The following is a 57671-nucleotide window of genomic DNA, read 5'->3' on the forward strand; positions in this document are numbered from 1 at the left end:
CATCCAGGACGACCAGCTGTACCGGACCGTGGTGCCCGGGGTGCTGGATGTGACGCTGCCCGCGGACTGGCGGGGCATCACGGATGTGCTCGACGGCCACTTCCCGGGGCACCGGGAGTCCCTGACGGCTTTTCTGGAGCTGGTCCGTGACGTCGGGCTGTGGCAGCTCACCGCCCGGGCCAACCTCCACCGGATCGACGCGGAGATCGAGCGGCTGACCGGCCTGCCGCACGTCCGCAGACACGGGCTGCGGCCCTTCCGGGAGGTCCTGGACGAGTTCTTCACCGACGAGAAGCTGAAGTTCGTGCTGGCCTCCTACTGGTCGTACAACGGGCAGCTGCCGTCCCGGATGTCGTTCATGGACTTCTCCCGGATCCTGGCGCTGTTCGTGGAGACCAAGCCGTACCAGGTCGTCGGCGGCAGCCAGGCCCTGTCGTACGCCATGCTGGAATCCTTCCTCCAGGCGGGCGGCGAGGTCCGGTTCCATACGGCCGTGGAGCGGATCGTCACCCGCGGCGGCCGGGCGGCCGGGGTGCTGCTGGAGGACGGGCGTACGGTCTCCTGCCGGGTGGTGGTCTCCAACGCCCCCGCCACCACGACCTACACCCGGCTGCTGGACCCGGCGGACGTACCGGAGCCCGTACTGCGCGATCTGGGGTCGCGGCGGATGGGCATCGCGGCGACCGTGCTCTATCTGGGTCTCGACGCCCCTGCCGCCGAACTGGGCTTCACCACCGCCGCGAACTTCGTCCACACCGACCTGTCGGAGGAGACCGTGGCCCGGGGGATGCGCTCCCTCGGCCCGGCGCCGTTCATCCTGGCGAGCTGCTACGACGTCAAGCCGAACGGCTGCTCGCCGCCGGGGGCCACCCAGCTCAACCTGATCTCGCTCCAGTACACGGACCCCTGGGACGCGGTGCCCGTCGACGAGTACCGGCGGGCCAAGTACGCCTATGCGGAATCCATGCTGGAGCTGCTGAAGGCGATCGCGCCCGGGGTGCGGGACGTCATCGAGGAGGCCGAGGTCTCCACCCCCATCACCATCAAGCGCTATCTGAGCCAGCCCGGCGGCGCGATCTACGGCTTCGACCAGGACGTCGCCGACGGCTGGCTGTTCCACGACGACGACCTCAAACCGAACGTCCCCGGGCTGGTGCTGGCCAGCAACTGGGTGACCGCCGGGGGCTACAACTCGACCATCGTGACCGCGGCGCGGATGTGCCGGCGGCTGCTGGCCGTGCTCTGAACCCCGGCCCCGAACCGCTGCCCCGCTCCGCCCGCCCGTACCGCTCCGTACCGCTCCGTACCGCTCCCGTCCTGGCCGCTCAGGGAACGAGGTCCGATATGTCACCGTCCATCAATCCACTCGCCCGGCTCTTCGACGGCGCCGACGACGTCGTCGCGGAGATCGAACGGCGGGCCGGGGCCGCGGCGGACGCGGGCGCGCGCCATCCGGACGACGCCTGGGCGGAGGCCGCCGCCTACCACCCGAAGGACCTCGCGCTGACCGTCTCCGAGGTCGTCGACGAGACCCCGACGGCGAAGACGCTCCGGCTGCGGGCCACCGGCGGCGGACCGCTGCCGTCCTTCCTCGCCGGGCAGTACATCAGTCTGACCGTACGGATCGGGGAGCTGGTCACCAGCCGGGCGTTCTCCATCTCCTCCTCGCCCGCCGACCGGGACCACTGGGACCTGACCGTCCGGCGGCTGCGGGGCGGGCTGGTCAGCAACCATCTGCTCGACACCACGGCCCCGGGGGACGAGTTCACCAGCGACGGGCCCATCGGGACCTTCTTCCACGACCCCCTCTTCCACGGCGACGACGTGGTGTTCCTGGCGGGCGGCTCCGGGGTCGCGCCCGCGATGAGCATGATCCGCGACATCCTGGACCACGGGCTGAACCGCCGGATGACCCTGGTGTACGGCTCCCGGCGGGCCGATGACGTGATCTTCCGCGAGGAGCTGGACCGGATCGCGCGGGAGCGGCCCGACGTGCTGACGGTCCACCATGTCTTCGCGGAGCCGGACCCGGGCGGTACCGGGACCCCGGGGCCGCTGGACGCCGCGCTGATCGACAAGCTGGTGGGCCCGCTGAACGGCCGGATGACCTATCTGTGCGGACCGCCCGGCCGGTACGCCCCGCTGGTGGCGCAGTTGCGTTCGCTGGGCCAGCCCCGCCGCCGGATCAGACTGGAGGCCAACAGCGTCGCCCTGCCGCCGCCCGCCGACCCCCGCTGGCCGGCCGGGGCCGATCCGGCGGGCACGGTCACCGTCACCGCCGGGGGCCGCAGCTTCCGGGTGCCCCGCGGCCGGCCGCTGCTGGACTCCCTGGAGGAGAACGGGCTCCGGCCGCAGGCGTCGTGCCGCTCGGGCGAGTGCGCGCTCTGCCGGGTCAGGGTCTGCTCCGGGCAGGTCTTCCACGCCGAGGAGGCGAAGCTGCGCCGCTCGGACCGCGATTTCGGATACGCACACGCGTGCGTTTCCTATCCTCTGGAAGATCTGGAAATCGACTTCTGATAAAAGGCTAAAAAACAACTGCATACCGCTTGGTATCCCCGGTGGAATATGCTTTGCTGGACTTCCGGCCGGAAGTGAATCGGGGAACGGACCATCTTCCCTTTCAGATTCCTCCGATCTCCCCGAGGGGACTCCGCAAGGGAACTCCTCAAAGGAACTCCGCAAAGGACTTCCAAAGGAATTTTCAACGGTAGTCCCCACTGCGCCAAAAATCATCGACAGGAGGCTTATCCATGTCCTCTGATCTGCGCAAAGTCATTATCGACGCCCTGCGTGACATGCATTTCGAGGTGGGCTCGATCACCGATGAGACCCCGCTCGGCGACGGCGGCCTCGAACTGGAATCCCTCTCCATCGCGGAGCTGGTGATGCAGCTCGACAACCAGGGCGTCGCCTTCTCCGACGAGGAGATGGAGACCCTGCCGGGCCTGACCTTCGGCGAATTCGTCGCCGAGGCCGCCCGCCGTTCGGCCGGATAGCGCGCCGGGCCGCCGGGGCGTGCCGGCCGGGGCATACGGCCCGTGACGTACGGCCCGGAGGGCTCGGCGGGACGGCATTCGACAGCACGGGACTCGACGGGACGGACGAAGGAGAGACGACGATGCCAGAGCCGGCGGGCGCGATCTGTGTCGTGGGCCTCGGTCCGCGCGGGCTCGCGGTGTTCGAGCGGCTGTGCGCCAACCACCCCGCGGGGCGGCCCCTGTCGGTCCATGTCGTCGACCCGTACCCGCCGGGGCCGGGCCGGACCTGGCGTACCGGGCAGTCGCCGCATCTGCTGATGAACACGGTGACCTCCCAGGTCAGCCAGTTCACCGACGACAGCGTGCCGTGCGCGGGCCCGGTCCGGCCCGGGCCCAGCCTCCACGACTGGCTCCACCGGCCCGGCGCCGGGGACCGGGACGGCAGCGGGGCCCGGACGGCGTCCGGCGGCCCCGGACCCGGCTGGGCCGGCCCGGAGGCCCCCGGCCCCGACGACTACCCCTCCCGGGCCCAGTACGGCCGCTATCTGGAGTGGGTGTTCGCCCGGCTCGTCGCCACCGCCCCGGCCGGGCTGACCGTCACCGTCCACCGGGCCACCGCCGTCGCCCTCGACGGCGCCCCCGGCGGCCAGTGCCTCACCCTCGACGACGGCTCCCGGCTCACCGGACTCGACGCCGTGGTCCTCACCCTGGGCCACGGACCCGCCGGGCTCTCCGAAGAGGAGGAGCAGCTCGCGGCGTACGCCCGGGAGCACGGGCTGCGCTACCACCCGCCCGCCAACCCGGCCGACCTGGAAGGCGCCCTGGAGGCCGTCGGGTCCGGGGAACCGGTCGCCCTGCGCGGCCTGGGGCTGGTGTTCTTCGATGTGATGGCGCTGCTGACGGAGGGCCGCGGCGGCAAGTACGTGCCGTCCCCCGGGCCCGACGGCGGGCTCCAGTATCTGCCGTCGGGGCACGAGCCGGTGCTGTACGCGGGCTCCCGGCGCGGGGTGCCGTACCAGTCCCGCGGCGAGAACCAGAAGGGCGCGGCCGGGCGGCACGAACCGCTCTTCCTCACCCTCGACGCGGTCCGCCGGATCCGCGCCGCTCCCGGGGCGACCTTCCGGGAGGACGTCTGGCCGCTGCTCTCCGCGGAGGTGGCGACCGTCTACCACCGGGCGCTGGTCGCCCAGTGGGCCGACGGGCCCACCGCCGACCGCTTCCTGGCCGAGTATCTGGCGGCGCCCGCCGCCGGGCGGACCGCCGTACTGCGCCGCTACGGGGTCCGGGCGCAGGACGAGTGGAAGTGGGAGCGGGTGGAACGCCCCTGGGGGCGGCGGATCTTCACGGACCCCGGGAAGTTCAACCGCTGGCTCGCCGCGCATCTCCGGGAGGACGTCCGGCACGCCCGCGGCGGCAATCTCGACGATCCGCTGAAGGCCGCACTCGACGTCCTGCGGGACCTGCGCAACGAGGTCCGGCTGGCGATCGACCACGGGGGCGTCACCGGCACCTCGTACCGCGACGAGGTCGTCCGCTGGTTCACCCCGCTCAACGCCTATCTCTCCATCGGGCCGCCGCCGTCGCGGGCCGCGGAGATGGCGGCCCTGATCGACTGCGGGCTGCTCACCGTCGTCGGCCCCCGGACCCGGGTGCGCCGGGACCCCGGCGGAGCCGGTTTCCTGTTCGGCTCCGACGCGGTGCCGGGCTCCCAGATCCGGGCAACCACCCTGGTGGAGGCCCGGATCCCCGATCCCGACCTGCGGCGCAGTACGGATCCGCTGCTGCGGCACCTACTGGCGACCGGGGGGTGCCGGCCCTACCGGATCCCGGACCCGGAGCCGGACCCGGCCGCGGACCCGGCCGCCGGGAGCGGTGGCGGGTACGAGACCGGCGGTCTTGAGGTCACCCCGCGGCCCTACCGGGTGGTGGACGCCGCGGGGGTGCCCCATCCGCGCCGGTTCGCCTTCGGCGTCCCGACGGAGAACGTGCACTGGGCCACCGCGGCCGGGATACGCCCCGGGGTGGGCTCGGTGATCCTGGAGGACGCGGATGCGGTGGCCCGGGCGGTGCTGGGCTTATGAGCGGGGTGGGGCAACTCGTCGCAAGGACCCTTGCGGGGGAGAGCCTCCGGGCCGCGGGGAGTGCCGTGACCGGCGGGGACGGTATGCCGACCACAGGCCGCCCGTGGCTGTTCGCGCAGTTCCTCGCGCCCCTAAATGCCCTCGCCCGCAGCGGTCTTCCGACAGATTCCGCCCCCTGTGTCCGAAGGCAACGGGACCCCCAGCGCCCCCGGCCGCCCGAGGGATCCCCAGCGCCCCGGACGCCCCCTGCCCGTACCGGCCCGGCCGGGTCGGGGCCGACCAATCCGACCGCTCCCGGAGGGAGTTCCGCAGTGGACACGATCACCGGAGCAGAGTCCGAGCTCGCCGGGCTGCCGTTCTACGACGACGGGCACCGGCGCCTGGCGCGGGAGATCGGGGTCTGGTGCGACAGTTACCGGGATCTGTGGGACACCGTGCGCCGGACCGACCCCGACGAGGCGGGGCGACGCCTCGTCGGGGTGCTCGGTGAGGACGGCTGGCTGGCCGGGCTGGACCCGGATGCCGCGCCCTCCGGGCTGCCCGGTGACATCCGGGCCCTCGGCCTGGCCCGGGAGGCCCTCGCCTACACCGAGGACCTGGCGGACTTCGCGTACTCCATCCAGTCCCTGGCCGCGACCCCGGTGATCCGGCACGGCACGCCCGAGCAGCGGAAGCGGTTCCTGCCCGCGATGGCGGACGGCTCGCTGATCGGCGCCTTCGCGGTCTCCGAGAAGGAGGCCGGTTCGGATCTGGCGGCGGTCGCGCTGGCCGCCCGGCGCACCGGCGGCGGGGACTGGGTGCTGGACGGGCACAAGGCGTGGATCGCGCATGCCACGATCGCCGGTCTGTATGTGGTGATCGCCCGCACCGGCGAGGGCCCGGGGCCGCTGGGGCTGACCGCCTTCCTGGTGCCCGCGGACACCCCCGGGGTGCGGGTCGGGCAGAAGCTGGAAGCCGTCGCCCCGCGCTCGTTCGGCCATCTGGTCTTCGAAGGCTGCCGGCTGCCCGCGGACGCGGTGCTGGGACGGCCGGGCCGGGGCTTTGTGATCGCCGCCGAGCTGCTGGAGCGGTTCCGGATCACGGTCGGCGCGGCGGCCTGCGGCTTCGGCCGCCGCGCCGCCGACGAGGCCCTCGCCCATACGAAGGGCCGCCGCGCCTACGGCGGCACGCTCTACAGCCTCCAGTTGGTCAGGGCCCGGCTCGCGGATATGGAGATCGGGCTGAACGCGGCGGCCCTGCTGGTGGCCAGGGCGGCCTGGGAGTGCGACCGCGGCAACCCCGGCTTCGGCCGGTACGCGGATATCGCGAAGGTGCATGCCACCGAGGTTGCGCAGCGGGTGGTGGACGAGGCCGTTCAGTTGTTCGGCGCGGCCGGGGTCGTCAAGGACGGCGTACCCGAACGCCTCTACCGGCAGATCCGCTCGTTGCGTATCTACGAGGGCGCCAGCGATGTGCTGCGGCTCGCCGTCGCCGACTCCCTCGGGGCCCGCAGGCCTCCGGGCTGACGGCCCCGCCCGGGGGATTCCCCGGGCGCCGCCGGCCCCCGCCCGGCGGTCCGCGCCACCGCTGCACCCGATCCGCCACCGATACGAAGGAGACGACGTTGTCCACCGCGATCGACGCGCCACGGCCCGGCGAGGGGCACCACTGATGCCCGCCCTGCCCCGGCTGTGGCTGCGCCACGAGACCCGCCCCACCGAGTGCCGTGCCCCGCTGGTGCCCGCCGACGCGGCGCAGCTGGTGGCCCGGGGCGTACGGATCACCGTGGAGGAGTCGCCGCAGCGCGCCGTCGAACTCGGCGAGTACGTGCGGGCGGGGTGCGAGACGGCGCCCGCGGGCAGCTGGCCCGGGGCTCCCGACGACACCTATGTGCTGGGCCTCAAGGAGCTGCCCGCCGAACCGTACGCGCTGCGCCACCGGCATATCTTCTTCGGCCACGCCTACAAGGGGCAGCCCGGCGCCCGGGCCCTGCTCGACCGGTTCACGGCGGGCGGCGGCGCCCTGCTGGACCTGGAGTACCTCACCGACGACGACGGGCGCCGGGTGGCGGCCTTCGGCTACTGGGCCGGGTACGTGGGCGCCGCGCTGGCGGTCCTGCACCGGCGCGGGACGCTGAAGACACCGCTGCGGACCATGGACCGGGTGGAGCTGGACGGGCTGCTGCGGGCCCGGCCGTCGTCCGACGCGCCGGGCGAACCGCCCGGGGACGCGCTGGTGATCGGGGCGCTGGGGCGGAGCGGGCGCGGCGCCTGCGACGCCCTGGAGACCGCCGGTCTGGACCCGGTCCGCTGGGATCTGGCCGAGACCCGCGAGCTGGACCGGGCGGCGCTGCTGGGCCACGGTCTGCTGGTGAACACGGTGCTGGTGACCCGGCCGGTGACCCCGTTCCTGACCCCGGCGGACCTGGACGCGCCGGAGCGGCGCCTCTCGGTGGTCTCGGACGTCACCTGCGACGCGGGCTCGGAGTGGAATGTGCTGCCGGTGTACTCCGAGGCGACCTCCTGGGACCGGCCGGTACGGCGGCTGCGGGGCGGGGCCCGCCCGCTGGACCTGATCGCCATCGACAATCTGCCGTCCCTGCTGCCCGCCGAGGCGGGCCGGGGCTTCTCGGCGGATCTCTGGCCGCAGTTGCTGAACCTGCCGGGGCCGGGTGCCTGGGGCAGCGCCCCGGACTGTCCGGCCTGGTCGCGCACGCTGCGCCGGTTCACCGAAGCCGTACTCGCCGCCCGTGTCGAGGAGGAGTCCCGTGAACGGTGAACCGAGCGGCCGCACTCCGCGGCCTCCCGCCCCGGCGCCCGCCGGTGGTGTCGTGCACTGGGTGGGGACCGGTCTCTCCACCGGCCGCAGCGGTCTCGGCCTGCTCTGCGAACGCACCCGCCGGGTGGTGCTGTGGGACCGTACGGCCGACCGGGCCGAACGCAGGCTGGCGGCCCTCGGACTGACCGGGCGAGCGGAGGCCCGGGGGCTCGGCGGCGGCGCCCTGGCGGCGGCCGTCGGGCCGGGCGACACGGTGGTGTCGATGCTGCCCGCGGCGGAGCACCGGGAGCTGCTGCGGCTGGCGGCGGACCGCGGCGCCCACTTCGCCTGCACCAGCTATACGTCCCCCGAACTCGCCGAGGGCGCCCGGGCGGCCGCCGGGCGGGGGCTGGTGGTGCTCACCGAGGCCGGTCTGGACCCGGGCATCGACCATCTGCTGGCGCATGACCTGGTGGACCGGGCCCGGCGGGCGGTCGGCGACCGTCCGGTGGTGGCCGGGTTCACCTCGTACTGCGGCGGACTGCCCGCGGTGCCCAACGACTTCCGGTACCGCTTCAGCTGGGCACCGTACGGGGTGCTGGCCGCACTGGGCACCCCGGCGCGGTACGCCGAGGGCGGTACCTGGCATACCGCCCGGCAGCCGTGGTCGGCGACCCGGACGCTGACGCTGGCCGGGGAGGACTTCGAGGTCTATCCCAATCGCGACAGCGAGCCGTTCGCCGCCCAGTACGGCTTCCCGGACCACTGGCGGCTCTCCGGCTTCGTCCGCGGCACCCTGCGGAACGCGGGCTGGCGGACGGCCTGGTCGGAGGTGTTCGCGACGGTCGCCGCCGGGGACGAGGGCCGGGTCAGGGCGCTCGCCAAGCAACTGGCGGACCGGTATCCGACGACGGAGGCGGACCGGGACCGGGTGGTGCTGCATGTGGCACTGGACCTCGACGACCCGGACGGCACACCCCGCTGGCGCGGCTCCGGTCTGCTCGACCTGACCGGTACGGCGGCGGAGAGTGCCATGGCCCGCTGTGTGTCGCTGCCGCTCGCCCTGGGGGTGGCCGCGGTCCTGGACGGCGCGCTGCCCCCGGGGCTCAACCGGGCGGCGGAGTCGGCGGCCGGCGCCGCAGGCCTGCTCGGCGCGCTCGCGGAGCACGGGGTCCGCGCCGTCGTCGAGGAGCACCCGGCCCCCCTCGCCCCGGCGGCCGCCCCGGACACCTCCGGGGCCCGCGGCGGTTCCGCAGCCCCGCCCCGTCCCGCGTCCCGCACCGAGCGCGGTGCCCCGCCCGAAGGAGAGGTCCCCCATGGCGCATGAGCCCATCCGCTCCGGTCCGGCCCACTACCGCTGCCTGGGAGTGGGCGCCGGACCGGCCAATCTGAGTCTGGCGTCCCTGCTGCACGGACGGCCGGAGGTGACGCATCTCTTCGTCGACCGCAAGGAGCGGTTCAGCTGGCACGACGGGCAGCAACTGCCCGGGAACACCCTCCAGGTCTCGCTGTTCAAGGATCTGGTGACCCTCGCCGAGCCGGGGAACCCGTACTCCTTCCTGTCGTACCTCCATGAGCACGGCAGGCTGTACCACTTCCTCAACGCCCAGTTCGAGGCGGTGCCGCGGGCCGAGTTCCGCAACTATCTGGAGTGGGCGAGCCGGGTCAACGGCAATGTCGTCTTCGGGGAGTCCGTCGAGGAGATCTCCTTCGACGCGGGGGTGTTCCGGGTGGCCACCGACCGGCGGACGGTCACCGCCGACCACATCGTCGTGGGGGTCGGCAGCCGGGCCTGGGTGCCGCCCCAGGCCCGTGGCGCGCTCGGCCCCACCCACTTCCATGTCAGCGACCACGCCGGCGCCGCGCGCGAAGTGGGGGGCCGCCGGATCGTGGTGATCGGCGGCGGGCAGTCCGGGGCGGAGGCCTTTCTGGACCTGGTGTCGCGGCCGGCGGGGGAACTGCCGCGCAGGGTCTCGTGGATCTCCCGCCGGAACAACTACTTCCCCATCGACGACTCGCCGTTCACCAACGACTACTACATGCCGTCGTACGCCGAGTACTTCTACGGACTGGACCGGGAGACCCGGCACGCCTTCAACGAGCGGCACGTGCTGACCAGCGACGGCATATCCGAGAGCACCCTGCGCGATATCTACCAGCGGGTCTATCTGCACCGCTTCGTGGAGGGCAATGTCGACCTCGTCGGGCTGCACCCCAACCGGGAGGTGCTCGACGTCTCCCCCGGGGTCTACGGGGGCTGGCAGGTGTCGGCGCGCCACAACGACCATCCGGACTCGGCGGAGCTGTTCGAGGCGGACGTGGTGATCTGGGCGACCGGCTTCCGGCCGACGCCGATGGACTTCCTCGCCCCGGTCGCGGACCGGCTGGAGCGCGACGGCGACGAACTGCGGATCGACGAGGACTACGCGGTCCACTGGGACGGCCCCGAGGACCGGCGGATCTTCGTACAGAACGCGGCGCGCGGCCAGCGCGGGCTCGCGGACCCCAATCTCAGTCTGAACGCCTGGCGGTCCCGGCGGATCGCGGACCGGCTGAGCAAGGTCGCGGGCAACGAGCAGATGCCGTCGTTCATCGAATGGGCGTCGAAGCCGGGCCCCCGGGCCGGGGGCGGATCGTGAACGCGGACACCCGGGGCCGGATATCCGGTGCCCGGGACCGGTTACCGGACCCGGCGCCCGGGTCCCGGGAGCCGCGGGACACGGATATCGCGGTGGTCGGCGCCGGGGTGATCGGCACCCTGATCGCCCGCGAGGCCGTCGCCGCGGAACCCGGGGCCTCGGTGACCGTGCTGGACCGGGATCTGATCGCCGGGGGCGCCACCCGCCGCTCGGCGGGGCTGCACTTCCCGCGCGGCGCCTCCCCGGCCGTGCGGGCGATGGCCGCCGAAAGCCAGCGGTACTGGGCCGGTCTCGCCGCGGCCCGGCCGGAACTCCCCGTCCATCCGCTGCCGATGACGGTGGTCGCGTCCCGGGGTGCGGAGCCCGCGCTGCGGGAGGCTTATCTGCCGGAGGCGGCCCTGCGGCCGGCCGGGGAACTGCCCGTACAGCTCGGCGCCCTGCCCGAGGGGTCGGCCGCCTGGACCGGCGGGCACTGCCAGTACGCGGACGTGCCCGCGCTCACCCAGGCGCTCGCCGCCGGACTCCGGCCGCGGGTGCGGTTCCTGGAGGGGGTGGCCGTCACCGGTGTGACGGCGGGCCCGGCGGGGGTGGAGCTGACGCTCGGCACCGGCGGGGTGCTGACCGCGGCCCGGGCCGTCCTGGCCCCGGGCCCCTGGACCGCGCATCCCGCCTGGCGGGAGCTGGTGGCGCCGCTCGGGATCCGGGTGAAGAAGATCGTCGCCCTGCATCTCGAACTGCCGCCGTCGGCGGCGGACGGCGCGATCGTCTTCCACGACGAGGACGCGTTCCTGCTGCCGTACCGGCACCGCGGGCACTGGCTCTTCAGCTACACCTGCCGGGAGTGGGACGTCGACCCTGACGCCCTGGACCCAGCGGTGTCCCCGGCCCATCTCGCGGAGGCCGTCGCGGTGCTGCGGCGGTACGCGCCCGGCCTCGCGGAGCACTGTGTGTCGGGGCGGGTGTTCTGCGACGCGTACAACCCGGCGGGCGGTCCGCTGGTACGGCCGCTGACCGCCGACGGGCGGCTGCTGTTCGCGGGCGCGGCCGGGGGGTCGGGCTACCGGCTGGCCCCGGCGATCGCCGCGGAGACCGTCCGGCTGCTGACCAAGCGGCCCGCGGGCCGCTCCCCCGTACCGCCCGCTCCCCGCGATCCGTCCGCCGACCTCTCCCAGGACCAGGGGCCATCATGATCATCAACCGTTACGACGAGAGTGTGCTGGAGACGGCCTTCGGTATCGGTATGAGCGATGTCGAGGGGCTGAGCACGGGGGCGGGCTGGGGCCGGGTGGCGCCCGGGCAGTCGTCCGCCGCCCATCAGCACGACGAGACCGAGTTCTTCGTGATCGTCGCGGGCCGCGGCGAGTTCAGCGTCGACGGCCGCCGCCATCCCGCCGAACCGGGCGTCGTCGCCCTCTTCGAACCCTTCGAGACCCATGTCCTCACCAACACCGGCGATACCGACCTGGTCTTCCTCACCCAGTACTGGCGGGACTCCCGCCGGGCCCTGGCCTCCTCCGGCGACCGGGGGCGGCTGGACTTCGGCGACCGGCCGGTGTTCGTGTTCTCCACTCCGCCGACGCCCAACGGCGATCTCCATCTGGGCCATCTCTCCGGCCCCTATCTGGGCGCCGACGCCTATGTCCGCTTCCAGCGGCTGAACGGCGCGAACGCCTGGCATCTGACCGGCAGCGACGACTACCAGAGCTATGTGGTGGGCGCGGCCCGGGCCCGCGGCGAGACCCCCGCGGAGACCGCGGCGCACTACAGCGAGGAGATCCGCCGCACGCTCGCCCTGATGGACATCGTCCCCGACCAGTACACGGTCACCGATACCGCGCCGGGCTACCGGGACGGGCTGCGGGAGTTCTTCTCCCGGATCGTCTCCTCCGGGAAGGTGTCCGTCGGTGAACGGGACGCCCTCTTCGACGCCGTCACCGGCGGCTATCTGTACGAGGTCGACGTCAGCGGCGGCTGCCCGGGCTGCGGCGCGGGCACCGGGGGCAATATCTGCGAGGAGTGCGGCGAGCCCAACACCGTCGCCGATCTGACCGCCCCGCGCTCCGCGCTGTCGGACGCCGAACCGGTCCGGAGGCCGCAGGACCGCTGGTCGCTGCCGCTGCACGACTTCGGTACGGAGGTGGCCGAGCACCACCGCGCGGGCCGGGTCCCGGCCCGGCTCCGGGAGCTGGCGGCCCGGCTGTTCGCCCGGCCCGCCCTGGACATACCCGTCACCCACCCCTCGGAGTGGGGCGTGCCCCCGGCCGAGTCCGGCCCCGGCGGCGGCCCGGACGGCCAGGTCATCTGGGTCTGGCCGGAGATGAGTTACGGCTTCCTGCACGGCATCCAGGAGCTGGGGGCCCGCACCGGGCGGGAGTGGCGGGCCGGGGCGCCGGACCGGGACTGGAAGATCGTCCACTTCTTCGGCTACGACAACAGCTTCTACCACGCGGTGCTCTACCCGGTGCTCTACCGGCTGGCGCACCCGGAGTGGCGGCCCGATATCGACTACCACGTCAACGAGTTCTATCTGCTGGAGGGCGCCAAGTTCTCCACCAGCAGGCGGCACGCGATCTGGGGCAAGGAGATCCTCGGGCCGGATTCGGTCGACGCCGTACGGTACTTCCTGGCCCGCACCCGGCCGGAGGAGGAGCGCACCGACTTCCGGCGGGCGGCCTACGAGCGGACCGTGGCGGAGACCCTGGCCGGGACCTGGCAGCGGTGGCTGACCGGGCTCGGCGAGCGGATCACCAAGGAGTACGGCGGTACCGCGCCGGACGCGGGGACCTGGACGCCCGAGCACTCCGCGTTCCTCGCCCGGCTCGGCGGCCGGCTCGCCGCCGTCACCGGGGCCCTGCGCCCCGACGGCTTCTCCCTCAACCGGGCCGCCGCCGAACTCGACGGCATCGTCGCCGACACCCTGCGGTTCTCCCGGCAGGAGTCCCCGACCGCGCACCACGACGGCTGGCGCTCCGAGTCCCGTACCGCGATCGCCCTGGAACTGGCCGCCGCCCGGCTGCTGGCCCGTACCGCCCTGCCCGTCATGCCGCGCTTCGGCGCAAGGCTGGCCGGGGCCCTGGGGCTGCCGGAGGCCGACGCCTGGCCCACCGCCGTCGAACTCGTTCCGCCGGGCAGCCCGATCCGGCTCGCGGACACCGTCTTCTTCCACCCGGCGGGGACGCCCGGGGCACCCGGAGCGGCGGATCCGGCGAGCACGGCCGGGGCGGCGGGCGAGGCCGGGAAGGCCGGGACGGCTGATTCGGCGGGCGCGGCGGGCGACGCGGCCGGGGCGGATCCGGCCGGGGAGGCGGACCGGTGACGGCGGAGACCCTGGGCCGGATCGTCTCCGGCCCCCCGGACCGCGGCGGGCACATCGCCTTCGCCAGCCTGACCCGGACCGAACGGCTGCCCCTCACCGAGCTGTACCGCCGCAGCGGGCTGGTCGCCCACTGGCTGCGCGAGGAGCACGGTGTACGGCCCGGCGACCGGATCGGCATCCTCGCCGCCAACGGCCCGGAGTGGGTGCTGCTCGATCTGGCGGCCCTGCGGATCGGGGCCGAAACCGCGGGCTTCGAACCCGGCAAGTTCGCCCCGGACGCCGGACTGCGCGAACGCTACGGACTGCGGGTGCTGTTCACCGACCGGCCGGAGGCCGCCGGGGTGCCCGGGACCGTACCGGCGGCGGACGTCGCGGCCGCCGCCGCGCGACCCGGCGACCCGCCCCCGCCGCCGGCTCCCGGCTGGGGGCCGAAGGACGTCACCACGGTCAAGTTCACCTCCGGCAGCACCGGGGAGCCCAAGGGCCTGGGGGCCACCGCGGGCAGCGTCGACAGCTCCCTGCGGGCCGTCCAGCAGATCTTCCACCACGGCCCCGGGGACGACCTGTTCGTCTTTCTGCCGCTCTCCCTGCTCCAGCAGCGGTACTGGGTGTACTCGGCGCTGCTCCACGGCCACGACATCACCGTCTCCACCTACGAGGCGGCGTTCGCGGCGCTGCGCCGGGTCCGGCCGACGGTGGTGATGGGCGTCCCCGCGTTCTTCGAGACCGCGAAACGGCAGATCGAACACCGGCTGCGGCGCTCCGGCGGCCGGGAGGACGCGAAGGAGGCGGGCCGGGCCGTCTTCGGCGACCGGATCCGCTATCTCTGGACCGGCTCCGCCCCCGCCTCCCCCGGCATGCTCCGGTTCCTCGAAGACGCCGGACTGCCGATCTACGAGGGGTACGGGCTCAACGAGACCTGCATCGTCACCAAGAACCACCCCGGGGCCCACCGGGCGGGCAGCGTCGGGCAGGTGCTGCCCGGCAAGGAGGTGCTGATCGGGCCGGACGGCGCGGTCTCGGTCCGCAGCGACCACCCCGTCAACGACCACTACGCCTATGCGGCGCCCGGCGACTCGGAGCGGATGTTCGGACCCGGCGGTCTGGTCCGCACCGGGGACCTGGGGCATCTGGACGAGGACGGCTATCTCTTCGTCCACGGCCGGGCCGACGACGTCATCGTCCTCGACAACGGGAAGAAGATCGTCGTCCGGCCGGTGGAGGAGGCCCTGCGGGCCGATGCCTCGGTCGCCGAGTGCGTGGTGTTCTGCCCCGGGCAGACCGAGCTGGTGGCCGTGGTCTCCCCGGCCGCCGTCCCCGCCGACCGGGCCGCCATCTCCGCCCATCTGGACCGGACGAACGCCCGGCTCGCCGCCGACGAGCGGATCAGCCGGGCGGTCGTCGCCGACGAACCGTTCTCCATCGGCAACGGCCTGCTCACCTCGCAGTACAAGCCGAGGCGGGCGCGGATCCTCGACGTCCACCGCGCCGCCGTCCACAACCCCTCGGAGGGAATCCATGCCCGTTGACCACGCGTCGCTCGAAACCGCGGCCCGGGAGCAGCTCTGCGCCGTACTGCCGCGGGAGCTGGCGCCGTCGGCCCTCGACCTCGACGCCGACCTGGTCGGCTCGTACGCCCTGACGTCGCTGAACAAGGTCCTCTTCCTGACCGAGCTGTGCGAGGCTACCGGCGTCGACCTCGCCCACTTCACGGAGGACGACCTGGAAGGAATGCACACCCTGCGCCAGGTCACCGAAGCGCTGGCCCGGCACTCGACCGAGGGGAACGTACAGGCATGAGCTGGGCGGAAGCGGCGCCGGCCGTTCTGGAGGACGCGTACGTACGGCTCCACCCCGTCACGGAGGACGACCGCGAGGGCGTCCGGGCGGTCGCGATGGACCCGGACATCTGGCGGTACTTCGTGGCCGCCGTCGGCGACGACAACGATTTCAAGGTCTTCTTCGACACCGCGCTCGCCGACACCGCGGCGGGGCGGCGGATCGTCTTCGTCGTCACGGACAAGGCGTCGGGCCGGGTCGCGGGCAGTATGTGCTACGGCAATCTGGCGGAGGCCGATGCCCGGCTGGAGATCGGCTGGTCGTGGCTGGGCCGCGACTTCCGCGGTACCGGGGTCAACCGCCGGGTGAAGTGCCTGATGCTGGAGCACGCCTTCGAACGGCTCGGCGCGGAGCGGGTCGAGTTCAAGACCGACGTCCTCAACGAGCAGGCCCGCCGAGGGCTGGTGAACATCGGCGCTACGGAGGAGGGTGTACTGCGCTCCTTCAACTACATGCCGGGCGGACGGCGGCGGGACGCCGTGTACTACAGCATCCTGCGGGCGGAGTGGCCCGGGGTGAAAGAGCGGCTCACGGCCGCGGACTGACCGCGGACCGACCGCGGACCGACCGCGGACCGACCGCGGACTCCGTACGGCCCGGCACGGCGGCCGGCCCCGGACCGCACGGAACAGCACGGAACAGCACGACAGTCAGCGGCCGTACGCCGTACGGCCGGCCCCGGCTCCCCAGGAGGCGTCCCTCCCGTGTTCGACTCCCTGTTCCTGAAGAAGTTCAACAAGCTCCGCGCCCGGAATCTCGGCTACGAGTCCCCGCTCACCGGCTGGGACGCCTTCGTCGACTCGTCGGAGTACGAGGACCGGACCTTCCGCGGCGAGGAGCTGAACCGGGTCGTGGAAGCCTCGTACATCGACTTCATGGGCGGCCCGCGGACGGTCGCCGCGATGGGCCGGTTCGCCCGGCGCTTTCCGCGGACCGCGACCCGGATCCTGTCGCTGCTGACGCCTCATCTGTTCCGCTGGCTGGTGGGGCCCATGGAACGGACCGGGCCGGACCGGATGCGGATCACCCAGTGCACCTTCCTGACGAGTACGTCGCCCGGGATGTGCCATCGGCTCTGCAAAGTCCCGACGGAGAAGTACTTCACCGAGAAGGTGTCGGTCCCGCTGACGCTGGTGCCCGATGTGAAGGCCGCGACCTGCGAGGTCACTTTCACTCCGTACCGCCCGCCGGAGCGCCGTCCCCCGGCGTCCTGACCACCGGTCACATACCTCCGTGGCCCGGCGCGCTTCCCCCCGCGCCGGGCCACGGGTCCGGTTCAGCGGCGGCCGCGCGGCCCCGGCCGGGGGACGAAGACGAAGACCGCGCCGCCCAGCAGGACGACCGCTCCGGCGGCCAGGGCGAGGGCGCGCAGGGTGCCCTGGTCTCCGCCGCCGGTGTCGGCGAGACCGCCGTCGGTGCCACTGCTGTCACCGCCGCCCGTGCTTCCGGCGTTACCGCCCGCCGTACCGCTGCCGCCCTGGTCACCGCCGCTCGCGCCGCCGTCCTGCTGCTCGGTGGTCAGCTCCAGGGAGGCCGGGGCGCTGCCCTTGACCGCGCAGGGGATGACGATCTTCTGGCCGCCGAGGGTGACCTCGATGGTCAGCCTGCCGGGACCGAGGGTGGACCTGCCGGTCGCGCCGGGTTTGTAGACGCCCTTCAGCTCGCCGATGCCGACCGGTTCGCCCGCCGCGACGGGCTTCTTGTTGGGCTCTCCGGTGACGGTGACGGTGCCCCGGTCCGCGCCGCCGAGGACGACGGCCATGGAGCCCTTCAGAGCGCCCGCGGGCAGCGGGGCGGGGCTGTTCATCACGGAAGCGCCGGTCCGGACGGTGAGGGCGTAGTCGCCGCCCTGCTTCCGGGCGTCGACGGTGACGGGGGCCTGGATGCTCGCCGGGCCCGGGGAGGTGCAGGCGTAGGTGGTGCGGACGGTCCGCCCCGGGAAGTCGGCGGGACCGGTGCCGCCGGTGGTGCCGCCGGACGTACTGCCGCCGGTGGCTCCGGTGCTGCCGGTGGTGCCGCCGGTGGCCGTACCGCCGGAGGCCGCCGTGCCGCCCGTCGTGGTCGTGCCGCCGGTAGTGGTCGTGCCGCCCGTCGTGCCACCGGAAGCCGTGCCCCCCGATGCCGTACCGCCGGAGGTACCGCCGCCCGCCGTCACCCGGATCCGCGCGGCGACCGGCACCGTCTCCTTCGGGGCGCACCTGGTGTCCGTGGAGATGGGCCTGCTGACGTTGATCGTGTACTTGCCGGGGGTGAGGGTGATCTCCCCGGCCGTCCGGAGCACCAGCTTCGCCTTCATATCGGAGAGCACCATCGGGCTGTTCCGGGGGATCGCCGGGTTCTGCCGGGGCCCTTCGGCGTTCAGCGTGCCGGTGGCCGCCCCGCCGAGGGTGATGGTGCCGCTGGGTTTCACGGTGTCCTTGCCCAGGTCGAGGACGTCGGGGTTCTTCGACGCGGCCTGGACCGTCTTCCAGACGATCTCCACCTCGTCCCCGACCTTCGCCTCGGCGGGCGCGGTGATCAGCGCCTTGGTGGTGCCCCGCACCGGCGGCAGCCCGGAGATCGCGGGCGGGACGCACTCCGTGTCGTACGCCACCTCGGCGGCCCGGGCGGGCCCCGCGGTGAGTACCAGCCCCGCGCCGCCGAGCAGCAGCGCGGCCCCGGCCGCGCCGGACCGGGTCCAACTCCTCCGTCGCCTGCTCACGGTTGTCCCTTCGTCGTGGATCGGGTACTGGACGGTGCGGAGTCGGGGGTGAACCACGGCAGGGCGGCGGTGGCCGTGGTGATGCCGGTGCCGGTGCCTGCCGTATCGCCGGTACGGCCGGTATCGCCGGGCGCCGGGTCCACGGGCGTACGGAACCGGCGGAGCAGGGCCGGGACGCGGGAGCGGCGGCGGGCGGGGACGGCGGGGCGGATCCGGTCGACGACGGCCATACCGATCCGGAACAGGGCCGTGGGGACGACGACCGCCAGCAGCACCCAGAAGAGGGTGACGCCCCAGGGCCGCCCCACCTGCCAGGGCTGGCCGGCGATCACCCGGTCCCCGTAGCGGACGGAGACCTCGTAGTCGCCGTGCGCCCCGGCCGGGAGTTCCACGGGCAGCGAGACCAGCGCCTTGCCGCCGGGCGGGACCGTGCCGCGCCACCGGCGCTCCTCCCACTGCGGGGCGTACACCCCGTGGGCGGTGCCGAGTTCGAAGACCGGGTCCCGGACGGGGCCGGTGCCCAGATTGCCGACCGTGAAGACCAGCCGCCGGGAGGGCGGGGCGCCGAAGAACACCAGGACGCCGGAGTCCCCTTCGAGCCGGGTGGTGGCGAGGACCGCGAGCCGGCCGGTCCCGGTCCGCTCCGGCAGCGGGGCGGTGGGATGCCCGGTGACGGCCAGTCCGGTGTCGGCCGTGGTCCGTTCGCCGGTGACCGCGGCGGCATGGACCACACAGGGGCACGGCTTGGGCGGCGCGGTAACGGTCAGCTTCAGGGTGAAGGCGCCGCGGGCATCCGTGGTGACGGCCCGGCCTCCGGCGTTGGCGCAGGAGTTGGTGCCGCCGATCATGTTCTGTCCGCAGATCAGCAGGGTGAGGAGGGTGGCCGGGCGCCAGCCCGTACCGCTGACGGTCAGCTCGGCGCCCACGGCGGCCCGGGGCGCGGAGAGCGCCACCTCCGGTTCCTCCCGTGACACGGCCGCGGCCGGTCCGGCCGGAACGGCGGTCAGGAAGGCCAAGGCAGTCGGAGCGGCCAGGACGAGAACGGTCAGCAGGGCCGCGATCGACCGGAGCGGCGCGCGGCGCGGGCGGGTCTTCGCCACCGTCTTCTTCACCGCGGCGGCCTTCCCCACGGTTGGCTTCGCCGCCGTGTTCCCGGCCGTCGTCGTGTTCTTCGCCGTCGTCATGGGCCCGGCCTTGTCACGAGTTGTCCGGTGCCGGACGGTTGCGGCCCGCCGCCGGATACGCCGCCGGGTGCGGCCCGTCCCCGGCGGCGGCGTTCCAGGCGGCGTACCAGGGCGAACAGCAGCACCGCCGCGCCGGTCAGGGCGGCGGCAGCCAGGGGCCGGGACACATAGGCGGCGGAGGTACCGGCCGCGGCCCGGGTGCCGGGGCCCGCGGTGGCGGTGACCCTGATGTCGACCGTGTCGAGGAGGGGGCGTTCGCCCCAGGTCTCGGTACGGGTGACCCGGCGCCCGGGGAGGAGTTCGGCGGGACCGGTGCGGACGGTGCGGCGGTGGGCGGTGCCGAGGAGGCCGTCGGCGGTGAGTTCGACCCGGGGCCGCAGCACGGTGTTCCCCCGGTTGACCAGGGTGTAGCGGACGGCGGCGCCTTCGGCGGAGACGTCCTCGACGGAGAGCGCGGCCACCGCGGGCCCGGTGACCCGGAGATGGAGCCGGACGGCCGTACGGCGCCCGGCCGGGACGGCTGCGGCGCTGATCTCCGCGCTCCGTTCCCCGGGGGGTGTGCCCGGCGGGACGGTGACCGAGAACGGAACGTCGGCGCGGGTCCGGGGCGGCACCGTGACGGTACGGGCGGCGAACGCGAGCCAGGCTCCGGGGCCGTCGGCGGGGGCGGGTTCCAGGCGTACGGTCAGGGCGGTGGCGCCGGGGTTGGTCACGGTCAGCCGGTCCTCCAGTACGGCGCCGGGCGCGCCCTCCGCATAGATATGGGGGCGGCCGGTGCCCGGTGCGGGCGCCAGGGTCCAGCCGGGGCCGCCGGGGGCGGGCGCGGCGTACACGGGCACGGCGAGGAGACCCGGCAGCAGGACCGGGCCGAGCAGGGCAGGCACGGCCGTGCGCAGGCGCGCCGCCATCGTCAGTGGGCGGTGCGCCGGGCGCCGCGGCGGGTCAGCCAGAGGACTCCGGCGGCACCGGTGAGCAGGACGGTGCCGCCGAGGGTGGCGAGGGCGGCGGCGGAGTCCAGCGGTCCGGTCCTGGGGAGTTCGTCCCCGCCGGCCCCGCCCCGGTCCCCGCCGCCGCTCTCCGTACCACCGCTCTGGGTACCGCCGCTCTGCGTGCCCCCGCTGCCGGTACCGCCGGAGCCGCCCGCCGCGGTGACATCGAGTTCGAGGGCGGGCTTCGGATTGTTGGTGGGTTTGCAGAGGGTCTTGGTGCCGAGGGCCATGATGGTCAGCTCTCCGGCGGTGAAGGTGGTCCGGCCGCTCTTCGCCGGGGTCCAGGTCCCGGTCAGCCTGCCGATGGTGATGGGCGTGTTCGCCGGTACGGCCGCGGGGTTGGGGACACCCTTGACGGCGACCTGTCCGGAGCCGGCGCCGCCGACGGTGAGCCGGGCGCTCGGGTTCATCGCGCCCTTGCCGAGTTCGATGGGGCTGGAGGAGACGCCCTTCTCGAAGGACATGGTGATCCGGTAGCCGCTGCCGCTCTTCTCGGCGGTGATGCCGACGGGCGACACCGCGCTCTTCACCCCGATGGGCGTGGCGCAGCGGTAGTTCACATCGACGACGGCTGCCTGTGCGGCGGGGGCGGTGAACAGCACCACCGGTCCCGCCACCGCGGCGATCGCGAGCGCTGTCCGTGTCCGGTACGTCACCTCGGACCCCTTCCCGTTTTGCTGACGGAACATCAGATCGGCGGCCAAGGTACGCCCGGGGGCCGGAGGAAGGAAGACGGACGGACCGGCTCGCTCCCGCCCGCCACCGCCGGACCGGCACCCGCGGAACGGCCCGGACCAGGGCCGGGAGGGGACAGGGCCCCGGTCCGGGAGAGGGCAGGACGGGGGCCATCACCGCAAGAAATGGGCGCATGTTCGTTGCGCATACCCCCCAAGGGATTGGCATTACCGCCATCCCGATAACCGCTATAGAGTGAACTCAGCAAGGCGCAATCAGTGTTAGCACGGATCCTGTATCAGAGCGCCCGGCGAATCCCTGGTCGGCTCACTTGCCTATCCTCGCAGGATGCTCGCACGAGACCCAACGAGAGGAGCACGGCAGCAATGACGGTTTCCGTCCCCACCGGCCTGGAGGAACTGCAGAAGCTGCTCGTCGACTGGGTGGGTGAATTCCTTGAAGCCCCGGACGCGTCCCTGACCGACAACTTCCTGGACCTGGGCGGTCACTCGCTCATCGCCATGAACATCAATGCGCGTGTCCAGCAGCACTTCGGTCATGAACTGGATGTCCAGACCCTGTTCGAGGAATCGATCGGCGAGGCCGTAACGGAGCTTCACACGCGTATGTCCGCGCCGTCCGCCGCATAACACCCGCTCGATCACCCCCTGCACATTCCAACCAGAATCCGGAGTAGTCGTGAGTGACCAAATTTCCGACTTTCGGCTGACCCCCGAAGACCTCGCCAAGTTCGAGGAACAGGGCTTCATCGGGCCGCTCAAGGTTTACGAACCCGAGGATATGGAGAAGCGTTGGAAGGAGATTCGGCGGGCCGTTCCCGACCGCTCCCTGGCGATTTATCCCGAGAATGCGCTGGGCGCCGTCACCAATCTCTCCAACTACGACCGGCACCTGGATATCGATCTGCTCAGCGAGCACATCATGAACCGGGCCATCGTCGAGCGCGTCTCGTCCATCCTCGGTCCGAACCTGCTCTGCTGGCGTACCGAGTTCTTCCCCAAGTACCAGGGTGACGAGGGAACGGACTGGCACCAGGCGTCGTCCTTCGCCCATGGCAGCGGCCGGCCGCAGATCGAGTGGCCCGCGGTCAACAACGCGCCCGCCTTCGGCGGCACCATCACCGCCTGGACCGCATTCACCCACTCCACCAAGGAGAACGGCTGTCTGCAGCTCATGCCGGGCACCCACCGGGTGATGAACTACGACGAGTCCCTCGGCATGGCGTACAACCCGGACACCATCAACCAGGTCGAGAAGGACAGCGTCAAGCGCGGATTCTTCGGCTACGACTACCGGCAGCTCCAGAAGGACCCGGACTGGCGGCCGGACGAGTCGAAGGCGTTCTCCCTCGTCATGGAGCCGGGCGAGTGCGTCATCTTCTGGTCGACGCTGATGCACGGATCCCTGCCGCACACCGGCAGCCGGCTGGACTACCGGATGGGATTCGCCACCCGCTATGTGCCGACCCAGGTGAAGGTCTACCCGGACACCGAGGACGTCGCGGAGTACGGCGGCAGCATCCCGCTGGAGAACTACGCCTCGGTCCTCGTTTCCGGCCGGGACGAGTACGGCCACAACCGGCTGACCGACCGGAACCAGCGGGGCACCCAGTTCACCCCGTGGGACTTCGGGCAGAACTCCGCCGGCTGACGCCCTTCCCCGGCGCACGGACGACCCGCACGATCCGCCCGGAGCGGCGCGGCCGGTCACACCCCTCCCCGGCCGCGCCGCTCCGGTGCCCCTCCCCGACCCCCCGGAAGGCGCACCGATGGCCGTGCTCGCCCTCTTCCACCACGCCGGCGGTTCGGCCGCCGTATTCCGCCGGCTGACCCGGCTGCTGCCCGCTTCCGTCGAACCGCTGGCGGTCGAACTCCCCGGCCGGGGCCGCCGCTGGCGCGAACCCACCGTGCACACCGCCGAAGAGGCCGTACAGGATCTGACGGACCGGCTGGTCCGCGACGTCGGCCCCGGCACCGAACTGTCGATCTTCGGCCACAGCATGGGCGCCTATCTCGGGCTGGCCGTGGCCGCGGCCCTCGAACGGCGCGGCGGCCCCCGCTGCCAGACCCTCTTCGCCTCCGCCAATCTCGCGCCCCGGCTGGCCGCCCCGCTCTTCGCCGACGGCGAGCGGCCCGTCTCCGACGAGGAGGTGCTGCGCCGCGCCGCCCGGTTCGGCGCGATGGACCCCGCCCTGCTCCGCGACCCCCATATCGCGGCCCGGGCGGCCGCCCTGCTGCGGGCCGACTTCGATATCGCCGACTCGTTCGTCCGCACCACCGCCAGGACCGTGACGGAGAGCCGCATCGTCGTCTGCCGGGGCCGGGAGGACGCGTTCGGCGACGAGCACACCGACCCCTGGCAGTGGAGCAGCGTCCAGCCGCTGACCACCCGCACCTTCCCCGGCGGCCATCTCTATCTGGAGTCGGCCGGGGCCGAACCGCTCGCCAAGACGATCGAGTCGGTCATCGCGCCGGCCCGTCCCCGAACCCCGTCCGGCCTGGGAGCGAACGTTGACTGAAGTACGGGAATCCACCGGAAGGCCGCCGTACGCGCACGAACTCTTCGAAGCCGCCCGCAGGCTCCACCCCGGTGTCGCCGCCGTGCTCTGGGGCGACAAGGAGCTGTCGTACGAGGAGCTGGGCCGCGAGTCGGACCGGCTGGCCCTGGCACTCCGTACGGCCGGTGTCGCGGACGAACCGGTCGGGGTCCTCTTCGAACGCGGCTTCGGCATCGCGGTCGCGGTGCTGGGGGTGCTCAAGGCGGGCTGTTCCTACGTCCCCCTCGACCCCTCCTATCCCGACGCGCGCCTCACCGGCATGGTCCGGGACAGCGGCGCCCGGATCCTGCTGACCGAGCAGTCGCTCCTCGGCCGGCTCCAGGTGCCCGAGAGCGTCCGGGCCCTGCTGCTCGACGACGCCCTGTCGCCGGGCGGGGAAGCGTCCGGGGCGGCCCCGGAACCAGGACCGGCCGCGGAACCAGGACCGGCAACGGCAACGGGCCCGGACTCCCTGGCGTACGTCATCTACACCTCCGGGTCCACCGGGGTGCCCAAGGGCGTTGCCATGCCGCACGGCCCGCTGGCCAATCTCATCGACTGGCAGTGCGGGCAGTCGCCGAGCGGCCCCGGGGACCGGACCCTCCAGTTCTCCGCGCTCAGCTTCGACGTCTCCTTCCAGGAGATGTTCAGCACCTGGGCCACCGGCGGCACCCTGGTGGTCGCCGACGACCCGACGCGCCGGAGCTGCCAGGCCCTGATCGACCTGATGAACCGCACCTCGGTACGGCGGATGTTCCTGCCGTTCGTGGCGCTCCAGGCGATCGCCGAGCACACCGCCGCGACCGGCGCCGTACCGCATCTCCTGCGCGAGGTGATCACGGCCGGGGAACAGCTCCAGGTGACCCCCGCGCTCCGCACCCTCTTCGGACACCTCGACGGGGCCGTCCTGGTGAACCAGTACGGCCCCTCCGAAACCCATGTGGTGACCTTCCTCGAACTGAGCGGCGACCCGTCGCACTGGCCGGAGCAGCCCTCCATCGGCCGGGCGATCACCGGCGCCGAGACCTATGTACTGGACGAGCGGCTGCGCCCGCGGCCGCCCGGCGTGCCCGGTGAGCTGTACATCGGCGGCCCGGTGCTCGCCCGCGGCTATCTGGGCATGCCCGAGGCGACCGCGGCGAAGTTCCGTACGGTGCCGGATGTCGGCGGCGGCGGACGGCTCTACCGCACCGGCGACCGGGTCGAACTGCGGCCGGACGGAAACCTCCAGTTCCTCGGCCGGCTGGACGACCAGGTGAAGATCCGGGGCCACCGGGTGGAGACCGGCGAGGTGGAGGCGCGGCTCCGGGCGCTGCCCGAAGTGGCCGACGCGGCCGTGGTGGTCGGGACGGGCGCGGGCGGCGTCCGCCGGCTGGTGGCGTTCTGCGTACCGGCGAAAGGCGCCGAGGTGGTGGCCTCCGCGGTCCGCCGCGGGCTGAAGGTGCAACTGCCCGACCATATGGTCCCGTCCGCGATCCGGGCCCTGCCCGCGGGCTTTCCGCTGACCCCGAGCGGCAAGGTCGACCGCAAGGCGCTGGCCGAACAGCTCTGAACCGGCCCGGGGGCCTCCCCTCCCCCGGGCGCACGGGGCGCGTGTGAGCGGCACACCTTCTCGCGGAGCGAGACGCAGCCGGTTCAAGCCCGGCCGCCCCGACCGATCCCCTGTTTCCCGTCGCTTCCTGCTGTTTCCCGTCCCTTCTCCTCGTTTATCGGTACAGAACCCCCGCAGCGCTCCGGAGCCCTCCGGAGCGCTGCGGACCATCCCAGCGAAGTCAGGAGCCGAAGAGTGTCCACGCACCGACCAGCCCTCAGCGCCGGGGAGACCGGTAGCGTCGCCGGGATCGTCCTGGTGGACCTGGCACTGCTGCTGCTCACGGCCCTACTGTTCGTCGCCCTGGCCAAGCGGCTGCGCCAGCCCGCGGTGATGGGCGAGATCGTCGCCGGAATCGCGCTGGGGCCCAGCCTGCTCGGCCTCCTCCCCGGCGACCTCCCCGGTCTGCTGTTCCCGCCCGAGGCCCGCCCGCACCTCGAAGTGCTCGCCCAACTGGGGCTGGTGCTCTTCATGTTCGGGGTCGGCTACCAGATGAGCCTCTCGCACGTACGGGGCGTCGGACGCCATATCACCGCGGTGTCGCTCAGCTCGGTGGCACTGCCGTTCGCCCTGGGGGCGGGCCTCGCCGTGATGATCTACCCCTGGCTCGACCAGAGCCAGCTGAAGACGGACGGCGTCCTCGGCCCGGCGCTCTTCCTCGGCGCGGCGATGTCCATCACCGCCTTCCCCGTCCTCGCCCGCATCATCACCGAACGGGGCATGCAGAAACACCGGACCGGCACGGTCGCCCTGCTCAGCGCCGCGATCCAGGACGTCATCGCCTGGAGCGTGCTCGCCGTGGTCGCGACCATGGTGACCGCCGGCGGCCCCTGGGGCTTCGGCCGGACCATCGTCGGCGCGCTGCTCTTCGTCCTGGTCCTGCTGTACGCGGTCCGGCCCGCCCTGGACTGGCTGCTGGCCCCGGAGCGGCAGTGGTCGGGCAACACCATGATCGTCCATGTGACGCTCTGCGCCGGGCTGCTGGCCAGCGCCTGGGTCACCGACCGGATCGGGCTGCACGCGGTGTTCGGCGCCTTCCTGTTCGGCACGATCGTGCCCCGCCGCCATATCGACATCACGGCGCCCGAGGTGCCGGAGCGCATCGACCAGACCAGTCTGCTGCTGCTCCCCGTCTTCTTCACCGTCACCGGCCTCTCGGTGGACCTCTCGGTCCTCGGCATCGAGGGCCTGCTGATGGTGCTGGCGGTGGTCGCGGTCGCCTGTGCGGGCAAGTTCATCGGGGCCGCGGGCGCGGCCCGGCTCACCGGGGCCTCCGGCCGCGAGTCCGTGGTCCTGGGCATCCTGCTCAACGCCCGGGGGCTGACCGAACTGGTCGTCCTCAACGTGGGACTGAGTCTGGGCGCCCTGGACACCCGGCTGTTCACCGCCATGGTGGTGATGGCCCTCGTCACCACCCTGATGACCGGGCCGCTGCTGAGCCGCTTCCAGCGCGACGCGGAACCGGATCCGAGGCCCGTCCGGCAGCCCGCCGAGCACCTCGGGGAAAGGGCGGTCCAGTGACGGCCGCCGGCACCCGGGAAGGCCCGGCCCTGCCCGCCACCACCCTGCCCACCCCCCTCCCCACCGCCCTGCTCACCGCCCCTTCGTCCGCCCGGCGGCCGCTGCGCGGCCGTGCGGACGAGTACGCGCGGGTGCTGCGGGCCCTGGAGCACGGACTCCGCGGCGGCTGCGCCCTGGTGGCGGTCGAAGGAGCACCCGGCGCCGGGAAGAGCCGGTTCCTGGCCGAGTGCACGACCGCCGCGGAACGGCTCGGCTTCACCCGCGGCCACCGGTTCCCGCTCTCCGTACCGTCCGGGCCCGGGGAGACCGGCCCGGACGGCGGCCCCCGGCTGATCGTGATCGACGATGCCCACTTCCCGGGCGAGGAGGCCGGTGACCCGCTCCTCGCCCACCGGCACACCCGGTACGGCGGCGGGGTGGTCTGGCTGGTCGCCCGGCGGTCCGGGGCCGGCTCCGGCAGCCCGGACGCGCTGCTCGCCGGGTCGATCGGCCCCACGGAGCGGATCGTCCTCGGCCCGCTCCGGGGGGCGGCGGCCCTCCAGGTCGCCCGCGACGTCCTCGGCGTACCGCCGTCGCCCGCGCTCGCCCGGGTGCTGAACCGGGCCTGCGGTCATCCGCGGCTGCTGGTGGAGCTGCTGGAGGGGATGCGGGAGGAGGGGACGCTCCGGGTGGGCGCCCGGGAGGCGGAGCTGGTCGAGGAGCGCATTCCGCAGCGGCTGCGGGTGCTGCTCCAGACCGTGCTCCAGGACTATCCGGACCAGTGCCGGCAGATGCTGCGGGTGGCGGCCGTCCTGGGCCGGGAGAGCCAGGTCGACGTTCTGCTGTCGATCCTGCACGTCTCGCCGTCCACCCTGCTGCTGATCCTCGACCGGGCGGTCGCCACCGGGGCGCTGACCGTCGGCAACACCCGGGTCGGCTTCCCCAACGAGCTGCTGTGGCGGCTGATCGCCGATTCGGTGCCCGCCACCCTGCGGGAGGCCCTGCGCCGGCAGATGGCCGCCGTCGGCCCGGTGCCCGCACAGCCGTCCGCGCAGCCGTCCGTGGCGGGTACGGGACCGGAGGGCCCGGCGGCGGGCGGGCCGCCGGACCTCAACGGCCAGGAGTACGAGATCGTCCGGATGATCGGCGAGGGGCTGACCAACAAGCAGATCGCCCGCCGGCTGGAGATCTCCCCGCACACCGTCAACTACCACCTGAAGAAGCTGTTCCGGAAGGCCGGGGTGAACTCCCGGATCGCCCTGCTGCGCGAGGTCCGGCAGGACCGGCGGGAAGCGTCCCTGCGGTGAGAGGGGGCCCGGGACTGCCGCGCCGGGCCCGGCGGGCCGGAGCGGCTGCGCCGGGGCCGGGCGAAGGGGCCCGGGACGGCCGCGAGGTGCACCGGGCGGACCCGGTGCACCTCATGCGTCAGCCCAGGGCGGGCCGCTCGTCCGCCCAGGGCCGCGCGCTCTCGAAGGCGGCCGCCAGACCCAGCAGCCGGGCCTCGTCGCCCGGCGCGCCGACCAGCTGGATCCCCACCGGCAGCCGCTGCCCGGCCCGGCCCGCGGGGAGCGAGACCGCGGGCTGCCCGGTGATGTTGAACGGATAGGTGAAGGCCAGCCAGTCCGCGTACGCCCGCCACCGCTCCTCGAACCCGGGGCCCTCGGGGGCCGCGCCGAGGAGCGGCGGCAGCACGGTCATCGTCGGGGTGAGCAGGACGTCGTACTCCGTCCAGAAGCCGATGACCTCGGCCGCCCGGCTCTGCGCGGCCGCGACGGCCGCGACATAGTCGACGGCGCCGAGCCGCTCGCCGCGCAGCGCGACGTCCAGGGTCTCCGGCTCCAAGTCGGCCAGCCGGCCCGGCGGCAGTCCGCGGACCATGGCGGCGACGTTCGCCGCGATGACCGTCAGCAGCGGGTCGAGCAGCCCGCCGAGCGGGGGCGCGATCTCGACCGGCTCGATCCCGAGGTCCCGGAAGGCGGCCACCGCCTTGAGGAAGACCTCCCGTACCTCCGGGTCGACCGTGCCGTGCGGCGGGACGGCCGTATAGGCCACCTTGAGCCCCTCCGGCGGCCGGTCGCAGGCGTCGAGGAAGGACCCGGACGGTGCGGGCAGCCCGTAGGGCTCCCCGGTGACCGGGCCCGCCGTGACGTCCAGCATCAGGGCGGCGTCCCGGACCGTACGGGCCATCGGGCCGTTGATGACGTACCCCGCCCACTGCTCGTGGGAGGAGGGCGCCCAGGGGACCCGGCCGCGGGTGGGCTTGAGGCCGACGATCCCGCAGGCCGAGGCCGGTACCCGGCCCGACCCGGCGCCGTCGGCGGCCAGGGCGAGCGGGCCGATGCCCGCCGCCACCGCGGCCGCCGCGCCGCCGCTGGAGCCCGCCGGGCCGTACGCCGTGTTCCACGGGTTGCGGGTGGCGGGGAACGCCCGGTTGTCGGTGGTGATCCGCAGCCCGAACTCCGGCATGTTGGTGCTGCCGACGAGGATGCCGCCGGCGCGCCGGAGCCGGGCGACGACCTCGCTGTCGAAGCCGGGCCGGTAGCCGGTGAAGGGCACCGAACCGTAGGCGGCCGGCAGGTCCTTCGACTCGTTGACGTCCTTGACGGTGAAGGGGACGCCGTGCAGCGTCCCCCGTTCCGCCGGGGGGACCGCGTCCGCGGCCCGGGCGTCCGCCAGCGCGCCCTCCGCCCGGACCGCGACCACCGCGTTCAGCTCCGGGTTCACCGCCTCCAGTCGCTCCAGCACCGCCTCGGTGACCTCGACGGCGGTCAGTTCCTTCCGCCCGATCAGCTCACGCAGTTCGGTCGCGGGTGTGTAGATCGGTGTGTCCATCGACGGCTGCTCCCATGGGGTCGCGGGCCGGGCTTCAGCCGGCCTCTCGTACGAGGTCGAGCACGGTCTCCACACACCGGTCGGCGAGCTTCGCCGCACGGTCGTCCGCGACGATCCCCTCGGCGTAGGTGAAGTTCCAGACGAGCTGGTGGTGGCTGGAGTTGACGGTGGCGACGAACGCGCCGACCACCGACAGCGAGGCGATGAACTGCGCGCCCGTCGCCCGCCACGGGCCGATGGCGTCCGGAACGGGGAACCGGCCGATATTGGAGATGCAGAAGTTGATCGGCCCCTTCTCGTCCAGATGCCGTACGAACGGGAGGGCGTCGGCGGGACAGGTGGGGCCCGCCGTCCCGATGGTCCGGATCATCGAGAACTGCTCGCCCCGGGCCTTGCGCTCCTTGAGATCCGTACTGATCTCCCGGGCGGTCTCCCAGAGCGGGACGGCGCGGTCGTGCCGGACGAGGGACGGGATGGTCGCCACATAGCTGCCGACGTCGTCCGGGCCCACGGGGGGCTCCAGATCTCCGCGGAAGTCGACCGGGGAGCCGATCGAGTACCAGGATCCGTCCGGGGCCCCGGCGTCCGTGCCGACCGCGTGCACCATCGCGGCGGCGAGGACGCCGTGGACCGTGGCGCCGTGCGCGCGGCAGGCCCGGAGCAGCCGGTCCAGGGTGCCGGCGTCCAGGGAGCGGTGCAGAAACCGGGTACGGCGGCGTTCGAAGGGCACGGTCTCGTCGGCGTCGACCCGCAGCGGCGTCAGCCGCGCCAGGTCGCCCTCGTCCCGTTCGGACTTCGCCCGGGCCGCCGCGTCCCCGGCCGGGCCGCGGTGCCCGGCCGGGAAGAGTTCCTCGGCCGGGGGCAGCACATCGCGGTGCGGGACCGCGGCACCGGCGGCGAGTTCGGCCCACTGGCGGACCAGGGAGATGACCGTGGTCCCGTCCGCGACGACATGCAGCAGGCTCAGCAGCAGATCGTGGACCTCGCCGTCGGGCCCGGGACCGCTGACCACGGTGGCCGTGGCCAGCGGTCCGGTACGCCAGTCGACCGGGCCGTTGACCAGGTCCCGGTCGACGGTCCGCACCCAGGCGTCCGCGGCCTCCGCCGCCGACGCGAAGGTGCGGTGGTCCAGCGGGACGGGCCGGTCCACCGGGACGAACCGGGGGTCCCGGCCGCCGGGTCCGGCCTCGACGGCCACCCGCAGCAGCGGGTGCCGGGCCTGGAGCGCGGTCAGCGCCTCCCGCAGGGCCCGGGGGGAGACCCGGCCGTGGAGCCGGATCCGCCCGACGACATTGAGCGGGGCTATCTGGTCGGCTATCCAGTACCAGCGCTCCAGCGGGCTCAGCTCCCGCCGGATCACGGGCAGGGGTGTCACAGTCATGTCCGCTCCCCCGGTCAGCCGACGGGCGAATCGGCGAGCGGCCGGAACATGGCGGCGCTCGCGCGGGTCTCCGGGGTGGTCTGCCAGGGCGGGTTGGTGCCGAAGGCGAGCAGCACCTCCTCGCCGTCGGCGCGGAAGACGACCGGTTCGCCCTTCTCGACCCAGACCATGTCGCGCGGACCCGCGGAGACCGATCCGCCCTCGAAGTCGACGGCGAACCTGCCGGACAGGATGATGATGAACTCGTCGTAGCTGGGCACCCATTCCATGGTGTCGCCCGGGTACAGGGCGGCGAATCCGGCGCCCATCGACTTGGGGATGCCGTCGTCGGCCAGATCGCCGATATAGATGCGTTTGTCCGCGAACTGCTGCCAGTTCGCCTGCTGGAAACCGTACTTGTGCGCGGCCATGGCCGTCTCCCGTCTCTGGGGCTCCGCTGCGGCTCCGTGCGGTGTACGCGGGTGGCGCGGGCGTACGTGTGTGTACGTGGGTGTCCGTGCCGGGCTCTCCGCGTCAGACCAGCGGGGAGATCGGGTCCTCCACGCCGAGGAGCGCCTTTCCGTACATCTCCCTGATCACCGCGGGCTGGAGGATGGCGTGCCGGGCGGCGACATTGGAGTCCCGCCAGATCCGCTGGAGGGCGCTGGACTCGGCGAACCCGCCGGCGCCGTGCGCGGTCAGCAGGATGCCGAGCGCCTCGGTGACGAGTCCGATGGCGCTGCTCAGGTCCGAGCGGGCCCGGAGGCGGCCGAAGGCGTCCAGCGGCTCGCCGCTCGCCGCGGCGGCGTCGATGGTGTCCGCGACCCGCCGGACCAGGAGTTCCGCGATATCGGTCTTCTGGGCGGCCTCGGCGTACTGGAGCTGGAAGGCCGCCGAGTCCCGCTGCTTCTCGAAGAAGGTGAAGGTGACGGCCTTGTGGGCGGACGCCTCCCCGACCAGCCGCAGGGCCGCCCGGGCGAGTCCCAGGTGGGGTGCGACCAGGGCGGTGGCGGTGAGGAACTGGACGAAGGCCGAGCGGGGCAGCGGTCCGCCGGTCCGCTGGACCGGGTAGTCGCCCGCCATCGCCTTCGGCACCGACAGGGTCCGGTGGTCGGGTACGAAGATGTCCTCGGCGACCACGCTGTTGCTCCCGGTGCCCCGCATCCCGGCGGTGAACCAGGTCTCCTCCACCTTGTAGTCGGCGGCGGGGATCAGCGCGATGCCCTGGTCGACGATCTGCCCGTCCGCGTCCGGGACCGGGAAGCCGATGACGGACCAGTCGGCGTGCCAGGCCCCGGAGGTGTAGGCCCAGCGGCCGGAGATCCGGTAGCCGCCGTCGACCCGGTGGGCGGTGGCGCTGGGGGTGAGCACCCCGGACACCTTCGTCCCGGGCCCGGCCGCGAAGACCTCGTCCTGGGCCTGCTCCGGGAAAAGACTGACCATCCAGGCCACCGAGTTGCAGACCGACACCAGCCAGGAGCTGCTGCCGTCGCCCTCGGCCAGGGTCGCGGAGACGTCGACCAGGGTCCGCAGGGACGCCTCGTGGCCGCCGTACCGGCGGGGGACCGCCAGTCCGAACAGCCCGGCGTCCACGAGGGACCGCACGGACTCCTCGGGCAGCCTGCGGTCCTGTTCACCCCGTTCGGCGTTGCGGGCGAGCAGCGGAACCAGTTCGCGCGCGCTGCGCAGCAGCTCGGCCGATTCCGGGGAATTGCTTTCCTGATGCGTTCGGTCGACGGTCATGGGATCTCCACCTCAGCGAGCGAATGCCGCGATCTGATCGGTGATGGACATACTTTTTCCCGGAGGCAATGCGGAATGCGTACCGAAAAGCCGGTTGCCATAGACGAGCGGGGCGTCGGCCGCCGTACCGGAGACATGGACCACCAGGCTCAGCAGCAGCAGATGGTCGCCGCCGGCGACGAACTGCTGGGGGAGGCAGACGAGCCAGCCCGGCGCGTCCCGCAGTCTCGGCAGGTCCCGGTCCCGTTCCCAGTCGACCTCGTCGAACCGGTCGGCGGCCGGGGAGGCGAAGAGACCGGCGGTGCCGGCCTGTCCGGCGCCCAGCAGATTGACCCCGAACCGGCCGGTCCGGCGGATCTTCGGCAGCAGCTTGGACCGGCGGTCCAGGGCGATGGTGACCATGGGCGGACGGAGCGACAGCGAGGTGAGCGAGCCCACCGTCGTACCGTGCGGCCGTCCGTCCGCCATGGCCGTGACCACCGCCACCGAGGTGCAGACGCCGGCCATGAAATCTTTGAACTCTCGCTCCGAAACCATTCTTTCTCCTCAGAGCGCGAAGGAACCGGAAAGATACTTCATGGAGTTCACGGAGTTCTGCGGCGGGGATTCCAGCGGCCTTTTCGGCATTCCCCGATGCCCCGACATTGCGTAGGCTATCCAGGGCCCCGGACCGCGTCCAGCGAATCCATTCGGCACTACTCGAATACGTAGTCCGCGGTCCGGGCGGGTAAACCGGCCGCCGGGGCGGCCGGTCGCGGGTGGTTATACGGACTGCCGGGCGGCCGGTCCGGACACCCCTATCGCCGCGGTGATCCCGCTGAAATGCCGGTCGAGCAGCGAATCGGGCAGCAGCCGGGCCAGCCGGCCCATCCGGCGGGCGTCCGCCCCCACCCAGTAGCGGGCCCGGGGGCGGGCGTCGGTCAGGGCGCGGACGACGGTGCGGGCGAAGTCCTCGGGGGTGGTCCGGCTGGCCATCGCCCCCTGCCCGTTGCCCGCCATGAAGCCGCTGAACGCGGTGCGGTAGAGATCGGCGACCGCGGGGGGCACCTGGTCCAGCACCTGGTCGCCCGCCGCGCCCACCTTGTTCCAGATCGGGGTGAGGATGGCGCCCGGTGCCACGATCGACACCCCCACCCCGCCGGGTGTCAGTTCCCGGCGGAGCGCGTCGCTCAGCGCCTCCTTGGCGAACTGGGCCGTGGAGTAGGCCCCGAGGAACGGGACGGCGGCCTTGCCCAGTCCGGAGGTGACATTGACGATGCGCCCGCGCTCCCGGCGGAGCAGCGGCAGATGGGCGCGGATCATGCCGAGATGGCCGACCACATTGACGTCGAGCTGGCGGCGGAACTGCTCGTTGTCGACGCATTCCAGCGGGCCCGGGACACAGATCCCGGCATTGTTCACCAGCCCCCGCAGCCCGCCGTACTCGCGTTCGGCGAGTTCGGCGCAGTCCCGTACCGACGCGTCGTCGGTGATGTCGACGACGGCGTAGCGCAGCCTGCCGTACAGGGACTCGGAGAGCAGCTTCTCCCCGTCCACGGTCCGCCGGACGCCCGCGAGCACCTGGAAGCCGCGGCTCTCCAGCTCCAGCGCGCACTCCCGGCCCAGTCCCGACGAGGCGCCGGTGACGACGACCGCCCCGTTCGCCGGGAGCCTTCTGCGCGCGGCCCGTCCGATCATCGGTTCAGCCTTTCGAATTCGCGGGGCAGGGGTCCGGCGCCGGGGAAGGTCAGCGCGGGCTCCAGCTTGCTCACCAGGGTGCGGTGCGGCATCAGCCGGAAGTAGGCGTCGCGGATCCGGCGGCGTACCGGCCCCTGGGACTGTTCGAAGTCGCTGATCGCCCGGGTGGCTTCGACGATCATGCGGGTCCGGTCGTAGCGGGCCGCCTCGTAGGCGCGCAGCCCGCGCGGTACGTCCGGGGCGTGCTGGAGGTTGGCGGCCAGCACCGCGGCGTCCTCCATGGCCATGGCGGAGCCCTGGCCGAGGCTGGTGAGCATGGGGTGGGCGGCGTCCCCGAGCAGGGTCACCGGGCCGGTGCCCCAGGGCCGCAGGAAGGGCCGGTCCCGGGTGTTGAGGGTCAGCAGATCGGCGGGCGGGGTGACCCGGATGGCCTCCCGGACCTCGTCCGGCCAGCCCGCGTACGCCTCCAGTACCCCGGCCTTGCCGCCGTCCCAGGTGCTGGACTCCTCGAAGGGCATGTTCTTGGTGCCCCACCAGTAGAGGCGGCCGCGCCCGATGTCGACCAGGCCGAACCGCATGCCGTCGCCCCAGAAGTGCACGACCGCGCCCGGGGGGAACTTCGGATGGCTGTACTCGGTGATGCCCAGCCAGGCGATGTACCCGCTGTCGTGGGCGGGTTCGGCGGGCCCGGCGAAGTGCCGCCGGACCACCGAGTTGAACCCGTCGGCGCCGACCAGCAGATCGGCCTCGGCCTCCTCGCCGCCCGCGAACCGGACCCGGGCCCGGTCGCCGTCGGTCTCGAAGCCCTCGGCCGTCGCGCCCAGGGTGACCGGGATATCGGCCGCCGCGTCCTGGAGCGCGGTGAACAGATCGGCCCGGCTGATGCAGACGCACGGCACGCCCAGCCGCCGGACGATCTCCGGGAAGGGGAACTCCCGGATCAGCCGGCCCTTGCGGTCCTTGACGTGGTACGTCTCCATGACCCGGCCGTACTTCTCCAGGCCGAGGTCGATATCGAGGGTGGCGAGCGCCGCGGTGGCGTTGGCCATCACGGAGAGCCCGAATCCGGCGGCCCGCAGCTCGGGGGCCCGCTCGTAGACCTGTACGTCGAAGCCGACCCGCCGCAGGGCGATCGCGGCGGTCAGCCCGCCGATTCCCGCCCCGACGACGACGGCCGTCCTGGTGCCGCTCATCAGTGCTTCCCGCTTTCGCTCGCCTGGAGTTCGATGGCCCTCAGCACCACACCGACGATGTCCGGCACCCGCGGCTCCTCCATGATCGTGAGATGGTCGCCCTCGACGTCGACGAGCGTCAGGCGGCCGGTGGTGCGCTCGCGCCAGCCGTTCGTCGGGTCGGCGTGCATGCTGTCGATGGCGGTGTGCATGGCCAGCAGGACACCGGGCAGCGGATCCCTGGCCCGGACCAGCACCATGTCGTGGTCCACGACGTCGGGGCGGTAGTCGAAGGCCGACCGCCAGTTGGTCTCGTACAGCTTGAACAGCCTGCGGACCACGGCGTCGCCGCTGCCCGCGGGCAGTACGCCCTCGTCGATCGCGAGCCTGGTCATGAACGCGAACTTCTCGTCCAGCGTGGTCAGACCGGGCGGCAGCAGGTCACCGGCGGTGGCGCTGCCGTGCTGGAGCCAGAGCAGCTCCCAGAAGAACCAGCCCAGCAGGGCCTCGTCGTCGGTCCACGGCCGCCGCCCGGGGTTGAGCGCGGTGGTGTCGAGCAGGATCAGCGAGCCGACCGCCTCCCCGGCGGCGTGGAGCTGCCGGGCCATCTCGAAGGCGACGAACCCGCCGAAGGACCAGCCGCCGATGTGGTACGGCCCGGTGGGCTGGACCCGGCGCATCGCCTCGATGTAGTTGGCGGCGAGGTTCTCCAGGCCGCGGACCGGATCCGTACCGGCGTCCGTACCGGCCGCCTGGAAGGCGTAGAAGGGCTGGTCCTCCGGAAGATGCTTGGCGAAGGGCACGTAGCAGAGCACATTGCCGCCCATGGGGTGGGCGAAGAACAGCGGTGTCCTGGTGCCCCCGGGGCGGATCGCCACCAGCGGGTCGAAGCCGGCCGGTCCGGTGCCCGCCGAGCGGAGCCGTCCGGCCAGTTCGGCCACGGTCGGCGCGACGATGAAGTCCGAGAGCGGGATGGCGGTGCCGAACCGCTCCTCGGTGAGGACCACCAGCCGCATCGCGGTGATGGAGGAGGCACCGAGGTCGAACAGGTTGTCGTGGACGCCGACCTCGGGGAGCTGGAGCAGATCGGCCAGCATCTCCGCGAGGGCCCGTTCGTACTCGTCCCGCGGGGCGACCCGGCCGCCGCGCGCCTCGGGGACCAGCGGGATCTTCGCCAGCGCGGCCTCGTCCCGTTTGCCGTTGGGGGTGAGCGGTACGGCGGGCAGCCAGGCGAAGTGCGCGGGCACCATGTACTCGGGGAGGGCGGCCCGCAGGCGGCGGCGCAGCGCGTCGAGGTCCACCCGTTCCGCGTCGCCGACCAGGAAGGCCGCGAGCAGGGTGTCCCCCGCCGCGCTCCGGCGGGCGACCACGGCGACATCGGTGATGCCGGTGGTGTCGGCTGTATCGGAGGTGTCAGAGGTGTCGGAGGTATCTGCGGTGCCGGTGATGCCGCCGGTGCCGGTGATGCCGCCGGGGTCGCCCGTGGTGGCCGCGGTGATCGCCAGCTCCACCTCGGCGGGCTCCACCCGGTAGCCGCGGACCTTGACCTGCCGGTCGGCCCGGCCCAGGCAGACCAGACTGCCGTCGGGGAGGTACATCCCGACGTCACCGGTCCGGTAGAGCGGCCCCGAACCGTCCGGGGCCGGGACGAACCGCTCCTCCGTCAGCTCGGGCCGTCCGGCGTAACCGCTGGCGAGCCCGGCGCCGCCGACATAGATCTCACCCCGGGCACCGGCCGGTACCGGGCGCATCCCGGCGTCCAGGAGCAGCAGCCGGGCGCCGTGGATGGGCCGTCCGACCGGCGGCAGCGCGGGGAAGTCCCGCGGATCGCCGGTCAGTTCGTGGAAGGCCGCGGCATGGGTCTCGGTGGGTCCGTAGTGGTTGTCGAGCAGCGCGTCGCCGAGGGAGGCGCAGAAGCGGCGGATCTCGTCCGTCATACGGAGCTGTTCGCCGGAGGAGCAGAGGACCCGCAGCCGTCCGGGCACCAGGCCGAGGGCGTCGGACGCCTCCGCCATCTGCTGGAGCGCCACATAGGGCAGATGGACGCGGTCCACCCGCTCCCGGTCGATCAGCCGCAGCAGCGCGGGCATATCGCGCCGCAGTTCCTCGGCGACCAGGACCAGGGTGCCGCCGCCGCAGAGGGTGGAGTACAGCTCCTGGAAGGAGACGTCGAAGCTCAGCGGGGCGTACTGGAGGGTCCGGCTGCCCACGGCGCTGCTCGGGATGCCGTTCTGCCAGGCGACGAGGTTGGCCAGGGAGCGGTGCGGGGCCGACACCCCCTTGGGGCGTCCCGTGGAGCCCGAGGTGAAGAGCAGATACACCTCGTCGTCCTCGCCGATCTCCGGCGGCAGGGCCTCCTGGCCGCCCGTCCCGCCGGTGCCGTTGTCCGTGCCGCCGGTGTCCGTGCCGCCGGTCAGCGACGCGTAGGGGACCAGCGGGACCGTGGTGTCGAGGAGGTCCCGGTGCGCGTCGTCGACGACGACACAGGCCGGCTCGCCCTCTTCGATCATGGTCCGGAGCCGGGCCACCGGGTAGGCGGTGTCCAGCGGCACGGTGGAGCAGCCCGCCTTGGCGATGCCCAGCATCGCGGCGACGGTCTGCGGGGTCCGGCCCATCGCGATACCGACGCGCTGCCCGGGGCGGACCCGGCCCGCCAGCAGGTTCACCGCGATCCGGGTGGCGATGCCGTCCAGTTCCGCGTAGGTCCAGGAGTGTCCGTCGGCGACCACCGCCTCCGCCCGCGGCGAGCGGCGGGCCTGTGCCTCGAAGGCGCGCACCACATTGGTCCGGGGCGGTTCGGCCGGGGCGTCCTGCGCCGCGGGGGCGAGGAAGTCCAGCCGGACGGCCTCGTCGGGCCGTTCGGCGATCCGGCGCAGGATCCGGAGGTACGTGTCGGTGTAGAGCCCGGCCTGGCCCGGGGTGAACTGGCGCCCGGAGAAGTCGAGCCGGAGCCGGATGCCGTCGTCGACCGGGTCGACCATGGCGTTGACGACCAGGCCGAAGTTGGTCTCCTCCCAGACCTCGAAGCCGAGGCTGTCGAGGCCCGGGGCCCGCAGGACGGCGCCGAGCTGCCGGAAGTGGATGTAGTTGAAGAGGGTGTCGACCAGCTCCGTACGGCCGAGGTCCTCCTGGACGGTGGCCAGCGGGACCCGCCGGTGCGGATAGCTCTCCCGTTCCCGCTCCACCACCCGGCGTACGACGTCGAACCAGGTGCCGGCGTCCGCGTCGACCCGCAGGGGCAGGGTGTTGAGGAAGAGGCCGCAGGTGCGTTCGGCGCCGTCGGAGTCCGGCCGGCCGTGGGTGACCAGTCCGGTGGTGATGTCGGTCTGCCCGGAGAAGGCGCGCAGCAGCAGGACGTGTGCCGCGAACAGGACCGACTTCACCGGGACCCGGCGGTCGCCCGCCGTCGCGCGGACCGCGGCGGCGATGTCCGCGGGGAGCATCAGATCGCATTCGGTACGGTCGTCGGGCCCGGGGGCCTCGTGCGGGCGGAAGCTCTCCAGCTGGGGCTGGGAGGCCCCGGCCAGTTCGCGCCGCCAGTACTCCCGGCTCTCCTCCGACGCGATCGCCGCGCGCTCCTCGGCGACGTGCTGCGCGGCCGACGGCGGGACGGTGCCGGGCACCGGTTCGAGGTCGAGGCCGACCAGATGGCCGTAGTCCTGGAGGAGTTCGGAGACCAGGTTGGCGACGCTGCCGCCGTCGAGGATGGCGTGGTGGAAGCTGAAGACCAGCTCCAGGGTGTCCGGCAGGACGAAGGCCCGGAAGTGGTAGAGCGGTGCCCGGTCGAACCGGTAGTCGTACCGGCGCCGTACCGCGATGTGCTCGTGGATGGCCGCCTCGGCCGCTTCGGCGGCGGAGCCGCGCTCGTCGGCGACGCTCAGCCCGCCCCGGGCGGTGGTGTGGACGATCTGGAGCGGTTCGGAGTAGCCGGCCAGGGCGAAGGAGAGCCGCAGCACGGCATGGCGGGCGACCAGCCGGTCGAAGGCGGTCCGGAAGGCCGTCTCGTCCCACGGGACGGCGAGGCTGTAGCGGAAGACGTCCTTGTACGTCCTGGAGTCCTGCTTCTCGCGGCTGTGGAACAGCAGGCCGAGCTGGAGGCTGGTGACCGGATAGGCGTCCTCGTACGTCTCCAGTTTGGCCCGGTCCACATGGGAGACCAGGCCGAACGGGCGGAGCGCGGCGGACGCGACCCGGGCCCCGGCGTCCGGCACCGTGCCCGCGGTGATCTCGGCGCTCTCCGCCAGGGCCGCCACGGTCGGGTTGCGGACGAAGTCCTCCATGGAGAACCGGATGCCCGCCTTCTCGGCGAGCGCCCGCACCCTCAGCATGCTGATCGAGTCGCCGCCGATGACGAAGTAGTCCGCGTGGACGCCGACCGGGCCGCTGCCCAGGACCTCCGCCCAGATATCGGCGAGCACGGCCTCGTGGCTGTCGCGCGGGGCGTCGTCCTCACCGCCGCCGCCGGTGGCGGCGGGCGCGGGCAGAGCCCGGCGGTCGGCCTTGCCGTTGGGGGTCAGCGGGATCGCGGGGAGCCGCTCGAAGTGGGCGGGGATCATATAGCCGGGGAGCACCTCGGCCAGGGCCGCCCGGAGCAGGGCGGGGTCCAGCTCTCCGCCGGAGACGCAGTAGGCGACGAGGACCGGGCCCCGGCCGCCGCCGGGATGGTGGTCGACGACCACGGCGTCCCGGATGCCGTCCAGGGCAACCAGGGCGTTCTGCACCTCGCCCAGTTCGACCCGGTTGCCACGGATCTTGACCTGGTCGTCGGCGCGGCCGAGGTATTCGATGGTGCCGTCGGCGAGCAGCCGGGCCAGGTCGCCGGTGCGGTAGAGGCGGCCGCCGGGGCTGAAGGGGTCCTTCACAAAGCGTTCGGCGGTCAGCTCGGGGCGGTTGAGGTAGCCGCGGGCGACCTGGACGCCGCCGATGCACAGCTCGCCGGGGGCGCCGACGGGCTGGGGGCCGCCGTGCCGGCCGAGTACGTAGAGCGTGGTGTTCTCCACCGGGCGCCCGATGGGGACCCGGGTGACCGGACCGTGGGAGGCGGGCAGGCAGTCGTAGTAGGTGACGTCGACCGCGGCCTCGGTGGGCCCGTAGAGATTCACCAGCAGGGGTGCGTCCGGGCCGTCGAAGACCCGGTTGAACTGGGTGACCCGCTCCGGCGGCAGGGCTTCGCCGCTGCAGAACACGTACCGCAGCGAGGCCGCCCCGGCGGTTCCGCCGGGGCCGCCGTCCTCCAGCAGGTCGAGGAAGGGGCCGAGCATCGAAGGGACGAAGTGGAGGACGCTCACGCCGTGTTCGCGGACGACGCGGGCGATCTCCCGCGGGTCCTTCTCGCCGCCCGGCGGCAGCAGCACCACCCTGGCGCCCTGAACGCCCCACCAGAGCAGTTCCCAGACCGAGACGTCGAAGGAGATCGGGGTCTTCTGGAGCAGGGTGTGGCCGGGCCCGACGGGATAGCGGTGCTGCATCCACGCCAGCCGGTTGACGGCCGAGTGGTGTTCCACCATGACGCCCTTGGGGCGGCCGGTGGAGCCCGAGGTGTAGATGACGTAGGCGACGTCGTCCGAGGAGGCGGTGGGGCCCAGCGGTTCGGCCGAGCCGCGGTACAGCTCGGAGATCCGGCGCACCGGGACCCCGGTGTCGAGTTCCGTGGCGCGGTTCCCGCCGCGCAGGACCACCCTGGCCCCGCAGTCCTCCAGCAGCAGCTTGATGCGCGCGGGCGGATAGCCGGGGTCGACGGGGACGTAGGCGGCGCCGGACTTCAGGATCCCGAGCAGGCCGGGGAGGAGTTCGGGGCCGCGTTCGGCGAGGATGGCGACCCGTTCGCCGGGACCGGCGCCCTGGTCGCGCAGGGCCCGCGCCACCTGGTTGGAGAGCTGGTCCAGGGCGGCGAAGCTCAGGGTGGTGCCGGACGCGTCGTCGACCACGGCCGGCAGGTGCGGGGTACGGGCGGCCTGCTCGGTGAAGAGCCGGTGCAGCGTCTTCTCCCGCGGATACGGCACCAGGGGGCCCTGCCTGCGGCGGACCACGTCCTCGTACTCGTCGTCCGTGAGCATGGACAGCTCCCGGAGCGGCAGCTCCCGGAACTCCAGGCCGCGGCGGAGGATCTCCTGGACGTGTCCGGACAGCGCCGCCACGGTGAGATGGCCGTCGAACACGTCGTCGGCGTAGTCGAGGTCGACCCGGAGCCCGGGCTCGTCCTCGAAGGCCTGCACCATGACGGAGAGCGCGTTGGCGCTGTGGACGGGGGCCATGATGGTCGTCGTCCGGCCGGTGCCGGGGATCTCCGGGGGCCGGGGGAACCGCAGATAGGAGACCGTCACATCGAACAGCTGCCGGCCGCCGGCGCCGCGCGCGGGTGCCTCGCGGAGGATCTCGCCGAACGGCAGCCGCTCGTGCTCCCGCAGTTCGCCGACGACTTCGCGGACCTGGCCGGCGAGGCCGGTCAGGGTCGGTTCGCCGGTGACCGGGATCCGGACCGGCAGATTGTTGGCGAACTGGCCGACGGCCGCTCGCTCCCGGTCGCTCCGGCGGTTGGCGAAGGGCACCCCGAGGACGACCTCGTCCTCCTGGTGGATCCGCCCGAGGCAGACCGCGAGGGCCGACAGCAGGCAGGGGAAGGGCGACACTCCGGCCGCGACCATCCGCCCGACGAGGCGTTCGTCGAGGGTGAAGGAGGCCCGGCCGCGGCCGGGCCGGGCCGTTCCGGAGCGCGGGAACAACGCGGGCTCGACCCCTTCCAGATACTCCCGGTAGAACGCCCGGTCCCGCTCGCGCTCCTCGTCCGGGAACGCCGGGGCGGCCTCGCGGACGGACTCCCGGTCCGGCTCGCGGACGGGCTCACCGACGGACGTGCCGACGGGCTCGCGGACGGGCTCCCGGTACGCGGGCGTCGCGCCCCGCGCTTCCGGGCCCCGCGGTACGTCCCCGCCGCCGGACCGGCCGGCCCGCTCGCGGTATTCGGAGAGTATCCGCAGTGTTATCGAGTTCAGCGACCAGGCATCGGTGACGATATGGTGCGCCGTGATGACGAGATGTACGACATCCGTCCCCTCGGTGACGAGGGCGGCCCGGAACAGCGGCCCGTTACGGATGTCCAGCGGCCGGCCGAGTTCCTTTTCGCACCAGGCCGTCGCGGCACTTCCGGGGTCCGGCTCACCGGACAGGTCGATGTTCTCGAAGGACGGTTTCCAGGAGTCCGGGGTATCCGGCACCAGCCGGACCCGGGGAACTCCGCCGGCGTCCTCGGCAAACCTCAGCCGGAACGCGTCGCAGCCGCGCAGGGCACGGCCCAGGCACTCACCGAGTAACTCCCGGTCAATATCGCCCACCAGTCGCTCATGGATCAGAACATTGAATTGACAGGTCCCCGGTGACCGCGCTTCAGCCGCCCAGATGTCGCGCTGGTAGCCGGTCATTTCGAGAACCCTGGATTCTCCACTCCCCACCGAACGCCACTCCTTCGCCTGCCATTCGTACGAGAAATTGGCAACGCCCACGATCAGGCTAGGCGAGAAATGCGCCATACGGCGACTGCGTAATCGAGTAGGCCCGGCGGGTAAATGCGTAGTGGGCGGCTACCCATGGAGCGGAAACACCGGACCCGGCGCCCCGGGCACCCGCCGGCCGTCTGCCGGGACGGGCGGGCGGACCGGAGCGGCACCGGCCCGGGGAGGGCCGTGCCCGCGGTACGGGGAAGGGTGCCGGGCCCCGCCGGGCGGTGTGCCGGACGGTGTGCCGGACGGTCATGGACGGGGTCCGCCGCCGGGTCGCCGACGGGTCGCGAATGCGGAGCACACCGGCGGGAACAGTGCAAGCCTTGCAAACGTCTCCGTCATTTTTTCCCCAAGGAGCAGGGGTTCCGGCGCCGAAGCGTGGGACGCTGTCCCACGCTTCGGGACCGGTTCGCGGGACCGGTCGCGGGACCGCTGCGGGATCGACCGCCCGCACCACCCGCAACCCTCATGATCATCGGGCCGGGGACCGGCCCTGACACCGCATGGTCGCGGAACGGGAAAACTAGCCATTCTCGCCGAATGCGGATCCATTTACCTGCCCGAGAAAAGAGCAGGTCGCTCCGGGGGGCATCGGCTGCTGCCCGGCGCCGCATTCAAGCCAATCTGACCACCGGGTATGAACCCTTCCTTGCCCCGTATGACTCGTGTCCACCTATCGTAACTTCAGTCATCCGGTTCAAGACCATTAGTGCGGGCAGTGGAGTAGGGGGCACTCAGCGCGCTCAGCACCTGTCATCGGCGTGGTCGCAGCGGCGTATGGGCCGGCCGACCAGAGGCTACGAGATCGTGTTACGGGTTCACAGTAAACGTGTGAGCGAACGGTCTTCACCGTTCCGCCCTCCACCCGACACCGTCCCGTCGACACCGGATTCACATCAGAAGGGCATCCGTACGTCACCTCTGACATCCTCCGTGAACGGAGCACAGCATCATGACCGTTGGAATTCACCATCTGAGAACTTATCTCATGGCGGTCGACGAAGGCAGCATTTCCAAGGCGGCCGCCCGATCACATATGGCCCAGTCGGCAGTATCCCGCAGACTCGCGGAGCTGGAGCGGCATGTGAAGCAGCTTCTGCTGGAGCGCTCCGCGGAAGGGGTCCGGCCGACCGTGGCCGGTGAGATGTTCTGTGCCAAGGCCGACGCCGCGGTCACCGCCTTCGACGACGCCATGCGCTCGGACGCCCATCAGGTGCGTGCGCTGCGCATCGGCTATGCCTGGTCGGCCGCCGGCGCCTACACCAGCGAGATACTGCGCCGGTGGCAGGAGGTGAACCCGGAGGTGATGGTCCGTCTGAAGCGGATCGACGACCCTGTGGGCGGGCTCACCAGCGGTCTGGCGGATGTGGCGATCATCCGGATCCATGAAACGCGGCAGAGTCTCCACGAGGAGCTGCTGGTCATGGAGCCCCGGGTGGCCGCGGTCCCGGTGAGCAGTCCGCTCGCCGGGAAAGGCGAGATCCACTTACCGGATCTCGCCGAATATCCCCTGGTCATCAACTCGTTCTCCGGGACGACCAACCTGGAACTGTGGCGGGAAGGCAGAAAGCCCGCCGTGGCGGTGGAGGTGGAGACCATCGACGACTGGCAGACCTATATCGCCGCCGGTGTCGGGATCGGTGTGACACCGGCCTCCACCGCCTGGATGCACCCGCATTCGGAAATCAGCTACCTCCCGATCCGCGATGCGCCACCGGTACCGGTCTACCTGGTCTGGGCTTCCAACAACCAGCACCCGGCCCTGCGTTCCTTCATCAAATTGGCGGTGAACGTGGTGGCGGAGCTGGACGAGTAACCGAGGCGGCTCCCACCGGGCCGGCGTCACCGCCCTGCCGCCGGCCGGCGGATTCCGCTGCATTCACGCGTCCGACTTCACGGGCTCCTCCCGGACGGATTCGGCGCTCTCCTCCTCTTCGCTGCCGATGGTGCCGATGTGCCGCAGGACGACGGCCGACAGGACCGCGAGCAGCAGAGTGCCGACCGCGGCGACGAGCATCGCGATGTTCAGCCCGGCCGTGGCCGCCTCCCTCGCCTGGTCGAGCAGGCCCGCGGGCAGCTCCTTGGCCACCGACGCCGCTCCGGCGAGGCTGTCGCCCGCCGCTTCGGCCGCATCGGCCGGGGTACCGGCGGGGATCTCACCGTCGATCCGGTTCCGGTAGACGATGGTGGCCAGACTGCCCAGGATCGCCACTCCCAGCGCGAGACCCAGCTCCTGCACGGTCTCCGACATCGCCGACGCCGAACCCGCCTTCTCCGGCGGCGCGGCACCGACCACCAGGTCCGTACCCAGGGCGGCGATCGCCCCGAGACCGAGATAGACCAGCCCGAAGCCGATCACCATCAGGGCGATACCGCCCGACGAGTCCACCAGGGTGAGCAGGACGTATCCGACGGTGGAGAGCACCAGGGTGGCGGCGACCACGATGGCGGGCGGCACCCGGCGGGCCACCAGCGGCGCCCCGATCGCGGCCACGAACATCATCAGCGCGGGCGGTCCCATCCAGAGCCCCGCCTCGACCGGCGGCAGGCCCTCCACCAGCTGGAGCTGCTGGGTGATCAGCAGCATCGAGCCGCCGACCCCGACCAGACCGATGAGCAGCACGCTCAGCGCGGCGCTGAAGGTGCGGTTGGTGAAGAGCCGCATATCGAGCAGCGGGCTCTCCAGCTGTCCCTGGCGCCGGACGAAGACCACCGCGAAGGCCAGGCCGATCAGCGCGGCGATGAGCATCGGGACCCCGAAGCCCTCCTTGGCGCCGTGCTTGACCGCGTAGATCACCGGCAGGATCGCGACCAGCGACAGGACCACGCTGAGCAGGTCGAACCGACCGCTCTGCGGTGCGCGGTACTCGGGGATCAGCAGCGGTCCGGCGATCAGCAGGACGATCGCGACGGGCACCGCGAGCAGGAAGGCGGAACCCCACCAGAACGCGTCCAGCATCACGCCGCCGACCACCGGCCCGAGCGCCATGCCGAGCGCGAAGCTGGTCGCCCAGATACCGATCGCCACCGAACGCTGGCGTACGTCGGCGAACATGTTGCTGATCAGCGAGAGGGTGGACGGCATCAGGGTGGCACCGGCGATGCCCAGGGCCGCGCGGGCGGCGATCAGCAGTTCGGTGCTGTTGGAGTAGGCGGCCACCACCGAGACGGCGCCGAAGGCGGCGACACCGATCAGCAGCAGCTTCCGGCGGCCGATCCGGTCGCCGAGGGTGCCCATCGTGATCAGGAAGCCGGCGATCAGGAAGCCGTAGGCGTCCATGATCCACAGCGTTTCGGTGCTGCTCGGGTTGAGGTCCTCGGCGAGCGAGGGCAGGGCGAGATAGAGGATGGTGACATCGAGCCCCAGCAGGATGGTGGGCAGGGAGAGGACGGCCAGTCCTCCCCACTCCCGGGGGCCCGCTCGATTGGCGACTGACACGCTCATGGCACTCCCATGCGTTCGAGGTCGAGAAGGTGCCACGACACCGTCCCGCCCGGCACGCACGATTTCCTGATGGTCGCCGACCGATACACTGCGACCATGCGCTACGGGGTGCTCGGCCCGCTGGCCGTCTGGGACGCCGAGGGACAGCCGGTCAAGGTTCCCGAGGCGAAGGTGCGCGCTCTGCTGGCGAATCTGCTGATCCACGGGGGCGGTCCGGTCCCCGCCGACCGGCTGATCGAGGACCTGTGGGCGGGCAGCCCGCCGGACGGTTCGGCCAACGCCCTCCAGACCAAGATCTCCCAGCTCCGCCGGGTGCTGGGCCGGGAGCGGGTGGTCCGCGAACCCGCCGGATACCGGCTGCTGCTCCCGGACGACGCCGTCGAGACGGTCGACGCGCTGCACTTCCAGCATCTCGCCGAGCGGGCCCGCGCCCATGACGACCCGTCGGTGAAGGGCGGCCTGCTGGCCGACGCGCTCGCGTTATGGCGGGGCCCGGCCTATGCCGATATCGCCGAGTACCTCTTCGCCCGGAGCGAGATCGCCCGGCTGGAGGCGCTGCGGCTGACCGTCCTGGAGGACCGGGCCGAGGTCCGGCTGACCCTGGGCGAACATACGGCTCTCGCCGCCGAATTGGGCGAACTGGTGGCGCGCCACCCTCTGCGGGAACGGCTCCGCACGGCCCATATGCGCGCGCTGTACCGCTCCGGGCGGCAGACCGACGCCCTGCGCAGCTTCCGGGAGTTACGGCGGCAGCTGGCGGACGAGCTGGGGGTGTCCCCCGGTCCCGCGGTCACCGCCCTGCACGAGGCGATCCTGCGCCAGGAGCCCCATCTGACTCCGCCGACGGTCGAATCACCGTCGTGCCGTACCAATCTCCCCACCCCGCTGACCTCGTTGATAGGCCGCGCCACGGAGGTCGGCCGGGTCCGGGCCCAACTGGGCGCGGATGCCCGGCTGGTGACGCTCACCGGTCTCGGCGGGGTCGGGAAGACCCGGCTGGCGATCGCCGCGGCCCACTCCCTGACGGAACGGTTCACCGACGGGGTCTGGCTGGTCGAACTGGCGGGCCTGGGCCCCGCATCCACCCCGGACGACGTCGCGGAGCGGGTCATCACCACCCTGGGGCTCTGCGATACGGCCGCCTCGGAGCCCAGCCTCGACGATCTGGTGGGCTGGCTCTGCCGGGCGGTGGCCCAGAAGAACCTGCTGATCCTGCTGGACAACTGCGAGCATCTGGTGGAGCCGGTGGCGTCGTTCGCCGGGGCCGTCCTGTCGACGGTGCCCGCCGGGCATCTGCTGGTCACCAGCCAGGAGGCGCTGGACATCCCCGGCGAGGTGGTCCATCCGGTGCCGCCGCTGGCACTGCCGGACCGGGCCGGACCGGGGGCGCTCGCCCGGTCCAGCGCCGTGGAACTCTTCGTGACCCGGGCCGCGGCGGCGGCGCCCGGCTTCGCCCTGGACAGTACGAACGCGGCGGCCGTCGCCGCCATCTGCCGCCGGCTGGACGGGATTCCGCTGGCGCTGGAGCTGGTGGCCACCCGGCTGCGGACCCTGAGCCCGGCCGAGCTGGCCGACGGTCTGCGGGACCGGTTCGGCCCGCCCGAGGTCCGGGCCCGCGGGCTGCCCGCCCGGCAGCAGACCCTGCGGGGCATGCTCGACTGGAGCTGGCAGCTGCTGACCCCGGACGAGCGGACCGTGCTGCGACGGCTGGCCGTGCACGCCGACGGCTGCACCCTGGCCTCCGCCGAGGCGGTCTGCGGCGGCCCGGACCTGGCCCCCGGCCGGGTACCCGATCTGCTCTCCCGGCTGGTGGACCGCTCCCTGGTGGTCCGGGAGGCGGGCCGGTTCCGGCTGCTGGAGTCGGTGGCCGCGTACTGCGCCGAACGGCTCGACGAGGCGGGCGAGACGGACACCGTACGCACCCGGTTCGTCCGGTGCTGCACCGAACTGGCCGAACGGGAGAGCGCACTGCTGCGCGGCCCGGAGCAGCGCCGCTGTCTGGAGCGGCTGGACGCGGAGACCGTCAATCTGCGCCGCGCCATCGGGCTCGCGGTTTCCGGCGGCGACACCGGGCACGCCCTGCGGCTGGTGAACGCGCTGGCGTGGTACTGGTTCCTGCGCGGCCGGCTGACGGAGGCCCGTAAGTGGTTCCAGAGCGCGCTGGCCGTGCCGGGCGAGGCGGCACCGGTCGTACGGTCGGCCGCCCGGGCCTGGCTGGCCGGGATGGAGGTGCGGACGTCTCCGGCGGGGGCGCGGACGGTCCCGGCCGGTGCGGAGCTGCTGTCGGGGCTCGGCGATCCGGTGCTGCGGGCCCGGCTGGAGTGGTTCGTCGGCACCGGGCTGACCGGCCAGGGCCGCCATGTCGAGGGCCGGCGGCTGGTGGAGGCCAGTCTGGCCGGGGCACGGGCCGCCGGGGACCGCTGGGGCGAGGCGGCGGCCCTGGTGGAGCTGGCCGGTCACACCCCGGCCCGGGGCGCGGCCCATGCGGAGCTGGGCGCCGCGCTCTTCCAGGAGACCGGGGACCGCTGGGGGCAGTTGCGGGCCACCCGGGCGCTGGCGCTGGCCGCGGAGCACGGCGGGGACCGGACGCGGACGGAGCAACTGCACCGCGAGGGCCTGCTGGTGGCCGAGGAGCTGGGGCTGTGGACCGAGGTCGTCGAGGCGCTGTCCTGGCTCGGCCGGACCGCGCTGGCGGGCGGTCATGCCCACCGGGCGACGGAGCTGTACGAGCGGGCGCTGGCCGTCTCGGCCGAACGGGCCTACAGCCGGGGCGAGGTGCGCGCCGAGATCGGTCTGGGCCTGGCCGCCAAGCTGCGCGGCGACCAGGACACCGCCCGGCGCCATCTGAACCGGGCCCTGGCCAAGAACCGCTCCCCCGCCCCCGCCACGGGCCCCGCCCCCGGCCCGGCGGCACCGGAACTGGTCCCGGGGGTCTGACCGGGAACTGCCCTGTGCACCGGGCGGGCCGGACGATCCGTCAGGCCATCCGCAGCTCGGCCCAGACCGTCTTGCCGGGGGCTCCGGGGGTGCGGACGACGCCCCAGTCGTGGCAGAGGCGCTGGACGATGAACATGCCGTGCCCGCCCGGGCGGCCCGCGCGGTGCGGGGTGCGGGGTGCGGGCTGGCCGGCGCCCCGGTCGGAGACCTCCAGGCGCAACACTTTGCCGTCGCAGCCGACCAGCAGCTCGTCCGGCCCCTCGGCGTGCAGACAGGCGTTGGTGACCAGCTCGGAGACGACCAGGAGGACGTCCTCGGCGGCGGCCCTGCGGTCGGCGGTGGCGGCGGGCAGCCAGCCCCAGTCGTACAGCGCCTGCCGGGTGAAGTCCCGGGCGAGCGGGACGATTCCGCTGGCGCTGGCCAGCGCCAGCCGCCGCACCGGGTCGGCGGGGCGGCCGGAGCCGCGCTGCGCCGTGGTGCCGTACGGCGCGGTCGGGGCGGCGTCGCCCCCGGCTCCGCTCGGCTCGGGGCCGAGGTCGCCCGGCTGCGGCCGGGTGGTGCTCATCAGCGCTTCACCTCACCCAATCACCAGATCGCCTGCTTGCTGGACTCAGAGTGCCCGACGGCGCACACTCCGCGCGGGACCCGTGAAAACTCTTCTGCCCCGCGGATCAGTGACAACACTCACCCGTGCGGTCGGCGGAAAAACCTGCGGAATCGCGCGGGAGATGCTGCTCAGCGGCCGAGGGCCGCTTCGACCGTCTCGTGGACGGTGAAGACCGCACCGGCCCCGGTGATCTCCAGCACCCTGGCCACGACGGGCAGCATGCCCGCCAGATGGACCCCGCCGCCCGCGGCCTCGGCCTTGAGCCGGGCGGTCAGCAGGACGTTGAGTCCGGTGGAGTCGCAGAATTCGAGCCGCGAGCAGTCGACGATCAGGGTGGAGAACCCTTCGGCGAGGGCTTCGTCGAGCGGGCCGCTCAGCAGTTGGGCCGTATGGTGATCGAGCTCACCGGCCGGTGCGAGGACCGCGCTGCGTCCCTCGGTCCTGACCTCGACCCGGAGGCGGCCCTGACTGACGCCGCCCATGGCGGTACCGCGGTCCATGTACGCCCCTTCGCGCCTGTGATGTGCGTCGAACCTTACGCCTTGCCGGTGCGCCGGAGCCATGCGGCACCCTCTATAAACGCCAACAAAACAGACATAAGCCCTAATTAACATTTGCATTGGCGCCCGATAACCGGGTAGGGCTTGTAGGGATACAGCAACGGGACCGTCCCGCGACCGGCATTGGAGGCGCCGCTCACCGCAGCTCGCACTGGGCTTCGGCAGCCTTATGCCGAGAACGATGGAGGAGACGCATGTCACCCCGGCTCGACGCAACGGTAATCCCCACGACCGCGCCGTCGACACAGGAAGCACCCGTCATACCGAACGCAGTACCGGCAGTGCCTGCGGCACCGGAATCCGCGGTGTCCGCGGCCCCGGCCGGCAGTGCGGCGCCCGCCGCGCACGACCCGCTCGCCGATCTCGGGCTGCCCGGGATCCCCTTCGACCAGGTGGCACCGCTGGACGCGCGCGCCCTGTCGAAGACGCTCTTCGCCCGCCTCCACGAACTGGAGGAGGGCACCCACGAGTACGCGTACGTCCGCAACACCCTCGTCGAACTGAACCTCGCCCTGGTCAAGTTCGCCGCCTCCCGCTTCCGCTCCCGCAGCGAGCCGATGGAGGACATCATCCAGGTCGGCACCATCGGCCTGATCAAGGCGATCGACCGGTTCGAGCTGGCCCGCGGAGTGGAGTTCCCCACTTTCGCGATGCCCACGATCATCGGCGAGATCAAGCGCTTCTTCCGCGACACCAGCTGGTCGGTCCGGGTCCCGCGGCGGCTCCAGGAGCTCCGCCTCGACCTGGCGAAGGCCGGTGACGAGCTGGCCCAGCGCCTCGACCGCTCCCCCACGGTCGGCGAACTGGCCGAGCACCTCGGGCTCTCCCGCGAGGAAGTCGTCGAGGGCATGGCCGCGAGCAACGCCTACACGGCCAGCTCGCTGGACGCCCAGCACGAGGAGGACGACAGCGAGGGCGCCCTCGCCGACCGGATCGGCTACGAGGACCACGGGCTGGAGGGCATCGAGTACGTCGAGTCCCTGAAGCCCCTCATCGCCGGGCTCCAGCCGAGGGACCGTAAAATCCTGTCCCTGCGCTTCGTCGCGAACATGACGCAGTCGGAGATCGGTGAGGAACTCGGCATCTCGCAGATGCACGTGTCCAGGCTGCTCTCGCGCACGCTGGTCAGGCTGCGCAAAGGACTGACACTGGAGGAGTGACACCGGCCCGCCCGGTGCCACAACCCCCCGGACGGCACGGTGCGGAGCCACCCGCTCCACCGAAGACGCGCAGGGCCCCTCCCGGCGGGAGGGGCCCTGCTCCGTCGTTGTCCGTTCGAGATTGACGGAGCGCCCGGAGTGGTCCACATTGGCGACGGGGTTCTTGGGGGGACGAAAATGGCTCAAGGGGAGGGCCGGCCGTCGTCCGTCTCGCCCTCGGCGCCGCATGCGGCGATCGAGGAGCTGATGCGGGCCAGGCTGGGCCGTGAATGTCTGTACGTACCGTCGTGCCGGCTCGGCATGTACCTGGCGCTGCGGCACTGGGTGAAACCGGGCGGCCGGGTGCTGATGGCGCCGGTCAACGACGACGTCATCTTCTTCGTGGTGCTCGCGGCCGGCCTGAAACCGGTCATGGCCCCGGTCCACCACCAGGACGGGTCCATCGACGTGGCCGCCATCCCCGACGCCACCTGGGAGGGCCTCTCCGCCGTCCTCACGGTCAATATCTACGGCAATCCGGACCCCGTCGCGGAGCTGCGCTCCCGCTGCCACCTCATGGGCATCCCCCTGATCGAGGACTGCGCCCATGCCATCGGCACCACCGTCGGCGGCCGGCTCGTCGGCACCTTCGGCGAGGCGTCCACCTACAGCCTCGGCAAGCACCTCGGCGCCCGGACCGGCGGCATCCTCGCGATCGCCGACCCCGCCCAGCGCCCCGCCCTCGAAGAGGCCAGGGAGGCCCTGCTCGCCCCGGGCAGCCTGATCTCCGAGCTGGCGTACGGCTTCCGCCCCTATCTGGAGTCGGCCGTCCGCGGTATGCGGCTGACCTCGCTGGCCTGGGCCGTGGTCCGGCTGCTCGGCATGGAGGAGCGGGGACCGGAGATCCGGATGCCGCTCCGGGCCGCGCGGCTGGTGGAGGCCCTGAACCACGCCCCGTCGCTGCTCCCCTTCAACGACTGGGTGAAGGTGGACATGCACGACTACCGGATGCGGCCGGGCTCGCTGCGGCTGAACCGGACGGAGCGCATGCTCACCGGCCTGGACACCCTGCTGGAGGAGTACCGCGCGGGCTCCGCGAAGCTGCTGGCGTCCCGCTGGGCGATCCGGCGGCCCGGCCCCGTACAGCCGCTCTTCCAGGTCCCGCTGCTGGTCGAGGACCGCGACGGGACCAGGAATCTGCTGCACCGCAACCGGATCAACACCGGCTATCTCTACGACCCGCCGCTCGACGTCTACGCCGCCGCCTTCACCGAGCACTCCCGGACCCCGGAGGCGGCCGAGTGGTTCGGCCGGCACGCCATGCCCGCCGACCCGCTGAAGGCGGACCGCATCCTCGAAGTCCTGGACCGGGCCGGAGTGGCCCCGGCCCCGCCGTTCTCGCCGCGCCGCCACGGCCCGCACCCGCTGGCCAACAGCCGCAAGGTGCGGCGCCCGTCGTCGCGGACCCTCACCACCGAGGCGTTCAGCGCGGACCCGGAGCCCCCGGCCGAGCCCATCGCCGTACCGTCCCAGCCGTCCGGCACCCCCGGCTTCCGGGAGCAGTCGACCGTCCAGCTGCGCGCGGCCGACCTGGTGCCCGAGGACCACACCGTACAAATGCGGATCCCGGCGTCCCCGGGTCCCCTGCCGGGCGAGCCGCGTGCCTGACACCGATACCACCCGGCTGCGCACGCTGCCGGATCCGTCCGACACCATGATGCTCCGCAGGGTCCCGTGGTCCGCCGCCGTCGCCGCGCCGCACCGCCCGCCCGCCGCCCCCGGGGACGGCGAAGGCGACGGCGCGCCGGAGGACGACGCTGGCGGCGGGGACTCCCTCTTCCGCAACGCCTACGCCCTGATGCTGTCGACCGCCGTATCGGCGGCGCTCGGGCTCGGCTTCTGGCTGGTGGCCGCCCGCTACTACTCGAAGGAGGCCGTCGGCGAGGGCTCCGCCGCCATCGCCGCGATGCGCCTGCTGGCCTCGGTCAGCGCCACCACGATGATCGGCGCGGTGGTGCGCTACGTGCCCCGCGCCGGGCGCCGCACCGGCCCGCTGGTCTGGCAGACGTACATCGTCGCCTCCGTCGTGGTCGCCGTCGTCTCGGCCGGGTTCCTGCTGACGCTGCCCCTGTGGGGCGAGTCGTACGAACCGCTCGGCGGGCTCTGGCCCGGACTCTGCTTCGTCCTGTCCTGCGTCGGCTGGGCCCTGCTCACCCTCCAGGACGGCGTCCTCACCGGCCTCCGCCAGGCGTTCTGGGTACCCATCGGCAACGCCGTCTTCTCCATCGGCAAACTGCTGCTGCTCGCCGCCTTCGCGAGCGCCCTGCCGGTGCTCGGGATCTTCGTCTCCTGGGGCGCCGCGATCGCCCTGTCCACGGTCCCGCTGGCCTGGCTGATCTTCCGGAAGCTGATCCCGCGCCAGGCCGCCGCCGACCGGGACCGCGAACCGCCCCGGCTCAAGGAGATCGGCCGCTTCCTCGCGGGCGACTCGGTGGGCGGCCTGTTCTCCCTGGCGATGATCAACCTGCTGCCGGTGATGGTGGCGGTCCGCTTCGACTCCGAGCTGAACGGCTACTTCTACATCGCGTACACCGTCGGCGGCACGATGGAGTTCATGGCCATCAACATGGCCTCCTCGCTGACCGCGCACGCCTCCCACAGCCCCGAGACGCTCGCCGCCGGGGTCCGCGGGGCGCTGCGGCGGATGGCGCTGCTGCTGGTGCCGGTGGTGACCGTCCTGGTGCTGTTCGCCCCGCTGATCCTGGCGCCCTTCGGAGGCTCGTACGCGGAGAACGGCACCACCGTGCTGCGGCTGCTGGCCGCGGCGGCACTGCCCCGGGTGGCGGTGGAGCTGTACATCGGGGTGCTGCGGGTCCAGGGCCGGACCGGCATGCTCGCCGTCGTCCAGGGGCTGATGTGCGCCCTGGTGCTGGGCAGCGCCGCGATGCTGCTGGGCCCGGCGGGGATCGCCGGGGCCGGCTGGGCGATGCTGCTGTCCATGCTGGTGATGGCCGTGGTGGTGGCCCCCGGGCTGCGTTCGGCGCTGGCGGGCAAGGAGCCCGAGCCGTCGAAGCTGTGGGCCCGGCTGGTGGCCCGGGGCCCGGTCAAGGAGGCCGCGTACGGCACCGACTGGGCGCGGAAGGCCGCCGAGCGGAAGGAGCGGGTGGCGCGGGACGAGGAGGAGTACGGCGCCGCCTATGTGTGGAGCGGGCACGACACCGCGACGCCCGCGTTCGGCATCCCCGTCTTCGTGCCGCCCGAGCCCAAGGAGACCACTCCCGCCGCCGGGACCGCGGTACCGGCCGGACCGGACGAATCGCGGATCGCGCTGGCCCTCTGGGTGCTGCTGGGGCTCTCCGCGGCGCTGTTCTGGGGTCCGCTGCTCTCCGCGCCCGACCTGCCCGCCGCCCAGGCGCTTTCCGGCAAGGAGCTGCTGAAGGCGCTGCCGCCGCTGACGGTCACCGCGGTGGTGCTGCTGATCGTGGTGCACAGCGCCGCGCTCTCCCTGCTCCGGCCGCGGACCGGGCTGCTCGCCGCGGCCATGCTGATGACCTTCGCCGCCCTGCACACCGCGCCCGCCGCGCTGGGCTGGGAGCCGGAGCCCGCGGACGGCGCGCTCTACGAGACGGCGGCGCGGTTCCTGGCGGCGGCGGCCGGTTTCGGCGATACCGACGGGCTGCTGCGGTGGCTGCCGACGGTCGCCCAGTTGCTGCTGCTGGTGGCCGTGTTCGCGGTGTTGCGGACCCTGCGCGTACCCGAGCCCGCGCAGTGGGGGACCCTGTGGGTGCTCACGGTGTGCGGCTGGGCGCTCCAGCGCCCGCTGGCGCAGGTCGCGCTGCCGCTGTACCTGGCGGTGACGGTCCTCGCCCTGGCGCTGGTGTGGTGGGCCGCCCGGCAGTCCCGGACCGCCGCCGCGGACTCCGGACGGTCCGGGAAACGGACCGGCCGGACGGGCGGCTGACGTGCCCCGACCGACGACGACTCGGCGGTACGCCGGCGGCCGGGCCGGGCTGCCGGGTACCGCGGGCGACCGTGGAGCTGTGCGACAACCCCCGAGACGTGCCGATTTCCGAGCTTGCTGAGCGAGACCGAGAACCATCCGAGGTGAAGCGTGCGACGACCACCCACCGATTCCGGCAGACCGGTGCCGCAGCCGGGACCCGGGCGCCCCGGCCCCAGTGGCCGGCGCCGACCGGGACCCGGTGCGGCGGGATCCGGGGTGGACCAGCCGACCATGGGGCTCTCCGTGGCGGGGCTGCGTGCCGCGGTGGCCGCCGCGGGCCCGGCGCGGGGCGGCGGCGGGGACGGTGAGCGGGGCGGGCCCCGGCGGTCCGCCGGGCGGCCGCGCTTCGAGCTGCCCGACCGCCGGACGCTGACCGTCCTGCTCGCCCCGCTGGGCATCGCCTTGCTGCTCTGGCTGATCGCGGTGGCGACCGTCGATGTCTCGGACCTCTCGGACTTCGGGCTGACCAGGGAGCTGCCGTTCGTCTACTGGCTGGGCCTCGCGGTCCTCACGGGCGGGTTCTGGTACGTCGTCCGGGACCCCCGGCGCGGCAATCTCTGGCCGCTGGCGTACACGGTGGGACTGCTGGTCTTCGAGCGCGCCACCCAGGCCGTGGTCTATCCGACCCCGCTGTACGCCTGGGCCTGGAAGCACGACGCCGTCATCGAGCACCTGATCGACGCGGGACGGCTCCAGCGCGGCTCCGAACTCGGCGCGATGGCCGTCTACGACCAGTGGCCCGGCTTCTTCGCCGCCCAGGCGGCGGTGGTGAAGCTGACCGGCGCGGAGAACGCGCTGGCGTTCATGGCCTGGTGGCCGCTGCTGTCCGGGCTGCTGATGCTGCTGCCGCTGCTGCTGATCTACCGCACCTTCACCCAGGACCGGCGGCTGATCTGGACCGCCGTGTGGATCTTCTGCACCGCGAACTGGGTGGGCCAGGACTACTTCTCGCCGCAGTCGCTGGCGTTCGCCCTCTATCTGGGGGTCATCGCGGTGGCGCTGCGCCGGGCCGAGGCACCGGCGCCCGGGCGGCGGGCCCGGCAGATCGTGTGGACCGCGCTGCTGGTGCCGCTGATCGCCGCGATCGTGGTCTCCCACCAGCTCACGCCGGTGATGCTGGTGGTCAGTCTGGCGGCGCTGTGCGTGATGGGCCGCTACCGCGACTGGACCCTGGTGATCGTGCTGGTGCTGGTCTTCGCCGCCTGGAACCTGACCGCGTCGCTGCCGTTCCTCCGCGAGGCCGTGCCCGACATGATCAAGTCCTTCGGCGATGTGAGCAGCAACCTCGAACGCGGCTACGGTTCGGTGCCCACCGGCAGCGGGGCCCTCTTCGCCTCCTGGGCCGCCCGGCTGCTCTCCCTGCTGGTGGTACTGCTCGCGGCGGCCGGGGTGTTCCTGGGCGGCAAGCCGCTGCGGACCCGGGCCAGGCCGCTGCTGCTGCTGGCCGGGGTGCCGCCGCTGCTGGCGATAGCCAACGGCTACGGCAGCGAAATGATCTTCCGGGTGCTGATGTTCATGCTCCCGTTCCTGGCGTTCTTCGCGGCCGCCGCGCTGCTGCCGGTGACCCGCGCCGGGCGGGCGGGTGCCGCGGCGGACGCCCCGCGGCTCGCCACGGGCGTCCGGTACGGGATCGTCCCGGCCGTGGTCCTGACGGTGCTGAGCGTGATGTTCGTGCCCAGCTATATGGGCAAGGACCGGCTGAGCTACTTCCCGCCGGACGAGGTGAAGCTGGTCAAGGACCTGCTGCGGACGGCCCCGAAGGGCTCCATGGTGGTCGCGGCGCACCGCAACTACCCGGCCGCCTACGACCGCTACTGGGACGTGGACCACTACTGGTTCCTCGACGACGCCAAGTTCCATGTGGACCAGATCGTCAAGGAGCCCGCGAAGACGCTGGCCAGCGATATGTCCGGG

The 57671-nt window shown here is 72.8% G+C and carries 41 protein-coding genes (1 of these 41 running past the window's edge); 26 read left to right on the top strand and 15 right to left on the bottom strand.

The genetic code is table 11. The annotated features are described in order from the left end of the window. The 14 genes from ACWDR0_RS20285 to ACWDR0_RS20350 all read left to right on the top strand — a co-directional run. The coding region (locus ACWDR0_RS20285) for a phytoene desaturase family protein (RefSeq protein ID WP_456353092.1) at window positions 1-1246 on the top strand (1246 nt) is incomplete at its 5' end. Window positions 1247-1344: 98 nt separating this feature from the next. Then, window positions 1345-2517 carry a 2Fe-2S iron-sulfur cluster-binding protein gene (locus tag ACWDR0_RS20290; RefSeq protein WP_456353093.1) on the top strand — a complete coding sequence of 391 codons (1173 nt, stop codon included), beginning with the start codon at window positions 1345-1347 and terminating at the stop codon, window positions 2515-2517. A 233-nt stretch (window positions 2518-2750) separates the two neighbouring features. Further along, window positions 2751-2996, top strand: coding sequence for an acyl carrier protein (locus tag ACWDR0_RS20295; protein WP_456353094.1), 246 nt, complete (start codon window positions 2751-2753; stop codon window positions 2994-2996). Between the two features lie 122 nt (window positions 2997-3118). Further along, window positions 3119-5059 (top strand): FAD/NAD(P)-binding protein, encoded by a 1941-nt coding sequence (locus tag ACWDR0_RS20300; RefSeq protein WP_456353095.1) that lies wholly within the window; start codon window positions 3119-3121, stop codon window positions 5057-5059. Between the two features lie 320 nt (window positions 5060-5379). Then, entirely contained in the window at window positions 5380-6564 is a 1185-nt protein-coding gene (locus tag ACWDR0_RS20305) for an acyl-CoA dehydrogenase family protein (RefSeq protein WP_456353143.1), read from the top strand. A gap of 145 nt (window positions 6565-6709) precedes the next feature. Further along, window positions 6710-7816 (top strand): saccharopine dehydrogenase, encoded by a 1107-nt coding sequence (locus ACWDR0_RS20310; protein ID WP_456353096.1) that lies wholly within the window; start codon window positions 6710-6712, stop codon window positions 7814-7816. Then, window positions 7806-9122: a saccharopine dehydrogenase C-terminal domain-containing protein gene (locus ACWDR0_RS20315; RefSeq protein WP_456353097.1), complete on the top strand. Its 1317-nt coding sequence runs from the start codon at window positions 7806-7808 to the stop codon at window positions 9120-9122. Before ACWDR0_RS20310 ends, ACWDR0_RS20315 begins: the two co-directional genes overlap by 11 nt. Then, entirely contained in the window at window positions 9112-10434 is a 1323-nt protein-coding gene (locus ACWDR0_RS20320) for a lysine N(6)-hydroxylase/L-ornithine N(5)-oxygenase family protein (RefSeq protein ID WP_456353098.1), read from the top strand. The genes ACWDR0_RS20315 and ACWDR0_RS20320 overlap by 11 nt, the downstream gene beginning before the upstream one ends. 86 nt (window positions 10435-10520) lie before the next feature. Continuing rightward, window positions 10521-11624, top strand: a complete 1104-nt coding sequence (locus tag ACWDR0_RS20325) for an NAD(P)/FAD-dependent oxidoreductase (protein WP_456353144.1) — start codon at window positions 10521-10523, stop codon at window positions 11622-11624. Next, window positions 11621-13750, top strand: a complete 2130-nt coding sequence (locus tag ACWDR0_RS20330) for a class I tRNA ligase family protein (RefSeq protein WP_456353099.1) — start codon at window positions 11621-11623, stop codon at window positions 13748-13750. Before ACWDR0_RS20325 ends, ACWDR0_RS20330 begins: the two co-directional genes overlap by 4 nt. Further along, window positions 13747-15279, top strand: coding sequence for an AMP-binding protein (locus tag ACWDR0_RS20335; protein WP_456353100.1), 1533 nt, complete (start codon window positions 13747-13749; stop codon window positions 15277-15279). The genes ACWDR0_RS20330 and ACWDR0_RS20335 overlap by 4 nt, the downstream gene beginning before the upstream one ends. Next, window positions 15269-15550 (top strand): acyl carrier protein, encoded by a 282-nt coding sequence (locus tag ACWDR0_RS20340; protein WP_456353101.1) that lies wholly within the window; start codon window positions 15269-15271, stop codon window positions 15548-15550. The genes ACWDR0_RS20335 and ACWDR0_RS20340 overlap by 11 nt, the downstream gene beginning before the upstream one ends. Further along, window positions 15547-16134 carry a GNAT family N-acetyltransferase gene (locus tag ACWDR0_RS20345; RefSeq protein WP_456353102.1) on the top strand — a complete coding sequence of 196 codons (588 nt, stop codon included), beginning with the start codon at window positions 15547-15549 and terminating at the stop codon, window positions 16132-16134. The genes ACWDR0_RS20340 and ACWDR0_RS20345 overlap by 4 nt, the downstream gene beginning before the upstream one ends. A gap of 159 nt (window positions 16135-16293) precedes the next feature. Beyond that, entirely contained in the window at window positions 16294-16803 is a 510-nt protein-coding gene (locus tag ACWDR0_RS20350) for a beta-carotene isomerase domain-containing protein (protein WP_456353103.1), read from the top strand. A 62-nt stretch (window positions 16804-16865) separates the two neighbouring features. Here the strand turns inward: ACWDR0_RS20350 and ACWDR0_RS20355 are convergent, their stop codons facing one another. Genes ACWDR0_RS20355 through ACWDR0_RS20370 form a run of 4 tightly spaced genes read right to left on the bottom strand, consistent with a single transcriptional unit; the run spans window position 16866 to window position 21119 of the window. Next, window positions 16866-18290: a hypothetical protein gene (locus ACWDR0_RS20355; protein ID WP_456353104.1), complete on the bottom strand. Its 1425-nt coding sequence runs from the start codon at window positions 18288-18290 to the stop codon at window positions 16866-16868. Beyond that, entirely contained in the window at window positions 18287-19474 is a 1188-nt protein-coding gene (locus tag ACWDR0_RS20360) for a neocarzinostatin apoprotein domain-containing protein (protein WP_456353105.1), read from the bottom strand. The genes ACWDR0_RS20355 and ACWDR0_RS20360 overlap by 4 nt, the downstream gene beginning before the upstream one ends. Continuing rightward, a complete protein-coding gene (locus ACWDR0_RS20365) occupies window positions 19471-20382 on the bottom strand; it encodes a COG1470 family protein (protein WP_456353106.1) in 912 nt (303 codons plus the stop codon). Before ACWDR0_RS20365 ends, ACWDR0_RS20360 begins: the two co-directional genes overlap by 4 nt. Window positions 20383-20384: 2 nt before the next feature. After that, window positions 20385-21119, bottom strand: a complete 735-nt coding sequence (locus ACWDR0_RS20370) for a peptidase (protein WP_456353107.1) — start codon at window positions 21117-21119, stop codon at window positions 20385-20387. A 405-nt stretch (window positions 21120-21524) separates the two neighbouring features. On the opposite strand from ACWDR0_RS20370, the gene ACWDR0_RS20375 reads away from it, so the two are divergent. The 6 genes from ACWDR0_RS20375 to ACWDR0_RS20400 all read left to right on the top strand — a co-directional run bounded on the left by ACWDR0_RS20375 (window position 21525) and on the right by ACWDR0_RS20400 (window position 28093). Continuing rightward, window positions 21525-21788, top strand: a complete 264-nt coding sequence (locus ACWDR0_RS20375) for a phosphopantetheine-binding protein (protein WP_456353108.1) — start codon at window positions 21525-21527, stop codon at window positions 21786-21788. A 49-nt stretch (window positions 21789-21837) separates the two neighbouring features. Beyond that, window positions 21838-22809: a chlorinating enzyme gene (locus tag ACWDR0_RS20380; RefSeq protein WP_456353109.1), complete on the top strand. Its 972-nt coding sequence runs from the start codon at window positions 21838-21840 to the stop codon at window positions 22807-22809. A 118-nt stretch (window positions 22810-22927) separates the two neighbouring features. Next, the gene (locus ACWDR0_RS20385) at window positions 22928-23677 is read left to right on the top strand and encodes a thioesterase II family protein (protein ID WP_456353110.1); all 750 of its coding nucleotides are present in this window, start codon (window positions 22928-22930) and stop codon (window positions 23675-23677) included. Then, window positions 23670-25247, top strand: a complete 1578-nt coding sequence (locus ACWDR0_RS20390) for an amino acid adenylation domain-containing protein (protein WP_456353111.1) — start codon at window positions 23670-23672, stop codon at window positions 25245-25247. The genes ACWDR0_RS20385 and ACWDR0_RS20390 overlap by 8 nt, the downstream gene beginning before the upstream one ends. A 234-nt stretch (window positions 25248-25481) precedes the next feature. Then, window positions 25482-26807 carry a cation:proton antiporter gene (locus ACWDR0_RS20395; RefSeq protein ID WP_456353112.1) on the top strand — a complete coding sequence of 442 codons (1326 nt, stop codon included), beginning with the start codon at window positions 25482-25484 and terminating at the stop codon, window positions 26805-26807. Continuing rightward, window positions 26804-28093 (top strand): helix-turn-helix transcriptional regulator, encoded by a 1290-nt coding sequence (locus tag ACWDR0_RS20400; protein ID WP_456353113.1) that lies wholly within the window; start codon window positions 26804-26806, stop codon window positions 28091-28093. The genes ACWDR0_RS20395 and ACWDR0_RS20400 overlap by 4 nt, the downstream gene beginning before the upstream one ends. A gap of 118 nt (window positions 28094-28211) precedes the next feature. Here the strand turns inward: ACWDR0_RS20400 and ACWDR0_RS20405 are convergent, their stop codons facing one another. The 8 genes from ACWDR0_RS20405 to ACWDR0_RS20440 form a co-directional block, all read right to left on the bottom strand. Further along, on the bottom strand, window positions 28212-29618 hold the full coding sequence (locus ACWDR0_RS20405; RefSeq protein WP_456353114.1) for an amidase: 1407 nt from the start codon (window positions 29616-29618) through the stop codon (window positions 28212-28214). A gap of 34 nt (window positions 29619-29652) precedes the next feature. Further along, window positions 29653-30999, bottom strand: coding sequence for a phthiocerol/phthiodiolone dimycocerosyl transferase family protein (locus ACWDR0_RS20410; protein WP_456353115.1), 1347 nt, complete (start codon window positions 30997-30999; stop codon window positions 29653-29655). Window positions 31000-31013: 14 nt separating this feature from the next. Continuing rightward, entirely contained in the window at window positions 31014-31409 is a 396-nt protein-coding gene (locus ACWDR0_RS20415) for a hypothetical protein (RefSeq protein WP_456353116.1), read from the bottom strand. A 103-nt stretch (window positions 31410-31512) separates the two neighbouring features. Further along, on the bottom strand, window positions 31513-32721 hold the full coding sequence (locus ACWDR0_RS20420) for an acyl-CoA dehydrogenase family protein (protein WP_456353117.1): 1209 nt from the start codon (window positions 32719-32721) through the stop codon (window positions 31513-31515). 12 nt (window positions 32722-32733) lie between these two features. Next, complete coding sequence (locus ACWDR0_RS20425; RefSeq protein WP_456353118.1) at window positions 32734-33258, bottom strand: flavin reductase family protein; 525 nt, start codon at window positions 33256-33258, stop codon at window positions 32734-32736. 225 nt (window positions 33259-33483) lie between these two features. Next, the gene (locus ACWDR0_RS20430; RefSeq protein ID WP_456353119.1) at window positions 33484-34398 is read right to left on the bottom strand and encodes an SDR family NAD(P)-dependent oxidoreductase; all 915 of its coding nucleotides are present in this window, start codon (window positions 34396-34398) and stop codon (window positions 33484-33486) included. After that, window positions 34395-35591 carry an FAD-dependent oxidoreductase gene (locus ACWDR0_RS20435; RefSeq protein WP_456353120.1) on the bottom strand — a complete coding sequence of 399 codons (1197 nt, stop codon included), beginning with the start codon at window positions 35589-35591 and terminating at the stop codon, window positions 34395-34397. Before ACWDR0_RS20435 ends, ACWDR0_RS20430 begins: the two co-directional genes overlap by 4 nt. After that, the gene (locus ACWDR0_RS20440; RefSeq protein WP_456353121.1) at window positions 35591-43069 is read right to left on the bottom strand and encodes an amino acid adenylation domain-containing protein; all 7479 of its coding nucleotides are present in this window, start codon (window positions 43067-43069) and stop codon (window positions 35591-35593) included. Before ACWDR0_RS20440 ends, ACWDR0_RS20435 begins: the two co-directional genes overlap by 1 nt. 949 nt (window positions 43070-44018) lie before the next feature. On the opposite strand from ACWDR0_RS20440, the gene ACWDR0_RS20445 reads away from it, so the two are divergent. Next, complete coding sequence (locus ACWDR0_RS20445) at window positions 44019-44882, top strand: LysR family transcriptional regulator (RefSeq protein ID WP_456353122.1); 864 nt, start codon at window positions 44019-44021, stop codon at window positions 44880-44882. 63 nt (window positions 44883-44945) lie between these two features. On the opposite strand, the gene ACWDR0_RS20450 is transcribed toward ACWDR0_RS20445, so the two are convergent. Further along, entirely contained in the window at window positions 44946-46511 is a 1566-nt protein-coding gene (locus ACWDR0_RS20450; RefSeq protein WP_456353123.1) for an MFS transporter, read from the bottom strand. Between the two features lie 69 nt (window positions 46512-46580). On the opposite strand from ACWDR0_RS20450, the gene ACWDR0_RS20455 reads away from it, so the two are divergent. Further along, complete coding sequence (locus tag ACWDR0_RS20455; RefSeq protein ID WP_456353124.1) at window positions 46581-49448, top strand: BTAD domain-containing putative transcriptional regulator; 2868 nt, start codon at window positions 46581-46583, stop codon at window positions 49446-49448. 40 nt (window positions 49449-49488) lie between these two features. Here ACWDR0_RS20455 and ACWDR0_RS20460 read toward each other — a convergent pair whose 3' ends face one another. Further along, on the bottom strand, window positions 49489-50013 hold the full coding sequence (locus tag ACWDR0_RS20460) for an ATP-binding protein (protein WP_456353125.1): 525 nt from the start codon (window positions 50011-50013) through the stop codon (window positions 49489-49491). Between the two features lie 170 nt (window positions 50014-50183). Beyond that, entirely contained in the window at window positions 50184-50555 is a 372-nt protein-coding gene (locus ACWDR0_RS20465; protein ID WP_456353126.1) for an STAS domain-containing protein, read from the bottom strand. Between the two features lie 254 nt (window positions 50556-50809). Here ACWDR0_RS20465 and ACWDR0_RS20470 point away from each other — a divergent pair, with 254 nt between their 5' ends. The 4 genes from ACWDR0_RS20470 to ACWDR0_RS20485 form a co-directional block, all read left to right on the top strand. After that, the gene (locus ACWDR0_RS20470; RefSeq protein WP_456353127.1) at window positions 50810-51775 is read left to right on the top strand and encodes an RNA polymerase sigma factor SigF; all 966 of its coding nucleotides are present in this window, start codon (window positions 50810-50812) and stop codon (window positions 51773-51775) included. A gap of 177 nt (window positions 51776-51952) precedes the next feature. Further along, window positions 51953-53422 carry a DegT/DnrJ/EryC1/StrS family aminotransferase gene (locus ACWDR0_RS20475; RefSeq protein WP_456353128.1) on the top strand — a complete coding sequence of 490 codons (1470 nt, stop codon included), beginning with the start codon at window positions 51953-51955 and terminating at the stop codon, window positions 53420-53422. 49 nt (window positions 53423-53471) lie between these two features. After that, window positions 53472-55715 (top strand): lipopolysaccharide biosynthesis protein, encoded by a 2244-nt coding sequence (locus ACWDR0_RS20480; RefSeq protein ID WP_456353145.1) that lies wholly within the window; start codon window positions 53472-53474, stop codon window positions 55713-55715. A 258-nt stretch (window positions 55716-55973) separates the two neighbouring features. Then, window positions 55974-57671 carry the 5' portion of a glycosyltransferase gene (locus ACWDR0_RS20485; protein ID WP_456353129.1) on the top strand. Its footprint extends 198 nt past the window's final position, so only the first 1698 of its 1896 coding nucleotides appear in the window; its start codon is at window positions 55974-55976; its stop codon lies beyond the right edge, outside the window.

The organism is Streptomyces sp. NPDC003691 (assembly GCF_053981115.1).

What these genes read in the sequence shown, in the direction of transcription:
- ACWDR0_RS20460 (WP_456353125.1), bottom strand. Translation starts at nt 50,013, where the DNA reads ATGAGCACCACCCGGCCGCAGCCGGGCGACCTCGGCCCCGAGCCGAGC.
- ACWDR0_RS20415 (WP_456353116.1), bottom strand. Translation starts at nt 31,409, where the DNA reads ATGGCCGCGCACAAGTACGGTTTCCAGCAGGCGAACTGGCAGCAGTTC.
- ACWDR0_RS20435 (WP_456353120.1), bottom strand. Translation starts at nt 35,591, where the DNA reads ATGAGCGGCACCAGGACGGCCGTCGTCGTCGGGGCGGGAATCGGCGGG.
- ACWDR0_RS20300 (WP_456353095.1), top strand. Translation starts at nt 3,119, where the DNA reads ATGCCAGAGCCGGCGGGCGCGATCTGTGTCGTGGGCCTCGGTCCGCGC.
- ACWDR0_RS20450 (WP_456353123.1), bottom strand. Translation starts at nt 46,511, where the DNA reads ATGAGCGTGTCAGTCGCCAATCGAGCGGGCCCCCGGGAGTGGGGAGGA.
- ACWDR0_RS20290 (WP_456353093.1), top strand. Translation starts at nt 1,345, where the DNA reads ATGTCACCGTCCATCAATCCACTCGCCCGGCTCTTCGACGGCGCCGAC.
- ACWDR0_RS20430 (WP_456353119.1), bottom strand. Translation starts at nt 34,398, where the DNA reads ATGATCGGACGGGCCGCGCGCAGAAGGCTCCCGGCGAACGGGGCGGTC.
- ACWDR0_RS20475 (WP_456353128.1), top strand. Translation starts at nt 51,953, where the DNA reads ATGGCTCAAGGGGAGGGCCGGCCGTCGTCCGTCTCGCCCTCGGCGCCG.
- ACWDR0_RS20310 (WP_456353096.1), top strand. Translation starts at nt 6,710, where the DNA reads ATGCCCGCCCTGCCCCGGCTGTGGCTGCGCCACGAGACCCGCCCCACC.
- ACWDR0_RS20410 (WP_456353115.1), bottom strand. Translation starts at nt 30,999, where the DNA reads ATGACTGTGACACCCCTGCCCGTGATCCGGCGGGAGCTGAGCCCGCTG.
- ACWDR0_RS20320 (WP_456353098.1), top strand. Translation starts at nt 9,112, where the DNA reads ATGGCGCATGAGCCCATCCGCTCCGGTCCGGCCCACTACCGCTGCCTG.
- ACWDR0_RS20405 (WP_456353114.1), bottom strand. Translation starts at nt 29,618, where the DNA reads ATGGACACACCGATCTACACACCCGCGACCGAACTGCGTGAGCTGATC.
- ACWDR0_RS20295 (WP_456353094.1), top strand. Translation starts at nt 2,751, where the DNA reads ATGTCCTCTGATCTGCGCAAAGTCATTATCGACGCCCTGCGTGACATG.
- ACWDR0_RS20455 (WP_456353124.1), top strand. Translation starts at nt 46,581, where the DNA reads ATGGTCGCCGACCGATACACTGCGACCATGCGCTACGGGGTGCTCGGC.
- ACWDR0_RS20480 (WP_456353145.1), top strand. Translation starts at nt 53,472, where the DNA reads ATGCTCCGCAGGGTCCCGTGGTCCGCCGCCGTCGCCGCGCCGCACCGC.
- ACWDR0_RS20340 (WP_456353101.1), top strand. Translation starts at nt 15,269, where the DNA reads ATGCCCGTTGACCACGCGTCGCTCGAAACCGCGGCCCGGGAGCAGCTC.
- ACWDR0_RS20375 (WP_456353108.1), top strand. Translation starts at nt 21,525, where the DNA reads ATGACGGTTTCCGTCCCCACCGGCCTGGAGGAACTGCAGAAGCTGCTC.
- ACWDR0_RS20345 (WP_456353102.1), top strand. Translation starts at nt 15,547, where the DNA reads ATGAGCTGGGCGGAAGCGGCGCCGGCCGTTCTGGAGGACGCGTACGTA.
- ACWDR0_RS20385 (WP_456353110.1), top strand. Translation starts at nt 22,928, where the DNA reads ATGGCCGTGCTCGCCCTCTTCCACCACGCCGGCGGTTCGGCCGCCGTA.
- ACWDR0_RS20330 (WP_456353099.1), top strand. Translation starts at nt 11,621, where the DNA reads ATGATCATCAACCGTTACGACGAGAGTGTGCTGGAGACGGCCTTCGGT.
- ACWDR0_RS20360 (WP_456353105.1), bottom strand. Translation starts at nt 19,474, where the DNA reads ATGACGACGGCGAAGAACACGACGACGGCCGGGAACACGGCGGCGAAG.
- ACWDR0_RS20425 (WP_456353118.1), bottom strand. Translation starts at nt 33,258, where the DNA reads ATGGTTTCGGAGCGAGAGTTCAAAGATTTCATGGCCGGCGTCTGCACC.
- ACWDR0_RS20445 (WP_456353122.1), top strand. Translation starts at nt 44,019, where the DNA reads ATGACCGTTGGAATTCACCATCTGAGAACTTATCTCATGGCGGTCGAC.
- ACWDR0_RS20365 (WP_456353106.1), bottom strand. Translation starts at nt 20,382, where the DNA reads ATGGCGGCGCGCCTGCGCACGGCCGTGCCTGCCCTGCTCGGCCCGGTC.
- ACWDR0_RS20465 (WP_456353126.1), bottom strand. Translation starts at nt 50,555, where the DNA reads ATGGACCGCGGTACCGCCATGGGCGGCGTCAGTCAGGGCCGCCTCCGG.
- ACWDR0_RS20420 (WP_456353117.1), bottom strand. Translation starts at nt 32,721, where the DNA reads ATGACCGTCGACCGAACGCATCAGGAAAGCAATTCCCCGGAATCGGCC.
- ACWDR0_RS20470 (WP_456353127.1), top strand. Translation starts at nt 50,810, where the DNA reads ATGTCACCCCGGCTCGACGCAACGGTAATCCCCACGACCGCGCCGTCG.